This is a genomic window from Pseudomonas sp. AC532, from assembly GCF_979258965.1.
Genome location: NZ_OZ409888.1, coordinates 3,666,157 through 3,722,698, shown reverse-complemented (window position 1 = coordinate 3,722,698; position 56,542 = coordinate 3,666,157). Strand labels below are relative to the sequence as shown.

52 protein-coding genes and 1 pseudogene (2 of these 53 running past the window's edge) are annotated in these 56,542 nt (G+C 64.3%); 20 read left to right on the top strand and 33 right to left on the bottom strand.

Going from position 1 to position 56,542, the window contains the following annotated elements; genetic code table 11:
- Both ACZ0AV_RS17330 and ACZ0AV_RS17325 read right to left on the bottom strand, forming a co-directional pair.
- Nucleotides 1-430: the 5' portion of a mandelate racemase family protein gene (locus tag ACZ0AV_RS17330; protein ID WP_070880601.1), read on the bottom strand. The gene continues 725 nt to the left of window position 1, outside the view; only the first 430 of its 1,155 coding nucleotides appear in the window; the start codon lies at nt 428-430; the stop codon falls past the left edge of the window.
- A gap of 418 nt (nt 431-848) precedes the next feature.
- The gene (locus ACZ0AV_RS17325; RefSeq protein ID WP_499152170.1) at nt 849-1,007 is read right to left on the bottom strand and encodes a YqaE/Pmp3 family membrane protein; all 159 of its coding nucleotides are present in this window, start codon (nt 1,005-1,007) and stop codon (nt 849-851) included.
- A gap of 204 nt (nt 1,008-1,211) precedes the next feature.
- On the opposite strand from ACZ0AV_RS17325, the gene ACZ0AV_RS17320 reads away from it, so the two are divergent.
- The 8 genes from ACZ0AV_RS17320 (at nt 1,212) to ACZ0AV_RS17285 (ending at nt 9,549) form a co-directional block, all read left to right on the top strand.
- Nucleotides 1,212-1,772 (top strand): NADPH-dependent FMN reductase, encoded by a 561-nt coding sequence (locus tag ACZ0AV_RS17320; RefSeq protein WP_499152169.1) that lies wholly within the window; start codon nt 1,212-1,214, stop codon nt 1,770-1,772.
- Between the two features lie 339 nt (nt 1,773-2,111).
- Nucleotides 2,112-2,642 (top strand): sigma-70 family RNA polymerase sigma factor, encoded by a 531-nt coding sequence (locus ACZ0AV_RS17315; protein WP_499152168.1) that lies wholly within the window; start codon nt 2,112-2,114, stop codon nt 2,640-2,642.
- Nucleotides 2,635-3,585 carry a FecR family protein gene (locus tag ACZ0AV_RS17310; protein ID WP_499152167.1) on the top strand — a complete coding sequence of 317 codons (951 nt, stop codon included), beginning with the start codon at nt 2,635-2,637 and terminating at the stop codon, nt 3,583-3,585. The genes ACZ0AV_RS17315 and ACZ0AV_RS17310 overlap by 8 nt, the downstream gene beginning before the upstream one ends.
- A 172-nt stretch (nt 3,586-3,757) precedes the next feature.
- Nucleotides 3,758-6,205 carry a TonB-dependent siderophore receptor gene (locus ACZ0AV_RS17305; protein WP_499152166.1) on the top strand — a complete coding sequence of 816 codons (2,448 nt, stop codon included), beginning with the start codon at nt 3,758-3,760 and terminating at the stop codon, nt 6,203-6,205.
- 2 nt (nt 6,206-6,207) lie between these two features.
- Nucleotides 6,208-7,260: a FecCD family ABC transporter permease gene (locus ACZ0AV_RS17300; RefSeq protein ID WP_499152165.1), complete on the top strand. Its 1,053-nt coding sequence runs from the start codon at nt 6,208-6,210 to the stop codon at nt 7,258-7,260.
- The gene (locus ACZ0AV_RS17295; RefSeq protein ID WP_499152164.1) at nt 7,257-8,030 is read left to right on the top strand and encodes an ABC transporter ATP-binding protein; all 774 of its coding nucleotides are present in this window, start codon (nt 7,257-7,259) and stop codon (nt 8,028-8,030) included. Before ACZ0AV_RS17300 ends, ACZ0AV_RS17295 begins: the two co-directional genes overlap by 4 nt.
- Nucleotides 8,030-9,163, top strand: coding sequence for an ABC transporter substrate-binding protein (locus ACZ0AV_RS17290; RefSeq protein ID WP_499152163.1), 1,134 nt, complete (start codon nt 8,030-8,032; stop codon nt 9,161-9,163). Before ACZ0AV_RS17295 ends, ACZ0AV_RS17290 begins: the two co-directional genes overlap by 1 nt.
- Nucleotides 9,160-9,549 (top strand): YkvA family protein, encoded by a 390-nt coding sequence (locus tag ACZ0AV_RS17285; protein ID WP_499152162.1) that lies wholly within the window; start codon nt 9,160-9,162, stop codon nt 9,547-9,549. Before ACZ0AV_RS17290 ends, ACZ0AV_RS17285 begins: the two co-directional genes overlap by 4 nt.
- Nucleotides 9,550-9,897: 348 nt before the next feature.
- Here ACZ0AV_RS17285 and ACZ0AV_RS17280 read toward each other — a convergent pair whose 3' ends face one another.
- The 10 genes from ACZ0AV_RS17280 to bioB all read right to left on the bottom strand — a co-directional run bounded on the left by ACZ0AV_RS17280 (nt 9,898) and on the right by bioB (nt 20,834).
- A complete protein-coding gene (locus ACZ0AV_RS17280) occupies nt 9,898-11,676 on the bottom strand; it encodes an acyl-CoA dehydrogenase C-terminal domain-containing protein (RefSeq protein WP_499152161.1) in 1,779 nt (592 codons plus the stop codon).
- A gap of 106 nt (nt 11,677-11,782) precedes the next feature.
- Complete coding sequence (locus ACZ0AV_RS17275) at nt 11,783-13,072, bottom strand: GGDEF domain-containing protein (protein WP_499152160.1); 1,290 nt, start codon at nt 13,070-13,072, stop codon at nt 11,783-11,785.
- Nucleotides 13,073-13,262: 190 nt separating this feature from the next.
- Nucleotides 13,263-15,068 (bottom strand): phenylacyl-CoA dehydrogenase, encoded by a 1,806-nt coding sequence (locus ACZ0AV_RS17270; RefSeq protein WP_499152159.1) that lies wholly within the window; start codon nt 15,066-15,068, stop codon nt 13,263-13,265.
- Nucleotides 15,069-15,229: 161 nt separating this feature from the next.
- Complete coding sequence (locus ACZ0AV_RS17265; protein WP_499152158.1) at nt 15,230-15,976, bottom strand: putative metalloprotease CJM1_0395 family protein; 747 nt, start codon at nt 15,974-15,976, stop codon at nt 15,230-15,232.
- 45 nt (nt 15,977-16,021) lie between these two features.
- Nucleotides 16,022-16,288, bottom strand: coding sequence for a hypothetical protein (locus tag ACZ0AV_RS17260; protein ID WP_499152157.1), 267 nt, complete (start codon nt 16,286-16,288; stop codon nt 16,022-16,024).
- Between the two features lie 91 nt (nt 16,289-16,379).
- Nucleotides 16,380-17,063, bottom strand: a complete 684-nt coding sequence (gene bioD / locus ACZ0AV_RS17255) for a dethiobiotin synthase (RefSeq protein WP_499152156.1) — start codon at nt 17,061-17,063, stop codon at nt 16,380-16,382.
- Nucleotides 17,060-17,854, bottom strand: a complete 795-nt coding sequence (gene bioC / locus ACZ0AV_RS17250) for a malonyl-ACP O-methyltransferase BioC (RefSeq protein WP_499153385.1) — start codon at nt 17,852-17,854, stop codon at nt 17,060-17,062. Before bioC ends, bioD begins: the two co-directional genes overlap by 4 nt.
- Nucleotides 17,848-18,558: an alpha/beta fold hydrolase gene (locus ACZ0AV_RS17245; RefSeq protein ID WP_499152155.1), complete on the bottom strand. Its 711-nt coding sequence runs from the start codon at nt 18,556-18,558 to the stop codon at nt 17,848-17,850. Before ACZ0AV_RS17245 ends, bioC begins: the two co-directional genes overlap by 7 nt.
- Nucleotides 18,555-19,727, bottom strand: coding sequence for an 8-amino-7-oxononanoate synthase (gene bioF, locus ACZ0AV_RS17240; RefSeq protein ID WP_499152154.1), 1,173 nt, complete (start codon nt 19,725-19,727; stop codon nt 18,555-18,557). The genes ACZ0AV_RS17245 and bioF overlap by 4 nt, the downstream gene beginning before the upstream one ends.
- 51 nt (nt 19,728-19,778) lie before the next feature.
- Complete coding sequence (gene bioB, locus ACZ0AV_RS17235; protein ID WP_499152153.1) at nt 19,779-20,834, bottom strand: biotin synthase BioB; 1,056 nt, start codon at nt 20,832-20,834, stop codon at nt 19,779-19,781.
- Between the two features lie 82 nt (nt 20,835-20,916).
- Between bioB and ACZ0AV_RS17230 the strand changes: the two genes are divergently transcribed.
- The 7 genes from ACZ0AV_RS17230 (at nt 20,917) to ACZ0AV_RS17200 (ending at nt 29,517) form a co-directional block, all read left to right on the top strand.
- Entirely contained in the window at nt 20,917-21,654 is a 738-nt protein-coding gene (locus ACZ0AV_RS17230; RefSeq protein WP_499152152.1) for a ComFC family protein, read from the top strand.
- A gap of 57 nt (nt 21,655-21,711) precedes the next feature.
- The gene (locus tag ACZ0AV_RS17225; protein WP_499153384.1) at nt 21,712-22,476 is read left to right on the top strand and encodes a TOBE domain-containing protein; all 765 of its coding nucleotides are present in this window, start codon (nt 21,712-21,714) and stop codon (nt 22,474-22,476) included.
- A gap of 919 nt (nt 22,477-23,395) precedes the next feature.
- Complete coding sequence (locus ACZ0AV_RS17220) at nt 23,396-24,370, top strand: serine/threonine protein kinase (protein ID WP_499152151.1); 975 nt, start codon at nt 23,396-23,398, stop codon at nt 24,368-24,370.
- 88 nt (nt 24,371-24,458) lie between these two features.
- On the top strand, nt 24,459-25,343 hold the full coding sequence (gene rarD, locus ACZ0AV_RS17215; RefSeq protein WP_499152150.1) for an EamA family transporter RarD: 885 nt from the start codon (nt 24,459-24,461) through the stop codon (nt 25,341-25,343).
- A 166-nt stretch (nt 25,344-25,509) separates the two neighbouring features.
- A complete protein-coding gene (locus tag ACZ0AV_RS17210) occupies nt 25,510-26,031 on the top strand; it encodes an RNA polymerase sigma factor (RefSeq protein ID WP_499152149.1) in 522 nt (173 codons plus the stop codon).
- Entirely contained in the window at nt 26,028-27,002 is a 975-nt protein-coding gene (locus ACZ0AV_RS17205; protein ID WP_499152148.1) for a FecR domain-containing protein, read from the top strand. The genes ACZ0AV_RS17210 and ACZ0AV_RS17205 overlap by 4 nt, the downstream gene beginning before the upstream one ends.
- An 85-nt stretch (nt 27,003-27,087) precedes the next feature.
- On the top strand, nt 27,088-29,517 hold the full coding sequence (locus ACZ0AV_RS17200; protein ID WP_499152147.1) for a TonB-dependent siderophore receptor: 2,430 nt from the start codon (nt 27,088-27,090) through the stop codon (nt 29,515-29,517).
- A gap of 87 nt (nt 29,518-29,604) precedes the next feature.
- Here the strand turns inward: ACZ0AV_RS17200 and ACZ0AV_RS17195 are convergent, their stop codons facing one another.
- Together ACZ0AV_RS17195 and ACZ0AV_RS17190 are read right to left on the bottom strand one after the other, a co-directional pair.
- Nucleotides 29,605-30,123, bottom strand: coding sequence for a glycine cleavage system transcriptional repressor (locus tag ACZ0AV_RS17195; RefSeq protein WP_499153383.1), 519 nt, complete (start codon nt 30,121-30,123; stop codon nt 29,605-29,607).
- A gap of 23 nt (nt 30,124-30,146) precedes the next feature.
- Nucleotides 30,147-30,593: a GNAT family N-acetyltransferase gene (locus ACZ0AV_RS17190; protein ID WP_499152146.1), complete on the bottom strand. Its 447-nt coding sequence runs from the start codon at nt 30,591-30,593 to the stop codon at nt 30,147-30,149.
- Nucleotides 30,594-30,904: 311 nt separating this feature from the next.
- Between ACZ0AV_RS17190 and ACZ0AV_RS17185 the strand changes: the two genes are divergently transcribed.
- Complete coding sequence (locus tag ACZ0AV_RS17185; RefSeq protein ID WP_499152145.1) at nt 30,905-33,082, top strand: malate synthase G; 2,178 nt, start codon at nt 30,905-30,907, stop codon at nt 33,080-33,082.
- Nucleotides 33,083-33,232: 150 nt separating this feature from the next.
- Here the strand turns inward: ACZ0AV_RS17185 and ACZ0AV_RS17180 are convergent, their stop codons facing one another.
- Together ACZ0AV_RS17180 and ACZ0AV_RS17175 are read right to left on the bottom strand one after the other, a co-directional pair.
- A complete protein-coding gene (locus ACZ0AV_RS17180; protein WP_499152144.1) occupies nt 33,233-34,276 on the bottom strand; it encodes an acyltransferase family protein in 1,044 nt (347 codons plus the stop codon).
- Between the two features lie 87 nt (nt 34,277-34,363).
- Nucleotides 34,364-35,404, bottom strand: a complete 1,041-nt coding sequence (locus ACZ0AV_RS17175) for a glycoside hydrolase family 5 protein (protein WP_499152143.1) — start codon at nt 35,402-35,404, stop codon at nt 34,364-34,366.
- Nucleotides 35,405-35,645: 241 nt separating this feature from the next.
- Here ACZ0AV_RS17175 and ACZ0AV_RS17170 point away from each other — a divergent pair, with 241 nt between their 5' ends.
- Nucleotides 35,646-37,577, top strand: coding sequence for a putative nucleotidyltransferase substrate binding domain-containing protein (locus ACZ0AV_RS17170; protein WP_499152142.1), 1,932 nt, complete (start codon nt 35,646-35,648; stop codon nt 37,575-37,577).
- The gene (locus tag ACZ0AV_RS17165; protein WP_499152141.1) at nt 37,574-38,281 is read left to right on the top strand and encodes a 3'-5' exonuclease; all 708 of its coding nucleotides are present in this window, start codon (nt 37,574-37,576) and stop codon (nt 38,279-38,281) included. The genes ACZ0AV_RS17170 and ACZ0AV_RS17165 overlap by 4 nt, the downstream gene beginning before the upstream one ends.
- Nucleotides 38,282-38,436: 155 nt before the next feature.
- Here the strand turns inward: ACZ0AV_RS17165 and ACZ0AV_RS17160 are convergent, their stop codons facing one another.
- The 12 genes and pseudogenes from ACZ0AV_RS17160 to pip form a co-directional block, all read right to left on the bottom strand.
- On the bottom strand, nt 38,437-38,739 hold the full coding sequence (locus ACZ0AV_RS17160) for a hypothetical protein (protein WP_499152140.1): 303 nt from the start codon (nt 38,737-38,739) through the stop codon (nt 38,437-38,439).
- A gap of 43 nt (nt 38,740-38,782) precedes the next feature.
- Complete coding sequence (gene creD / locus ACZ0AV_RS17155) at nt 38,783-40,138, bottom strand: cell envelope integrity protein CreD (RefSeq protein WP_499152139.1); 1,356 nt, start codon at nt 40,136-40,138, stop codon at nt 38,783-38,785.
- Between the two features lie 193 nt (nt 40,139-40,331).
- Nucleotides 40,332-40,769 (bottom strand): CBS domain-containing protein, encoded by a 438-nt coding sequence (locus ACZ0AV_RS17150; RefSeq protein WP_499152138.1) that lies wholly within the window; start codon nt 40,767-40,769, stop codon nt 40,332-40,334.
- Between the two features lie 91 nt (nt 40,770-40,860).
- Complete coding sequence (gene creC / locus ACZ0AV_RS17145) at nt 40,861-42,282, bottom strand: two-component system sensor histidine kinase CreC (RefSeq protein ID WP_499152137.1); 1,422 nt, start codon at nt 42,280-42,282, stop codon at nt 40,861-40,863.
- 31 nt (nt 42,283-42,313) lie between these two features.
- Nucleotides 42,314-42,991, bottom strand: coding sequence for a two-component system response regulator CreB (gene creB / locus ACZ0AV_RS17140; protein ID WP_499152136.1), 678 nt, complete (start codon nt 42,989-42,991; stop codon nt 42,314-42,316).
- Nucleotides 42,992-43,742: 751 nt separating this feature from the next.
- On the bottom strand, nt 43,743-45,773 hold the full coding sequence (locus tag ACZ0AV_RS17135; protein ID WP_499152135.1) for a methyl-accepting chemotaxis protein: 2,031 nt from the start codon (nt 45,771-45,773) through the stop codon (nt 43,743-43,745).
- Between the two features lie 160 nt (nt 45,774-45,933).
- Nucleotides 45,934-46,041: pseudogene (locus tag ACZ0AV_RS17130) on the bottom strand (putative ATP-dependent zinc protease); the annotation flags it as partial.
- Between the two features lie 665 nt (nt 46,042-46,706).
- Nucleotides 46,707-47,441, bottom strand: a complete 735-nt coding sequence (locus ACZ0AV_RS17125; protein WP_499152134.1) for an amino acid ABC transporter ATP-binding protein — start codon at nt 47,439-47,441, stop codon at nt 46,707-46,709.
- The gene (locus ACZ0AV_RS17120; protein WP_499152133.1) at nt 47,434-48,396 is read right to left on the bottom strand and encodes an amino acid ABC transporter permease; all 963 of its coding nucleotides are present in this window, start codon (nt 48,394-48,396) and stop codon (nt 47,434-47,436) included. The genes ACZ0AV_RS17125 and ACZ0AV_RS17120 overlap by 8 nt, the downstream gene beginning before the upstream one ends.
- A 295-nt stretch (nt 48,397-48,691) precedes the next feature.
- Nucleotides 48,692-49,483, bottom strand: coding sequence for a transporter substrate-binding domain-containing protein (locus ACZ0AV_RS17115; RefSeq protein WP_499152132.1), 792 nt, complete (start codon nt 49,481-49,483; stop codon nt 48,692-48,694).
- Nucleotides 49,484-49,676: 193 nt separating this feature from the next.
- Entirely contained in the window at nt 49,677-50,114 is a 438-nt protein-coding gene (dtd, locus tag ACZ0AV_RS17110) for a D-aminoacyl-tRNA deacylase (protein ID WP_499152131.1), read from the bottom strand.
- Nucleotides 50,111-51,082 (bottom strand): prolyl aminopeptidase, encoded by a 972-nt coding sequence (pip, locus tag ACZ0AV_RS17105; protein ID WP_499152130.1) that lies wholly within the window; start codon nt 51,080-51,082, stop codon nt 50,111-50,113. Before pip ends, dtd begins: the two co-directional genes overlap by 4 nt.
- A gap of 100 nt (nt 51,083-51,182) precedes the next feature.
- Between pip and ACZ0AV_RS17100 the strand changes: the two genes are divergently transcribed.
- On the top strand, nt 51,183-51,614 hold the full coding sequence (locus tag ACZ0AV_RS17100; protein WP_499152129.1) for a hypothetical protein: 432 nt from the start codon (nt 51,183-51,185) through the stop codon (nt 51,612-51,614).
- A gap of 210 nt (nt 51,615-51,824) precedes the next feature.
- Here ACZ0AV_RS17100 and ACZ0AV_RS17095 read toward each other — a convergent pair whose 3' ends face one another.
- The 5 genes from ACZ0AV_RS17095 to ACZ0AV_RS17075 are packed head-to-tail and all read right to left on the bottom strand — an operon-like array spanning nt 51,825 to nt 56,030.
- A complete protein-coding gene (locus tag ACZ0AV_RS17095) occupies nt 51,825-52,388 on the bottom strand; it encodes a lipocalin family protein (RefSeq protein ID WP_499152128.1) in 564 nt (187 codons plus the stop codon).
- On the bottom strand, nt 52,388-52,642 hold the full coding sequence (gene bamE / locus ACZ0AV_RS17090; RefSeq protein WP_499152127.1) for an outer membrane protein assembly factor BamE domain-containing protein: 255 nt from the start codon (nt 52,640-52,642) through the stop codon (nt 52,388-52,390). The genes ACZ0AV_RS17095 and bamE overlap by 1 nt, the downstream gene beginning before the upstream one ends.
- Before the next feature lie 45 nt (nt 52,643-52,687).
- The gene (locus tag ACZ0AV_RS17085; RefSeq protein ID WP_499152126.1) at nt 52,688-53,287 is read right to left on the bottom strand and encodes a DUF924 family protein; all 600 of its coding nucleotides are present in this window, start codon (nt 53,285-53,287) and stop codon (nt 52,688-52,690) included.
- An 8-nt stretch (nt 53,288-53,295) separates the two neighbouring features.
- Nucleotides 53,296-54,306, bottom strand: coding sequence for a class 1 fructose-bisphosphatase (locus ACZ0AV_RS17080; protein WP_499152125.1), 1,011 nt, complete (start codon nt 54,304-54,306; stop codon nt 53,296-53,298).
- A 35-nt stretch (nt 54,307-54,341) separates the two neighbouring features.
- Nucleotides 54,342-56,030 (bottom strand): histidine kinase N-terminal 7TM domain-containing diguanylate cyclase, encoded by a 1,689-nt coding sequence (locus ACZ0AV_RS17075; RefSeq protein ID WP_499152124.1) that lies wholly within the window; start codon nt 56,028-56,030, stop codon nt 54,342-54,344.
- 358 nt (nt 56,031-56,388) lie between these two features.
- Here ACZ0AV_RS17075 and ACZ0AV_RS17070 point away from each other — a divergent pair, with 358 nt between their 5' ends.
- Nucleotides 56,389-56,542: the start of a YkgJ family cysteine cluster protein gene (locus tag ACZ0AV_RS17070; RefSeq protein WP_499152123.1), read on the top strand. 239 nt of this gene lie beyond the right edge of the window; only the first 154 of its 393 coding nucleotides appear in the window; its start codon is at nt 56,389-56,391; the stop codon falls past the right edge of the window.

Sequence of the window (56,542 nt, the reverse complement as noted above, 5' to 3'; positions counted from 1 at the left end):
GCAGGTCATCACCGCACATGGTCGAGCCGTAGGCCAGCACCTTGTCGCGATAGCCACCGATCAACTTGTGCACCGGCTGCTTGAATTTGCGCCCGGCCCAATCCCACAACGCCTGCTCGACGAGTGCCAGGGCGCGGTCGGTCAACTGACTGGCGCTGCCGCGCTGCCAGTGGGCGAGGTCTTGCCAGATCTTCTCGCGGTCCATGACGTTCTGGCCGATCAGCACCTTGCGCACGAAGCTGTCGATGATGTGCGGGCGAATCAGTTCTGGCGCGCCGAAGGCATAGCCTTCCACACCGTCTTCCGTGGCGATACGCAGCATGGCCATCTTGGCCAGGGATTCTTCGCCCGGGTGGGCGTGACCGGCAGCATCGACGCTGCGGCGGGTGGGGTAGGTGAAAACCTCGACATTGACCTGAGTGATCTTCATTGAGCGCGCCTTGAATCTTGTGATTATTTGAGTGGCCCGATGTATGTTGTCATACAGCGAATGAGCGGATAATTGCGCCAATCAAAAACGCTGTCAAGAAGCTGTAAAGAAGATTTTCACGGTGTGGCAGCATGTGAAAATGCCACCATCGACAGTACTCAAACACTCCAATCTTCTATATTTATCCATTAATTTCATTGTGTTATAGAAAATTCACATCCACATAAACAGTACATTCTCGGCAAATTTCACCAAGACAATACCTGCTGATCACCGCTGTCTATACAGAAAATTAGCCAACCCAAGATCGCCAAAAAAGGACAACCCACTCAAGTTGTCGTACAGCAGAACCTTGCCGCCAAGTAAACGCAGGCAACAAAAAACCGCGCAATTGCGCGGTTTCAGTGAGGCGCCAGGCTTAGCGTTTGGCGATGATGTACACCGCGTGAATGATGCCCGGGAAATAGCCGCACAGTGTCAGCAGGATGTTCAGCCAGAAGGCGCCAGCAAAGCCGACCTGCAGGAAAACGCCGAGCGGCGGAAGAAGAATGGCGATCAAAATGCGGATCAGGTCCATGGAATACGTCCTATAAAGGTTGGCCCGGCTGGGCGATACCCTCAATCGACTGACTCAGGCGACATCCGGTTCAAGAAAAATGATGCACACACCGCAACACCACAGCGCCCTGCAAGGCGCCGATGAGGCTTTCGAAGCGACGCGCGGCGTCTATAGTGTGCTGGCTCTGTCTATAACCGCTGCACCCCTTTCAGGAGAGTTTTCATGAGCAAAACCTACACCGTGGCCGTACTGGTCGGCAGCCTGCGAAAGGCCTCGATCAACCGTAAGCTGGCGTTGGCGCTCGCCGACCTCGCCCCGCAGAACCTGAACCTGAAGATCGTCGAGATCGGCGAGTTGCCGCTGTACAACGAAGATATCGACGTGGAGCCGGCACCAGCCGCCTACACCGCCTTTCGCCAGGAGCTGAACGCCGCCGACGCGGTGCTGTTCGTAACCCCGGAATACAACCGTTCGATTCCCGCGCCGATGAAAAACGCCGTGGACGTCGCATCGCGCCCTTACGGCCAGAGCGCCCTCAGCGGCAAGCCGGCAGGCGTAGTCAGCGCTTCGCCGGGCGCCGTCGGCGGTTTCGGTGCCAACCATCAGCTGCGCCAGGCCCTGGTGTTTCTCGACATGCCGATGCTGCAACAGCCAGAGGCCTACCTGGGTGGTGCAGGCAACTTCTTCGATGACAACGGCAAGCTGAGCGACAGCGTCAAGCCGTTCCTGCAGAAGTACATCGACACCTACGCCGCCTGGGTCGAAAAGACCGCCAAAAGCTGATTCCTGCGTAAGAGCTTGTTCATAATCTTTCAGCCCAGATTCGCCGATTTTGGCAGCTAAGTGGCGATATGGGACATTCGCAGGGTGGACGGAGCTTCATCCGTCCACCGCTCTGCAACCGCAATGGTGGACAAAAAGAGCGTTGTCCACCCTACGCAGTGATCGGCTGCTACTGCCTTGTAGCTGCTACTTCAGGCGCATAAAGATCGTGAACAGGCTGTAACAGAAGCCCGGCTACCGGGCTTCCTTCCAATTGAAAAAGCCTCTCAATACCGTCTACAGTAGCGCCTTTTTGCCGGCCCAGACGATGTGCGTCTGCAGTACCACGAGGCGCAAACCATGAACGATTCGGCCGACAAGCTGAATGTATTTCTGTCCTGCCGCAGGGCGCTGGTCAACTATGCCGCACAGATCACCCAGGATCGTGATCGTGCCGAAGACGTCGTCCAGGAAGCCTATCTGCGCCTGCACCCGTTGCAGCACCGCGAGTTGCAGGCTATCGAACAGCCCGTAGCCTACCTCTATCGCATCGTGCGCAACCTTGCCCTGGACATGCGTCTGAGCGAAGCCCGCGAACAGCGGCGCCACGCCATGCCTCCAGACTGGCTGGTGCCGGCGATGGCCGCCAGCCCCGAAGAGGCCTGCCTGCAAAGCGATGAACTGGAACAGCTGTCCAGCGCCCTGGCGACCCTGCCGGAACAAAGCCGACGCGCCCTGGAGATGCATCGCCTGGGTGGCAAGACCCTGGCGCAGATCGCCGAACACCTTGGCGTTTCCCTGGCCACCGCGCACCGCCTCGTGCGTGACGCGCTGGTGCGCCTGGCGCGTGCCCTGCCCGGTGATGAAGCACGAGAACAGCCCCGTGACTGAGGTGCCTGGCGATCCCCACGACCTGCTCGAACAGGCCGCTGACTGGCACCTGCGCCTCAGCGAAACACCAGACGCCCGAGCGGATTTCCAATGCTGGCTGGCACAGAGTGCGGAGCACCGCCGCGCCTGGCAACAGATCGAGCGCGTCTGGGGCGGCATTGCCCAGCTTCCCGACGCCCAGGCTCAAACCAGTCGCCCCAGCCAGCGACCGCGACGCCAGCGCCGTTGGCTGCCGGCTGCACTGGCGGCCGGAGTCGCCGTGCTGGCGATCCTCACCTACCCAGAGGCGGCACTGCACTGGCAGGCGGACTATGTGACCGGTACCGGCGAGACACGCACGGTGATTCTGGAGGACGGCTCGCAAATCACCCTTGGCCCGCGTAGCGCCTTGCGCACTGCGTACCAGAGCGAGCAGCGAACTGTGCAGCTGCTGGCCGGCCAGGCGTTCTTCGAGGTGCGGCGCGACGCCGGGCGCCCCTTCGTGGTCCGGGCCGACAGCAGCGAGGTACGGGTGCTCGGCACCGCGTTCGAGGTCGACCTCGGCGAAGCTTATCTGGAGGTGGCCGTACAGCGCGGCCTGGTACGCGTGAGCAGCCAGGCCGACGGTGCCAGCCGCGAAGATGACCTACGCCCTGGTGAAGGCCTGCGCCAGGATCGGTTCAGCGGAAGCGTCCAGCATCTGCGCCCCGGTGGTGAGCAGGTCGCGGGCTGGCGGCGTGGCCATCTGTTCGTGGAGAACGCCAGCGTGAGTGACATCCTCGAGCAGATGCGCCGCTATACACCAGGCTGGATCGTGCTCGCCGACCCGGCGCTGGCGCAGCGACGCCTGAGCGGTATCTACGACATGCGCGATCCGGACCGTGCGCTTGCTGCCCTGGCGCAATCGCTATCGGTCCCCAGCCGGCATGTGACGCCCTGGGTCCGCGTGCTGGGAACGCCGTGAACGCCACGCTCTGCCGACACTGATAACAATCGCAAGAGCTCGCATGCCCCTTGATTGCCGTGGTTCGCCGAGAGGCAGACATTAAAAAATCATCGGTGATGAAAAAAATCGCCGGCGGCGTCGTCTTTACAACCGTGAGTTTGAGAATACCTCTCAAACGTTAACGATATGTATGAAGGACGACAGCATGCTGGTGCCGCGCTTGCGCTTTTCCCCTCCACTCGCCCTGCGCCTCGGCATCGGATGCTTCGCCGCCCCCGGCCTGTTGCTTGCCGCCCCCTTGGCGATGGCACAGAGCAGCGCGCAGTCGCCAGGCAGCAGCACCGACCAGCGCCTGCAGGCCTTTTCCATCGCCAGCCAGCCATTGGTCTCTGCACTGGCCGAATTCGGCAGCCAGCGCGGCATTCAGGTCAGCTTCGATGCGCGCCTTGCCGATGGCCTGGACGCACCGGCGCTGCAGGGTAGCTACAGCGAGCAGCAGGCGCTGGCCCTGTTGTTGAAAGGTTCCGGCCTGGGCTGGACACTCACTGCCGAGCGCACCCTGCTGCTGTTCCCCCAGGCTGGCAGCGGCTCGCTGTCCCTGGCGCCGTCGACCATCAGCGCTACCGGCGAGTACGAATATGCCGATGGCCCGGTGAGCGGTTACCGGGCCACCCGCAGTGCCACTGGCAGCAAGACAGACACGGCTCTGCGCGACCTCCCGCAATCGATCCAGGTCGTGCCCAGCCAGGTCATCGAGGATCAGCAGCTCAACCAACTGGCGGACGCTCTGGTCAACGTCAGCAGCGTGCAGCGCGGCAACTCCCACGGCGGCTCCACCGAGAGCTTCGTGGTGCGCGGCTTTCACTCTCGCACCTACGCGGTCGATGGCATGCTCATGAACCCGCTGGTATCGCGCCCTGAAGTGATCAGCGATCTGGTCAATGTCGAGCGCGTGGAAGTGCTCAAGGGCCCGGCCTCGGTACTTTACGGCCAGGGCGACCCCGGCGGACTGATCAACCTGGTGACCCGCAAACCGACGTTCACACCAGAGACCCGGCTCAAGGCCCAGGCCGGCAGCGAAGATTTCTATCGCCTGGAGGTCAACGCCAGCGGCCCGCTGGACGAAGCGAAAACCCTGGCCGGGCGCATCGCCATCGCCGGGCAGACCGAGAGCAGCTTCCGCGACACCTTTCGCGACAACCGCCACACCTATATCTCCCCGACCTTGCGCTGGGAGCCGTCCGAATACACCCGAGTCGACGGCGGTCTGGAATACACCACCCAGACCAGCCAGTTCGACCGCGGCGTGATCCCGCAGAACGGCCGTATCAGCATGAAGCCGGAGCGCTTTCTGCATGAGCCCTGGTCCCACGACGACGCCAAAAAGGTCGCGGCCTGGTGGCGTGTCGAGCATGACGTCAATGACTGGCTGACCCTGCGTCAGGCGACCCGCTGGGACGAGTCGGACAAACAGCGTTACGTCGTCGACCTGCGCGAGATGCGCGCCGACGGCCGCACCCTGCGTCGCCGCGCCACCGACGGCAAGGAAGCCATACGCACCCTGGATATGCAGTTCGAGGCCATCGCCCGCTTCGCCACGGGTGGCCTGCAGCATACGGCGCTGGTCGGCTTCGAATACCTCGAAGGCGACCGCCGTGCAGGCAGCGACCGTGCCGAATTGGCTGACATCGATATTTACCAGCCGGTCTACGGCGCGGTACCCGGTACGTTCAGCTACGGCGGCGGCTCGGAGTACGAGCTGGAAACCCAGAGCCTGTACCTGCAGGATCAGATCGATCTGAGCAGCCAGTGGAAACTGCTGGTCGGGGCACGCTACGACAGTACCCGGCAGAAAAACCTGACCATCGAAAACGACTACAGCGAGGTTCCTACCAGCCTCGATCCCGAAAAGGTCTCCCCGCGCATCGGTCTGGTCTACCAGCCCAACGATCAACTGTCGCTCTATGCCAGCTACAGCACCTCGTTCGTCCCTCAGGGCGATATCGACCGCTCCGGTCGGCCACTGGATCCAGAGGAAGGCAAGCAATTCGAAGTCGGTGCCAAGGTCGAGCTGATTCCACAACGACTGAGCGCCACGCTGGCCGTGTTCCAGCTGACCCGCGAAAACGTCGCCAGTACCGATCCGGAAAATGAGGATCGCTCCATCCAGACCGGCGAGCAGCGCGTGCGCGGCGTCGAGTTGGATATCGTCGGCGAACCGCTGGACGGCTGGCACATCATCGCCAACACCAGCGTGCTCAACGCCGAGCTGACCAAGCACACGCCCACCGCTGACTCACTGGTGCGTGAAGGCAACAAACTGCAGGGCGTACCGACCCTGAGCGGTTCGCTGTGGAGCAGCTACCAACTGCAATCCGGCAGCCTGAAAGGCTTGGGCTTCGGTGCCGGGGTAATCGCCGTTGGCGCCCGCGAGGGCAATCTGGAGAACAGCTACGACGTCTCCGGCTACACGCGCTTCGACGCCAGCCTGTTCTACGACCTCAGCGAACAGGTTCGCGTCTCGCTCAACGGACGCAATCTCACTGATCGCGAGTACCTGGAAACCGTCGCCTCCACCGATGGCAACTACTACGGCGAACCGGCCTCGCTGCTGGCCACCATCAGCGCGAAATTCTAACCATGCACGACTCTTTCACGGCCCAGGAGCTGGCCGCGGCATACGGGCGAGTGCTGCACAAGCGTCTGCTGATCTGTGGGGCGCTGCTGGGCGCGGTATTCATCAGCCTGATGCTGGATATCGCCATCGGCTCAACGCTATTTTCGCCAGGCGAAGTCCTGGGCGCGCTGTTCACGCCTCAGTCGGTGGATATCGACACGCAGGTGATCGTCCGCGAACTGCGCCTGCCCTTCGCGTTGATGGCGGTGCTGGTCGGCGTGGCGCTGTCGCTGGCCGGTGCGGAGATGCAGACGGTGCTGGGTAACCCTCTGGCTGACCCCTTCACGCTAGGCCTGTCTTCCGCCGCTTCGCTGGGTGCGGCACTGGCCATCGTCCTCAACCTGGGCATTCCCGGCGTGCCGGACAGCGCCCTGGTGACCCTCAACGCCTTCTTCTTCGCCTTCGCCTCGGTGCTCCTGCTGCAGGGCGTCGCGCGCCTTGCCGACGGCGTGCAGACCCTGCTGCTATTCGGCATCGCCCTGGTGTTCTGCTACAACGCGCTGGTCGCCCTGTTGCAATACATCGCCTCACCCGATGCCCTGCAGCAACTGGTGTTCTGGAGCCTTGGCAGCCTGACCCGTTCCAGCTGGACTGCCGTGCAGACCCTGGGTTTGGTGGTGCTGCTGACCATCCCCTTCAGCCTGCGCGCCGCCTGGCCAATGACCGCCCTGCGCCTCGGCGAGGAGCGCGCGCTGACCCTCGGTATCGATGTCGGCCGCCTGCGCTTCGGCTCGCTGCTGCGCATCAGCCTGCTGGCCGCCACGGCAGTGGCCTTCGTCGGCACCATCGGTTTCATCGGCCTGGTCGGCCCGCATATCGCACGCCTGCTGATCGGCGAGGATCACCGCTTCTTCCTGCCGGTCAGCGCCCTGATCGGCGCGCTGGTGATGTCCCTCGCTTCGATCGCCAGCAAACTGGTGATTCCTGGCGTCATCCTGCCGGTGGGCATCGTTACCGCCCTGATCGGCGTGCCGCTGTTCATGACGCTGCTGCTGCGCCAGGGGCGGCGCCCATGACTGCGCCAGCCCTGACGATTGCCGGGCTGCAGGTGCACTGCCGTGGCACGCAGATTCTCCATGGCATAAACCTGCCCGCCATCGGGCCGGGCACGCTGGTGGCACTGGTCGGCCCCAACGGTGCCGGCAAGTCCACCCTGCTGCGCAGCCTCGCGGGCCTTCTACCCACTACCGGCAGCCTGCACCTGGGCGAGCTCGACCTGCTGCGCTGTTCGCGCCGCGAACGCGCGCGCCACCTTGGCTTCATGCCCCAGCAATTGCCCGAGGGCATCGCCATGAGCGTGCTGGAGACCCTGCTCGGCGCGCTGCATGCGGGCCAGGCGGGACAACCCCCTGACGCCGTACAGCGAGCCCATGGCGTCCTCGAGCATCTGGGCGTGGTTCACCTAGCCATGCGCCCGCTCGAGCAGTTGTCCGGTGGTCAGCGGCAATTAGTGAGCCTGGCCCAGGCGATGATTCGCGAGCCATCGCTGCTGCTGCTCGACGAACCCACCAGCGCCCTGGATCTGCATCATCAGAACCGGGTAATGGGCACCGTGCGCAGCCTCGCCGACCAAGGCCGCATTGTCGTCGTGGTGCTGCACGACCTGGCCCTCGCCGCTCGCTGGGCAGATCGCCTGGTGGTGCTCGCCAACGGTCGGGTGCAAGCCAGCGGCAGCCCGAAACAGACCCTGACGCCGGCGCTGCTGGCGGATGTCTACAAGGTCGATGCGCGGGTCGAAACCTGCAGCCGTGGGCACCTGCAGATTGCCGTGGATGCCGCGCTGTAATGGTCCGTGCCGCGCTGGCGATGATCCTGCTGCTGGTGACTGCCGCCCTGCAGGCGGCTGGCTATCCACGTAACGTGGTCGACCTGGCTGGCCGCCAGGTACGCATCGAAACACCACCGCAACGCATCCTGCTGCAGGACAGCAACGACCTGCTGGCCCTGACAATTCTCGAGCGCGAGGATCCGCTGGCCCGCGTGGTGGCGTTCAACAATAACCTGCGCGGCTCCGATCCCAGCCTCTGGCGGTTGCTGGTCGAGCGCTGGCCGGCTGCGGCCGGAGTACCGACCCTGGGTTTCTCCTCTGCCGGGGACGTGGACATCGAACGCATCATTCGCCTGCGTCCGGATTTGCTGGTGGTGCGCCTGGAAGCCAGGTCGGCGGTGGAGAACAGTGTGCTCGGCGACCTGCTAGAGCGACTGGGCATCCCGTTGATCTACGTCGACAGCGAAGACGATCCGCTGCGCAACGTGCCGCGCAGTCTGTTGCTGCTTGGCGACGTGCTGGATCGCCAGGGCCGGGCGCGGGCCTATGTCCAGGCCTACCAGGCAAAACTCCGCGAACTGCAGCGGCGCAGCCGCGATCTTGCAAAACCTCGCGTGTTCATCGAGGCCCGAGCGGGCCAGGCCGGTAGCGGCGCCTGTTGCCACACCCAGGGCGACAACGGCTGGGGCGCGATGGTCAAGGCCCTCGGTGCGACCAACCTCGGCTCACAATTACTGCTTGGCGACTCGGGCGACGTGGCATTGGAAATGCTCATTCGCAGCAAACCGGACCACTACGTGATGACCGGCACCCAGCGCCTGCGCGATGGTGCGGCCGCCCTGCCGCTCGGTTATCACGCCAGCGCCAACGCCGTGCAGGCGCACCTTCGGCATCTGTTGCAGCGGCCGGGTTTCGCGCGCATCCGCAAGGCGCCGAACCACTGTATCCACGGCCTCTATCACCAGTTCTACAACAGTATGTTCAACGTCATCGGGCTCGAATACCTGGCGAGCATCCTCTGGCCCCAGGCCTTCGACGATCTCGACCCGGATGCCAGCTACCGCACCTGGGTTGCCCGCTTCACCGAACTGCCCGATGCACCACTGGTATTCTCCGCCCGCCATTGCGGCATCGATGAAGCGACTCCATGAAAAAACTGCTGAGCACACTGCGCGCCTGGGCCAAGGCACTCAAACGTCAAATCATCCTGCTTTGGCTCTGCTGCCGTCAGCCGGACATGCCCTGGCCAGCCAAACTGGTGGGAATCGCCGTGGTGCTTTATGCCGTGAGCCCGGTGGATCTGATCCCGGACTTCATTCCGGTACTCGGCCTGCTCGATGACCTGCTGCTATTGCCCTTGGGCATCGCCTTGGCCGTGCGCCTGACACCTGCCGAACTGATCCAGCGCTGCCGCCCGCAAGCCGAACGCCTGGCCGATACGCGCATCGGCGGGCGTGGCCGCTGGACAATGGCGGTAGTCATCGTATTGGTCTGGATGCTGCTCGCGGTGCTGATCTGGCGCTGGTTTCATGTATGACGACGCCTTAGCAGCAGCGCGGCAGTACACAAGCGGGTAGCCGGAGAGGATCGAGAGGGGAATTTACAAACGCAGTGAAACACGTCATCGGACACGGCAGTTTTTATCCGCCCCAAAAAGAAAACCCCGCCGAAGCAGGGTTTTTACAGACTCAATTCTGACATCCTTGATCATCGCGCCATCCTGGCTGCGTCCCACGTATCCCTGTCTGTTCAGTGCGCTTCCTGCGCTAAGTCCTTGAAGTGAAGATTACGCTTCGCCTGAAGGCGTCGACAGTGGCTAAAGGCAGAACCACGTGTAAGCCATGACCTACACGGCCATGCCAGTAAACACGGGGCCTGCAGCGGCTCAGAACTGTTCGGCTGCGAGCAGGTACAGGCTCTCGCTGCCGGCGCTCACCGAGGCGCTCAGCGAATGGATGCGTGGCAGCAGGCGGGCGAAGTAGAACCGCGCGGTGCCCAGCTTGCTGGCATAGAAATCCTCCTGCCCTTCCTTGCCCAGCGCCGCCTTGGCCATCATTGCCCACATGTAGGCGTAGGCGGTGTAACCGAACAGGTGCAGGTACTCGACCGAGGCTGCGCCGATCTCGTTGGGGTTGCTGCGGGCGCGCTCGAGCAACGCGGTGGTTTGCACCTCCAGGATGGCGACCGCGGCCAGCAGCGGCTCGCTGAACTCCGCGGGCGGTGCATCAGCGGCGTTGGCGAAGGCACGAATCTCATCGGTGAAATGCTGCGAGAAGGCGCCACCACTGCCAACCACTTTGCGGCCCACAAGATCCAGCGCCTGAATGCCATTGGTGCCTTCGTAGATCTGCGTGATGCGGCAGTCGCGCACCAGTTGCTCCTGCCCCCATTCACGCACGTAACCGTGCCCACCAAAAACCTGCTGGCCGTGAATCGTGGTTTCCAGCCCGAGGTCGGTCAAGAACGCCTTGGCCACCGGGGTCAACAAGGCGACCAGTTCCTCGGCGCGCTTGCGGGTGGTCGGGTCTTCGCTGTATTTGGCGGTGTCGAGCTGCACGGCCACGTAGCTCGAAAAAGCACGCCCCCCCTCGTTGAGGGCTTTCATGGTCAGCAGCATGCGACGCACGTCCGGGTGCACGATGATCGGGTCGGCGACCTTGTCCTTGGCCACCGCGCCGCTCGGGGCGCGACTCTGAATGCGCTCGCGGGCGTACTCGATGGCGCTCTGGTAGGAGCGCTCGCCGGTCGACAGACCTTGAATGCCGACCCCGAGTCGTTCGTAGTTCATCATGGTGAACATCGCCGCCAGGCCACGGTTCGGCGCATCGATGATGTAACCGGTGGCGCCATCGAAGTTCATTACACAGGTACTCGACGCCTTGATGCCCATCTTGTGCTCGATCGAGCCACAGGACAGCGCGTTGCGCTCGCCCAACGAGCCATCGGCATTGACCAGGAACTTGGGCACCAGAAACAGCGAAATGCCCTTCGGCCCGGCAGGCGCGTCCGGCAGTTTGGCCAGCACCAGATGGATGATGTTTTCGGTGAGGTCGTGCTCGCCGCCAGTGATGAAGATCTTCGTGCCGCTGACCTTGTAGCTGCCGTCGGCCTGAGGTTCGGCCTTGGTACGGATGATGCCCAGGTCGGTGCCGGCATGGGGTTCGGTCAGGCACATGGAGCCGGCCCACACGCCGGCATACATGTTTGGCAGGTAGGCCTGTTTCAGCTCCTCGCTGGCGTGTGCGTTGATCGACAGGCAGGCGCCTGCGGTGAGCATCGGGTAGAGGCCGAACGACAGGCTGGAGGAATTGACCATCTCTTCGACCTGGGCGGAAATCACCTTGGGCATGCCCATGCCGCCAAACTGTGGATCGCCGCCGACGCCCACCCAGCCGCCCTCGGCGTAGGCCTTGTACGCCTCGATGAATCCGGCTGGCGTGGTGACTACCCCATCGGCCCAGGAACAGCCTTGCTCATCGCTGGCCCGGTTCAGCGGGGCGATCATACCTGCGGTGATCTTGCCGGCTTCCTCGAGAATGGCGTTGGCGGTCTCTTCATCGACCACCTCGGCCAGGGCAGGCAGCTGCGCCCAGAGCCTGGAGACCTGTAAAACCTCGTTGAGCACGAAGCGCATGTCACGCAGGGGAGCTTGATAATCGGCCATGGGAAATCCTCGGGAGCACGTTCAGAAGCCGAGTCTAGCCCAACAACTTTTCAGACACATAGGGTCGTGTCGTGACCGATCAGCCACTGACCGATCACGCCCTGGGTCAGGCTCGCTCGGCTTTGATTTTGACGGCACCACGCTTCTGCGACTGACTGCTGACACAGTTGCGCCCGGCGCTCTTGGCACCATAGAGCGCCTTGTCGGCAGCCTTGAGCACCTCCTCGACGCTTCGCTGCTGCTCGCCGCGCTGGGCCACGCCGATACTGACCGTCACCGATACCTGGCTGGCGCCCGCGCCACTGCGCCGCTGCCTCCCCACCTGGTCATCACTGGGACGCTGCTGGCGATCACGCAGCTGAATCCGGTAGTGCTCGACAGCCTGGCGTATCGCCTCAAGGTGCGGCAGACACTGCTCGATGGTCTTGCCGGCGAACACCAGGGTGAATTCCTCGCCACCATAGCGATACACCTTGCCGCCACCGCCCACCTTGCGCAGCTGGCTGGCAACCACGCGCAGCACCTGGTCGCCGACATCATGGCCATGGGTGTCGTTGAATTTCTTGAAGTGGTCGACATCGGCCATGGCCAGCACGTAATTGCGCCCCAGCCGCTGCAGACGCTCGTTGAGCGCGCGACGCCCCGGCAGCCCGGTCAGCTCGTCACGGAAGGCCATCTGGTAAGCCTCGTGGGCCACACCAACGACGATCATCAGCATCACCACGCTGGACATCACCTGCAGCGCATGGGGCTGGATGAACGTGTTGGGCAGCATCCACAACAGCGCAATCACCCCGACGCACTGCACCGCGTGCACCGGGCGCGGCGCGCGCAGGTACTGCACCAGCAGCGCGACGATGACCAGCATGAACAACGGATAGGCCAGTTGCACCAGGTTCATCCACTCGGCATGCAGCGCCGGCCAGCGGATCACCGAGAGCCACTGCTCCAGTGCCTGGGGATAACGCCGCGCCAGCCCTGCAGCGACTGCGCACACCGCCAGCAGCACGGCCACGCGGGCCACCAGATCCTGTATCAGGTGGGTACGCTCGCGCCACAGCGCGAACAGGCCATAGAGCACCGGCAACAGCAGGCTGCAGAGGTGAAAGACCAGGGCCGCGTCTTCGCGTACCCGGCCAAAATCACGAAAGTAGTCGGCCTGCTCGTCGAGTACGAAATAGCCCAGGTACAGCACCAGCAGCATGAACAGCTCGCGCTGGCGCCCATAGACCACGCAGAAGGTGCCCCCCAGCAGCAACAACAGGGTAGGCAACACATTGAAAAGCGACGTGAAGAAGTCGGTCAGCGTTGGCAGGGTAGCGGCCAGCAGCCCACTCCCCAGCAGCAGCAATGCAGGCAGGAAATGTCCCAAGCGCAGAGCGGCTAGGCGCGACAAGAGAAACTCCGCTATCACGGTAATGGCCTGGCATTTTGCCTGTATTCAGCGCCCAACGCACGGGATCTGCACGCCTCGTTTGTGCTGCACTGATGACCTGGGGTCCTTGCGGATCAACGGCGAGCGAGAAATGGCAGCCATAAAAAAACCGCGACCCGGGGGCCGCGGTTTTCAGGTCGACGCCCGACTGTCAGTAACCCAGCGCGAAGTCTTCCTCGCTCATGTCCATCAGGCTGCCCGCACCGGACAGCATGGCCGCCACGTGGGTGCGGGTACGCGGCAGGATGCGCGCATAGTAGAACTGTGCGGTCTGCAACTTGGCCTTGTAGAACGCCTGGTCACCGTTGCCGGAGGCGATCTTCTCGGCGGCGACACGGGCCATGTCTGCCCAGAAATACGCCAGGCAGGCATAACCGGAGTACATCAGGTAGTCCACCGATGCCGCGCCGACTTCCTCGCGGTCCTTCATGGCCGCCATGCCGATCTTCATCGTCAGCTCGCCCCACTCCTTGTTCAGCTTGGCCAGCGGCTCGACGAATGCCTTGATGGATTCGTTGCCTTCATTGGCCTGGCAGAACTTGTGGACGATCTTGGTGAAGCCCTTGAGCGCTTCGCCCTGGGTCATCAACACCTTGCGACCCAGCAGGTCGAGGGCCTGAACGCCGGTGGTGCCTTCGTACATCATCGAAATGCGGCAATCGCGCAGGTTCTGCTCCATGCCCCACTCGCTGATGAACCCGTGGCCACCAAAGATCTGCATGCCGTGGGAGGCCGACTCGAAGCCGACCTCGGTCATGAAGGCCTTGGCAATCGGCGTCAGGAAGGCCATCAGGCCGTCGGCGGCTTTCTTCTGCTCTTCGTCCTGGCTGTGCGTGAGGATGTCCACCTGCTTGGCGGTGAAATACACCATCGCCCGATTGCCCTCGGCGAAGGCCTTCATGGTCAGCAGCATACGGCGAACATCAGGGTGCACGATGATCGGGTCGGCAGCCTTGTCCGGTGCTTTCGGGCCGGTCAGCGAACGCATCTGCAGACGGTCACGGGCGTATTTGATCGCCCCCTGGAAGCCGAGCTCGGCGTGCGCCAGCCCCTGGAGCGCAGTGCCCAGGCGTGCAGTGTTCATGAAGGTGAACATGCAGTTCAGGCCCTTGTTCGGCGGGCCGATCAGGAAGCCGGTGGCCGCGTCGAAGTTCATCACGCAGGTGGCGTTGCCGTGAATGCCCATCTTGTGTTCGATGGAGCCACAGTTCACGCCATTGCGCTCACCGACGCCGCCCTCGGCGTTGGGCAGAAACTTGGGCACGATGAACAGGGAAATACCCTTGGTACCAGCCGGCGCATCGGGCAGGCGGGCCAGCACGATGTGAACGATGTTATCGGCCATGTCGTGTTCACCGGCCGAGATGAAGATCTTGGTGCCAGTGATCTGGTAGGAACCGTCGGCCTGAGGCTCGGCACGCGTGCGCAGCATGCCCAAGTCGGTGCCGCAATGGGCTTCGGTCAGGCACATGGTGCCCGTCCACTCGCCGGACACCAGCTTGGTCAGGTAGGTGTGCTGCTGCTCGGGCGTACCGTGGGCGGAAATGGTGTTCATCGCGCCGTGGGACAGGCCCGGGTACATGCCCCACGACCAGTTGGCAGTACCGACCATTTCGCTCACGGCCAGGCCCAGCGACTCCGGCAGGCCTTGGCCGCCGTGCTCGACGTCATGGGCCAGGCTCGGCCAGCCGCCTTCGACGAACTGCTTGTAGGCTTCCTTGAAGCCGGTCGGCGTTTTCACACCGGACTCGCTCCAGGTACAGCCTTCGGTATCACCCACGCGGTTGAGCGGAGAGAGCACCTGCTCGCAGAACTTGGCGCCTTCCTCAAGGATGGCATCGACCATGTCTGGCGTAGCGTCCTGGCAGCCGGGCAGGCTCTGGTAGTGCGCTTCATAGCCGAGCAGTTCGTCACGAACGAAACGGATATCGCGCAAGGGGGCCTTGTATTCAGGCATAGCGGGTACCTCTGCGGGTGGTCTCTTATGTTGGGGGGTGACCGAAGGACGGTCGTTTGCAGACGGGTAATACGGGGAGCCGACAGCTTGCGCGACGACTCAAACACATGTTTGAAACATACGTTTACGCCCAGCCACTGTCAAGGGCCGCTCCGGGATGTTCAGGCGCGCAGATCGAGTAGCGCTGAGGGGGGCTGATCGGCCGCGGACGCGGCGTAGAGGCTGAGGTCGGGGGACGGCGGGCGGCTGCCGGTGTCGGCTGGCGTGACTGACGGGTCGTCGCTTTCCTGGCCCTTTTCGTCGGCGGGCGACGCCTGGGTCTGTTCCGCTTCGCGGCGCTGCATCGCGGCGAGTTCGGCACGCGCTACCGCCATCTGCGCCTGAGCCTGGCTGGCCACGCTACGGTCCTGGGCGGACGGTTCGGCAGGCGCCAACGCCGCACGGATGACGATCTGCATCTTGCTCAGGGTTGCCTGGGGATCATTGGCGACGGCACCGACGTCAATGCTCACCTCACCGCCCGAGGCGTAGCGTTTGCCATCCGGCCCGCGGGTGTATGTGTAGGTAGGTGCGCCGGCATGAGCGCCACCGACCGCGGCATGTGCCTGCTCATGGCTGCGCACCTCGCGGTCGCGGTTGGCCAGTTCGGAGATGACCAGTTGCAGCGCCTGCTCTTGCTTGGCAGTACGCGGCTCACCCGGCTTGGCAGGTGCGGCGGAGTCGTCGGGCTTGTCCTGTTCGTCCTGCGCCGTTGCGGCTTTGGAGGAATCGGACTCGGCACCCGGTGCCACCGGCGCGAAAGCGGCGCGGGCGAGATCGGGGGAGCTGGCGGATTCGACAGGTCGAGGGGCAGGAGCCGATAACGGCGAGGAGGGATAGTAAGAGGAGGAAAAACCAGCAACGTACATGCCGCTCGCCCCCTGGAGCCGAGCGCCTGAAAAAGGCGCGGCGATTTAGGCGGTAACGTCGATCAAAGTGCCCAGCACCTTGTCCGCGGTCGCCACGACGCGCGCGCCGGCTTGTGCTTCGTACTGACCGACACGCATCTCGACCATGTTGTCGGCGATGTCGGACCGCGCCGCGGAGGGCTCGTTGGCCTGGGCGCGTTCGGCAGTCACCGGTGCTTTGGCGATCTCGCCGGCAGCCTGATCGACGCGGCGCTGGCCGGACTGGATGGTGTTGATGCCAGCGGTAAAGGCGCTGGTGGAGGAAATCTGCATGGGACGTCTCCTGCTGCAGTAACTACATGGCGTGTATTTAAGCAGAAGCCATTTAAAAAACGTACAGCCAAAATATGCGGATGTGTTTCTTCTATAGCATCAATCGCGATAAATGGAGGTGGCCTGCCACCCGCTGTGCGCTGGCCAGTGGCAGGTGCGGCACCTGGCCGAGGCAGGGCGTTGCCAGGCGCTCGCTCAGGGTGTCGAGATTGTCCTGCAGGCGCGCCATCTGCGGGTCGACCACGTTGGCCACCCAGCCGGCCAATGGCAAGCCGTCCGCGATGATCGCCTCGGCCGTCAGCACGGCATGGTTGATACAGCCCAGGCGCACCCCGACCACCAGAATCACCGGCAACTGCAGCGCACGCGCCAGGTCGGACAGGTTGGCCGTGCCGGTCAGCGGCACGCGCCAACCGCCAGCACCTTCGACCAGGGTGAAGTCCGCCCCCTTGCCCAGGACAGTGCGCACCGCGTCGCTCAGCTGCGCCACGTCGAGCCGCAGCCCTTGGTCACGGGCCGCAAGGTGCGGGGCTATGGCCGGCGCGAAGGCCATCGGGTTCACCTCTTCGTAACGCAGCGGCAGGCTGCACTGGGCGAGCAGCGCCAGGGCGTCGTCGTTGCGCAGCCCCTGCGCAGTGAGCTGACAACCGGAGGCGACCGGCTTGGCGGCGGCGGTCGACAGGCCGGCGAGTCGCGCCGCATGCAACAGGCCGGCAGCGATGGTGGTCTTGCCGACCTCGGTGTCGGTGCCGGTGATGAAATAGGCTGCACTCATGTGCATCGCTCCTTGTGCAGAACGCCGTAGATGACCTGGTAGGTGCAGGGTAGCCCCTCGGGCTGGCGGTACTGCTCGTAGGCATCGGCGAGCGCGCGCAACCGAGCACGCCCGGTCAATCCGGTCGGGCGCCCCGCATTGAGATTATGGGCACCCAGGGCCTTGAGGCCGTGGGTGAGGCCACGCAGATCCGCGTAGTGAATGCGGTGCGCGTGCACCTGCAACGTCGCTACCCGCAGGTCGCTGGCGGCGCACTGGGCCTGGTAGTCGTCGACGGCGCGAAAGCGGTTGACGTGGACGAAACCATCGACGGCCTGCCAGCTGTCGCGCAACTCCTGCAAGGTGCCGACGCACAGGCTGCTGAAGGCCAACACGCCGCCGGGCCGCAACACCCGGCGCGCCTCACCGAGCACCGCCTGGAAATCGCCGCACCATTGCAACGCCAGGCTGGAGAAGATCAGGTCGCAACTGCGGTCGCGCAGCGGCAGTCGTTCGGCGTCGCCGGCGACGAAGCACTGCGCGCCGCCAGCGCGCCGGGCGTGTTGCAGCATGCCTTCGGCAATGTCGACGGCAACGCCCTGCGCATACGGATAGCGAGCGGCCAGCGCACGGCTGAAGTGGCCGGTGCCACTGCCCAGATCCAGCCAGCGCCGGGGCGGCTCCGCCATTTGCAGATGCGCCAGCAACTGCCGGCCCACGTCGCGCTGCAGTTCGGCTACACCGTCATAGCTGGCGGCAGCCCTGGAGAACGACGCGGCTACCTGGCGCTTGTCGGGCAGCCCGTTCACGATTGCGCCTCCATGAAGCGGCTCAGCAGCGCCGCCACATCGCCCGCCTGTTCGAGCACGAAGGCATGGCTCGCGCCACTCAGGCACTGAACACTGGCGGCAGGTTGCAGCGCCTGGACGGCCGCGGCAGCGCATACCGGCACCAGCGCATCGGCATCGGCGAAAACATGCAACTGCGGTCCACGGAACCCGCGCAGCGCCGCTCGCGTATCAAGTGTGGCGAGCAGATCGAGCCCGGCCTGCGAGGCGCCGCCGGCTGCCGCTGCCAGCAACTCCCGCGACAGCGAGCGGGTATCCGCGGCGCCCTGGCTGCACAACAGGGCGAAGCGCTTGAGAGTCGATGACGGGCTCTGCCCGTAGGCGTCGCGAAAATCCTGGAAGGTCGCCGCCGCCATGGCCGTGGGCCAGTCCGGGCTGGCAACGAAGCAGGGATTGCTCGCCAGCGTCAGCAAGCCCGGGCACGCCGCGCCACGCCGCGCCGCCAACAGGCTGGCAAGCATGCCGCCCAGTGACCAGCCGCCCAGCCAGGCACCACCGGGCAAGCGCTCGTGCAACTCGTCGAGCCACTGCGCGGCCGGCAGCTGAGTGCGCTCGGGCAGCGGTTCTATCTGCACCTGCAACCGCGAACGGAGCGCATCGGCCAGGGGATCCAGCGGGGCAGTGCCCAGCCCCCAGCCCGCCAACAGAATCAGTCGCTGATCGCTCATGCCGGCTCTCCCGGCACGTGCGCCCAGCAACGGGCGAGCGCTTCCAGCAGGCGATCCACCTGATCGAACTGGTGGGCAGCGGACAACGTGACGCGCAGGCGAGCACTGCCTGCGGGTACAGTGGGCGGGCGAATCGCCGTGACCAGAATGCCGCACTCGCGCAGCGCCTTTGACAAGGCCACGGCACGGCCACTGTCGCCGATCAGGATCGGCTGGATGGGCGTGTCGCTGGCCATCAGCTGCAGGCCGATGCTTGCCGCTCCCACGCGGAACCGCTGGATCAGCATGGCCAGATGCTCGCGGCGCCAATGCTCGCTGCGCAACAGTTCAAGGCTCTTCAGCGTCGCGCATGCCAGCGCGGGCGGTTGGCTGGTGGTATAGATGTAGGGCCGAGCGAACTGCACCAGGGTGTCGATCAGCGCGTCGCTGCCGGCGACGAAGGCGCCAGCGGTGCCGAATGCCTTGCCCAGTGTGCCGACCAGCACCGGCACCTCGTCCATGCCAAGGCCGAAGTGCTCGACGACGCCGCCACCGGTGGCGCCCAGGGTACCGAAACCATGAGCGTCATCGACCATCACCCAGGCCTCCTTGCGCCGCGCTTCGGCGCACAACGCCGGCAGGTCGGCCAGGTCGCCGTCCATGCTGAACACGCCATCGCACACCACCAGGGTATTGCCCTCGGCCTTGTCCAGGCGCGTTGCGAGGCTGGCGCTGTCATTGTGCAGGTAGCGCGAAAAACGCGCCCCGCTGAGCAGGCCGGCGTCGAGCAGCGAGGCATGGTTGAGGCGATCCTCGAGCACCGTGTCGCCCTTGCCGACCAGCGCGGTGACCGCGCCCAGGTTGGCCATGTAGCCGGTGGAAAACAGCAGCGCGCGTGGCCGCCCCGTGAAATCGGCCAGGGCCTCCTCCAGCGCGTGATGCGGCATGCTGTGGCCGATGACCAGGTGCGAGGCGCCGCCGCCAACGCCCCAGCGCGCGGCACCTGTGCGCCAGGCTTCGATCACCTGCGGGTGGTTGGCCAGCCCAAGGTAATCATTGGAACAGAAGGCCAGCAGCTCGCGCCCATCCACCCTGACCAAGGGGGCTTGCGGGCTGTCCAGCAGGGGCCGCTGGCGATAGAGACCGGCAGCACGACGCGCGGCCAGGCGGCCGGCCAGATCGAATGACATAAAAGACTCCAGGTGCCAGGCAGCGCCGTTGCGCGCTGCCTGCCGATATCCTCAGACGGCGGCGTCGTAGAACATCCGCGAATCACGCTGCTCGACCAGCGCCTGTTCGATGGCGGCCTGGTGCACCTCGTCGGCGTGCTCTTCCCGCGCCTCTGGCTGGATGCCGAGACGGGCGAACAACTGCATGTCCTTGCTGGCCTGCGGGTTGGCGGTGGTCAGCAATTTCTCGCCGTAGAAGATCGAGTTGGCACCGGCGAAAAACGCCAGCGCCTGCATCTGCTCGTTCATCGCCTCGCGCCCGGCCGACAGCCGCACATGGGATTTCGGCATCATGATGCGCGCCACCGCCAGCATGCGGATGAAGTCGAACGGGTCGACATCCTCTTCATTGGCCAACGGCGTGCCCTCGACCTTGACCAGCATGTTGATCGGCACCGACTCCGGGTGCTCCGGCAGGTTGGCCAACTGGATCAGCAGGCCGGCACGGTCGTCCAGCGATTCGCCCATGCCGAGGATGCCGCCGGAACAGATCTTCATGCCCGACTCGCGCACGTAGGCCAGCGTCTGCAGGCGCTCGGAATAGGTACGGGTGGTGATGATGCTGCCGTAGAACTCCGGCGAGGTGTCGAGGTTGTGGTTGTAATAGTCCAGGCCGGCATCGGCCAGCGCGCGGGTCTGCTCCTGGTCGAGACGCCCCAGGGTCATGCAGGTTTCCAGGCCCAGGGCCTTCACCCCCTCGACCATTTTCAGCACGTAGGGCATGTCCTTGGCGGACGGGTGCTTCCAGGCCGCGCCCATGCAGAAGCGGGTCGAGCCGATGGCCTTGGCCTCGGCGGCCGCTTCGAGCACCTTCTGCACTTCCATCAGCTTTTGCTTGTCCAGGCCGGTGTTGTAGTGGCCGGACTGCGGGCAGTACTTGCAGTCTTCGGGGCAGGCACCGGTCTTGATCGAGAGCAGGGTCGAGACCTGCACGCGATTGGCATCGAAATGCGCGCGGTGCACGGTCTGCGCCTGGAACAGCAGGTCGTTGAAGGGCTGTTCGAACAATGCCCGGACTTCAGCCAGGCTCCAATCGTGACGCAGGGTGGCAGCGGTGCGAGCGCTCATGGGGGTGAATCCCTCTCTACAGGTGGCCTGCTACAGTCAAGGCAGACCCAACACGGATGTGCGGCATAGTTAAGGAAGCCTTATGCGCTGTCAACCACCACTAACCAGAATGGTTTACAACTGGTTAAAAATAAGACAATCCTGTCTGCTATGCGATGAAGCGGTCGACGCCCCCTTGCCCCTCTGTACGGAGTGCGACACCGAACTGTCCTGGCTGGGCGCCCATTGCCGCGTGTGCGCCCTACCCCTCTCGGTAGACGGGCTGACCTGCGGCGCGTGTCTGAAGCGCCCACCGGCCTTCAGCCGCGTAGAGGCGCCCTGGCGGTATGGCTTCCCGGTGGATGCGCTGATCAATCGCTTCAAGCACCAGGCTCGCTGGCCTGTCGGCCGCTTGCTCGGCGATCTGCTGGCTCGCCACCTGGCTCACGCATTCAGCGAGGGCCTGCCGCGGCCCGACCTGCTCCTGCCGGTACCGTTGTCGCCCAAACGACAGCGCCAGCGGGGCTTCAACCAGGCGCAGATGCTCGCCCAGTTGCTCGCCAAGACCTTGCAGATCCCTCAATGCAGTGACTGGCTGCAGCGCAGCGGCGATGCCCCGGCGCAGCAGAAACTCGATGCGGCCGCGCGCCGACGCAACCTGCGCGGCGCCTTCACGGTGTCACCCAGGGCACGGCTGGAGGGGCGACATGTGGCCCTCGTCGACGACGTGCTGACCACTGGCGCCACGGCGCAACAGCTCGCCCGTCAGTTGCTCAGGGCTGGCGCGGCGCGGGTCGACGTCTACTGCCTGGCACGTACCCCGGCACCGGGCGATGATTGACGGCCCCAGGGCGGGCGCGCACAGTGGCCAGCCGTCGTGATTACCCCTGCCCTGCCCATGACCACCCTTGCGCTGCTTACCCAACATGTAACCCGCCGCCCGCAACGCATCGCGCTGCTCGAGCAGATCGCCGCGCAAGGCTCGATCACTCGCGCCGCCAAGGCAGCGGGCATGAGCTACAAGGCCGCCTGGGACGCCATCGACGAGCTCAACAACCTCGCTGAGCAGCCGCTGGTGGCCCGCAGCGTCGGCGGCAAGGGCGGCGGCGGCGCGCGCCTGACGCCGGCTGGTGAGCGGCTGCTGCAATTGCATCAGCGCCTGCAGGCCATCCAGGCCGAGGTGCTGCAAGCCGTCGACGACGACGCCGACCTGCAGGTGCTTGGCCGCCTGATGTTGCGTACCAGTGCGCGTAACCAGTTGAGTGGTCGCGTGCGGGCGATCCAGCCCCGGGGCGGCAATGACCTGATCGACATCGAGTTGCCCGGCGGAGCGTCGATCACGGCGCAGATTACCCGCAGCAGCACCCGGCACCTGCTCCTGCAACCCGGCTCACCGCTGATGGTGCTGATCAAGGCCGGCTGGCTGCAACTCAGCGCACCCGACCAGGCAGCAGATGCCGGCCTCAACGAGCTGCTCGGGCACATCGAGCAGATTCACGCCGAAACCGACGGGGCCACTGAAGTGCGCATCGCCCTGCCCAACGGGCAAACCCTGTGCGCCCAGGCGACCGTCGAGCAGCTCGCCGACCTGGGGCTGGCGGTAGGCAGCCCGGTGCGTGCCCAGTTCGCGGCCAGCCACGTGCTGCTGGGCACACAGGTCTGAACTGAGTAACTGGCGCTGCCGGCGAGTCCCGCAACGCGTTCTCCAACGGGCTAACAAGACCAAGTGCCATGGGCGCAGCGACCTTGCCAGGAATGCGCTCATACCCAGGTAGCGTTGGCCGGCCACCATCGCCTTCGCGCCGGGGACGACACTCCTACATGGGGGGCGCCAGGCACCGTGGACGAACTCACGCATCGTAGGAGCTGCGACCTCGCGGCGAATCGCACAGACGCCGCAGGTTCTGCCGAACGGCCGCCATCGCTTTCGCGCCGGGGTCGATGCTCCTGCATGGGGGCGCCAGGCACCGTGGACGGACTCACGCATCGTAGGAGCTGCGACCTCGCGGCGAATGGTGCTTGCGCTGCAGGTTCTGCCGAACGGCCGCCATCGCTTTCGCGCCGGGGGCGACACTCCTACATGGGGGGGCGCCAGGCACCGTGGACGAACTCACGCATCGTAGGAGCTGCGACCTCGCGGCGAATGGTGCTTGCGCTGCGGGCTCTGCCGAACGGCCGCCATCGCCTTCGCGCCGGGGTCGACACTCCTACATGGGGGGCGCCAGGCACCGTGGACGAACTCACGCATCGTAGGAGCTGCGACCTCGCGGCGAATCGCACAGACGCCGCAGGTTCTGCCGAACGGCCGCCATCGCTTTCGCGCCGGGGTCGATGCTCCTGCATGGGGGCGCCAGGCACCGTGGACGGACTCACGCATCGTAGGAGCTGCGACCTCGCGGCGAATGGTGCTTGCGCTGCAGGTTCTGCCGAACGGCCGCGATCATCTACGCGCCATCGGGTCGAGCCGGTGGCATTGCCGACAATGCTCGGGCGTGCTGCGCTCCGCTGGCGTCCGACAGCGATAGTGCCCGTGCCCGATGCCCCTACGCGGTACACTCTGCGGCCCACCGATGGAGTAGCCCATGTCTCATCCTTTCGCCGCACTCACCCCCGATCTGGTTCTGGATGCCGTCGAAAGCCTGGGCTACCTTAGCGATGCCCGCGTGCTGGCACTCAACAGCTATGAGAACCGCGTCTACCAAGTGGGCATCGAGGGCGAAACCCCGCTGATCGCCAAGTTCTATCGCCCGCAGCGCTGGACCGATGAAGCGATTCGCGAGGAACACACCTTCAGCGCCGAACTGGCCGAGTGCGATGTGCCGGTGGTGGCGCCGCTGCAGCGCGACGGCGAAACCTTGTTCGAGCATGCCGGCTTTCGCTTTTCGCTGTTTCCGCGCCGCGGTGGCCGGGCGCCGGAGCCCGGCAACCTCGACCAGCTTTACCGCCTCGGCCAGCTGCTCGGCCGTCTGCATGCGGTGGGCTCGTTGCGCCCGTTTGCACACCGTGAAACGCTGCAGGTCAGCAACTTCGGCCACGCCTCCCTGGCGACCCTGCTGGAAGGCAACTTCGTGCCGCGCAGCCTGCTGCCTGCCTATGAGTCGGTCGCACGCGATCTCCTCAAGCGTCTGGATCAGCTGTTCGCGGAGCACCCGGCCAAAGCGATACGCCTGCACGGTGACTGCCACCCGGGCAATCTGCTGTGCCGCGACGAGACCTATCACATGGTCGACCTCGATGACTGCCGCATGGGCCCGGCGATTCAGGACCTGTGGATGATGCTCGCCGGCGAGCGCCACGAGCGGCTGGGTCAGATCGCCGAGCTGGTCGATGGCTATCAGGAGTTCCACGACTTCAACCCGCGCGAGCTGCCGCTGATCGAGGGGTTTCGCTCGCTGCGCCTGATGCACTACAGCGCCTGGCTGGCACGCCGCTGGGACGACCCGGCCTTTCCGCAGAGCTTTCCCTGGTTCGGCAGCGAGCGTTACTGGGGCGAGCAGATTCTCATGCTGCGCGAGCAGATCGCCGCATTGAACGAAGAGCCGCTGAAGCTGTTTTGAGCGCGCGGTGGCTGCGATAAAAAAGCTGAACGAGCGGACAACTGCGCACTAGAATGATGCGTCTCTCCCAGCCTCGCTAAGGACTTACATGGCCACCGCAGACCTGCGCCGCGGCTACATCCTGGGTCTCTCCGCCTACGTCATCTGGGGCCTGTTCCCGATCTATTTCAAGGCGATCCAGGCCGTCCCGCCCGTCGAAATCATCGTCCACCGGGCACTCTGGTCCGCAGTGTTCGGTGCGTTGCTGCTGCTCGTGTGGAAGCACCCGGGCTGGCTGCGCGAGTTGCTCGACAACCCCAGGCGCTTCGCGGTACTGGCCGTCAGCGGTTCACTGATCGCCGGTAACTGGCTGGTCTACGTATGGGCGGTGAACAACGAGCGCATGCTCGAAGCCAGCCTGGGCTACTACATCAACCCCTTGGTCAACGTGCTGCTCGGCATGCTGATCCTCGGTGAGCGCCTGCGCCGCCTGCAGTGGGTGGCCGTCGGCCTGGCAGCAGCGGGCGTCGCTCAGCAACTCTGGCAGGTCGGCAGCCTGCCCTGGGTATCGCTGGTCCTGGCGCTGAGCTTCGCCTCCTATGGCCTGATCCGCAAGAAAGCGCCGGTCGCCGCACTGCCCGGGCTGGTGGTGGAAACCTGGCTGTTGCTGCCGGTGGCCATTGGCTGGATCCTTCTGCACCCGGCGGCGATGAGCAGCCAGCCAGCGTTCTGGACCACCAGCGAAGCGTTGTGGCTGATGGCCGCCGGGCCGGTCACCCTGATCCCCCTGGTGTGTTTCAACGCGGCGGCCCGCCACCTGCCCTTCGCGACCCTGGGTTTCCTGCAGTACATAGCGCCGACCCTGGTGTTGCTGTTGGCCGTGTTCGTCTTCGGCGAGCATTTCGACCCCGCGAAGATCATCTCCTTCCTGTTCATCTGGGCGGGCCTGGCGGTGTACAGCGTCGATACCTGGCTGACCCTGCGCAAGCGCTAGGCCGCACTGACCCGTCGCAAGCGCCTGCGCGCCCAGGTGCTTGCGACGGGGCGAGACGTAACCTTCCACACAAAACCGACCACAAGCGATTGCAGGCTGTAGTTGCATCCTGCAATCATATGCGAATAGTTATTGCTTTATTTCTCCCTTATTCGCGGAGCTACCTGTGTCGGTCGGGGAATCCACGCATCAGCAACTCACGGGCCAGCTCTATCGCGACCACCGCGATTGGCTGCTCGGCTGGCTGCGCAAAAGCCTGGCCTGCCCGCAACGGGCCGAGGACCTGAGCCAGGACACCTTCGTGCGCATCCTCGGCAAGCCTGACCTGCAGCAACTGCGCGAACCGCGCGCCCTGCTCGGCACCATCGCCCGCGGGCTGCTGATCGACCACTTCCGCCGCAACGCCGTGGAACGCGCCTACCTGGAACAGCTGAGCCACAGCCCCGAAGCCGTGCATGCCAGCCCGGAAGAGCAGGCGCTGATACTCGAAGCCCTGCGCGAGATCGACCGCCTGCTCGGCACTCTGTCACCCAGGGCACGCAGCGCCTTTCTCTACAACCGCCTGGACGGGCTCGGCCACGCCGAGATCGCCCAGCGCCTGGGCGTTTCGGTACCGCGGGTACGCCAATACCTCGCCCAGGCAGCCCGCCAGTGCTACATCGCCCTGTATGGTGAGCCGACGGCATGAGCAGCGCGTCCGTACCGGTCAGCAACCGCGTGCTGGAAGCGGCCATCCACTGGCAGCTCTGTCTGGATTCAGGCATCACCAGCGAACGGGAAAAAGTCGACTTCCAGCGCTGGCTGACGGCTGACCCCGAGCACGTGCGCGCCTGGAAACAGCTGACCGGACTGGATCAGCAACTGGCCGTGGCGGCGGTCCCGGCCGCACGCAAGGCCTTGCTGCGGCGCCCGCAACGTTCCGCGCAACGGCGCAGCGTCGGTGGTCTGCTCGGCATCCTGCTGGCCAGCCTGCTGGGCCTCGGCCTGCTTGACCGGCAGCGCCCCCTGAGCGACTGGCTGGCCGACGAAAGAACCGCCGCTGGCGAGCAGCGCGAGCTGCAACTGGCCGACCGCAGCCGGCTGCGCCTCAACAGTCGCAGCGCCGTGGATATCGACTTCACGGCCGACGCGCGCCGCCTGTTCCTGCGCAGCGGCGAGATACTCGTGGAGACTGCCCACGGCGACCCGCGGCCATTTCTGGTCGAGACCGAACACGGCACCCTGCGCGCCCTGGGCACACGTTTTCTGGTCCGCGAGGACGATCAGGGCACGCGCCTCATCGTGCTGCAGTCAGCCGTTGCCGCGCATCCGCAGCACGCCGCGGATGAGCGGGTTATCGAGCAGGGCCAGCAGGTGCTGATGACCCGCGAGAGCCTGGGCGCCAGCCAGTTCGCTCCGCTCGCCGCCGACGCCTGGATGCACGGCATGCTGGTGGTGGAAAACGTGCGTCTGGCCGATTTGCTGGAACGCCTTGGCGAGTACCAGAGCGGCCATCTGGGTGCCGATGCCAGCATTGCCGATCTGCGTATCAGCGGCAGTTTCCCCCTGCGCAACCGTGACCTGGCCCTGGCGGCCATTCCCGCCAGCCTGCCGGTGCGGGTGCAACGCTACAGCGACTGGTGGATTCGCATCGTGCCGCAGGCAGAAAAGCCCCGGTAGAATTTTTTTGCGGTGGCCCTATCACTTTCGCCATCGGCTCCGGCAATAGGAAATCAGACTCATTTCCCTGTAGGAGCCGTTCGCGATGCCGATGTTCAGCCGTACCCCGTTCCGCCCGCGCATGCTGGTCGCCGCCATCGCGCTGGCCAGCCTGCCGGCTATCAGCCTGGCCCAGTCGGCTGACACCGTGCGCAGCTACCGGGTGCCCGCCGCCCCGCTGGCCAGCTCCCTGAACCAGATCGCCAGCCAGGCCGGTGTGGTGCTGAGCATCGACCCGAGCCTGACCGCCGGCAAGCGCGCTCAACCGGTGCAGGGCGAATACGACACCGCTGGCGCACTCCGTCTGGCGCTGGCCGGCAGCGGTCTGATGCTGGTGCCGGGCGCCGCAGGCACCTACAGCGTGCAGCCGGTTGCGGACAGCGCCACGCTGGCGCTGCCGGAAACCACCGTAAGCGCCAGCAGCGGTGTGGAAAGCGCCTGGGGCCCGGCCACCGGCTACCTGGCGACACGTACTGCGGCTGGCAGCAAGACCGACACCTCGATTGCCGAAGCGCCGCGCTCGATCTCCGTGGCGACCCGCCAGCAGATGCAGGATCGCAAGGTGCAGAACCTCGACGATGCGGTGCGCTACATGCCTGGCGTGATCGCCAGCAGCTATGGCAGCGACAGCCGCGCCGAGTGGATGAAGATCCGAGGCTTCGAGCCGATCCAGATGCTCGACGGCCTGCCGCTGCCCAAGGGCACTTACGTGATGCCCAAGCTGGAGACCTGGAACCTGGAGCGCGTCGCCCTGCTGCGCGGGCCCGCTTCCTCGGTTTATGGCCAGACACCTCCAGGCGGCCTGCTGGATATGGTCAGCCGACGCCCCGAAGACATCAGCAGCCATCAGGTGCAATTGCAGGTCGGCACCTTCCAGCACAAGCAGATCAGCTTCGACAGTACCGGCCGCGTCGATGAGGACGGCCGTTTCCTGTACCGCGTCGGCGGCGTACTGCGCGACAGTGGCACGGCGATCGAACACATCGACGACCAGCGTTTCAACCTCGCTCCGAGCGTGACCTGGAACATCGCCGACGACACCCGGCTGACCTTTCTCAGCCAGTTCAACCGCGACGATACCGGCACCACCAGCCAGTTCCTGCCGCTGCAAGGCACCAAGCTGGCCACCCCGGCGGGCAAGGTCGATTACCACAAGAACCTGGGCGATCCGGACTGGGAGTTCTACGACAAGGAGTATTACGCCCTGGGCTATGCCTTCGAGCATCGCATCGACGACGTCTGGCAGTTCCGGCAGAACCTGCGCTACACCAAGAGCGACCTGGCGTTTCAGAGTATTACGGCGGGGGGCTTTGCAGCGGCCGTCGCAGATGACGGTACGCTTTCTCGTGGCGCCAACGTGGTAAACGAGGACGTGAGCCAGTTTGCCGTCGACAACAACCTGCAGGCGGACTTCGACACCGGTGCGCTGAAGCACACCCTCTTGTTGGGTTTCGACTACCAGCGCGTTAATACCAATTACCAATGGCTGTTCGGCTCCGCGCCTACCAGCAACATCATCACGCCGATCTACGGCCAGGATTTCAGCAACGTCGCCTACACCGCGTTCCAGGACTACAACCAGAAACGGCATAGCACCGGTCTGTATATCCAGGATCAGATGGCACTGGATAACTGGCGCCTGACCTTGGGCGGGCGCCAGGACTGGCTTAGTTCCGACACCACGTTCTATAACGCTGGCAATGCCGAAGACAGGCGCCGCGACAGCGCTTTCAGCGGCAACGCCGCGCTGAGTTACGTGTTCGATTCCGGCTTCACGCCTTACGTTTCCTATGCCGAATCCTTCCAGGCAGAAGCAGGTGGCAGCGGCGGCAGAACCTTCCGCCCGAGTACCGGCAAGCAGTACGAGCTCGGCATCAAGTATCAACCACCCGGCAGCGACATACTGTTCACCGCAGCGGCCTATGACCTGAAACGGCAGAATATCGTCACCACCAGTACCGCGGGGGCCACCGAGCCCGTTCGCGAGGTACAGGTACGTGGCCTGGAGCTGGAAGCCGTGGGCAGCGTCAACGAAAACCTGAAGATCACTGCTGCCTACACCTATGCCAACAGCAAGATGACCAAGGTCGGGGATCCCCGCGACAAGAACCGCGCCTTGCCACTGATGCCCGAGAATCAGGCATCCCTATGGGCCGACTACACCTGGAACGACGGCACCCTGGCAGGCTTCGGCGTTGGCTTTGGCGCACGCTATATCGGCGAGACGGACAACATAGCCGTAGGCAGCATGGGCTTCGTACGTGATGTGTCGGACGGCCATACCCGCTCCTACACCGTGTACGACGCAGCGGTGCGCTATGACCTGGGCAAGCTCAGCAACTCGCTGGAAGGCGCCAGCGTCGCCATCAATGCCAAGAACCTGTTCGACAAGGAATACCTGGCGACCTGCGACGGCTTCTACTGCTACTACGGCGACCCGCGCAGCGTGATTGCCAGCGTCGACTACACGTGGTGATCCTTCAGGCATGAAAACGACAGGGCCGCCCACTGGGCGGCCTTGTCGTTTTCATCGATCTCGTTCGCCGCGTAGGCGTGCCGATGACTAGTCTTCCATGCGCAGTTTCAACTCCACCATCAGGTCATCCGCCAGGGTCTCCAGTGAGGTCTGCAAGGTACTCAGTGCCAGGCCTTCGGGCACTGCCAGCGTGGCCTGAGCATGAAACAGCGGCTCGCCGCTCATCGGCGCGGGCGTTACCTCGGTCACCAGGCTTTCCAGGTTGACGCCATTCGCGGCCAGCAGCCGGGTGATATCGCGCACGATACCGGCCCGGTCGTTGCCCAGCAGATCGAGATGGATGGATTTCCACGTGCAATCCGGCTCGGCGCCGGCGGAGGCGAGTTGCACGCGAATGCCCTGGGCGCTCAGTTCGCCCAGGGCTTCCATCAGCGCGCCATGGGACGCGGCGGGAACGTCCACCCGCAGGATGCCGGCAAACTGCCCGGCCATGCGCGACATGCGGCTTTCCAGCCAGTTGCCGCCGTGCTTCGCCACGCATTGGGCGACGCGCTCGACCAGGCCGGGTTGATCCTGGGCGATAACGGTCAGTATCAGGTGATCCATGCTCACGTCCTCGTCGTTGGTGCTCACGTCAGGTCGAGCCAGTAAGTCAGATAAACCGCGTCACGAACATAGCCGAGGCGCTCATAAAGCGATTGCGCCGCCTGGTTGGTTTTCGCCGTTTCCAGTTGCAGGCCGCAGGCACCCACGCTCACCGCATGCTGCCGCGCCGCGTCCAGCAACTGCTCGCCAACGCCTTGCTTGCGCGCCTGCGCGGCCACGTAGAGGTCACTCAGCAGCAGGCTCGGACGCAGCGCCAGGGACGCGAACAGCCGATATAGCTGCACGAAACCCAGGGCGCTGCCCTGCCCGTCACGGGCGATGAACAGGTGGGAATCACCGTGCTCGAGCCGCGCGGCCAGGAAGGCACGCACCTCGACGAGGTCCTTGTCGACGGCATAGAACGCCAGGTAGGCCGCAAACAACGGTACCAGGTCATCGAGATCGGCAAGCGCAGCGACATGGGTCGGCATGGTCATTTCCTCAAGGCTGGAGTGCAGTATAGGCACTCGTGCCCGCTCGGCCGGGCCGACATGTGTACGACCAAGGTAGCGCCAGCCCGTTTCTGGACTGCTTTTCCCGATTCGTTCATGTAGTATCGACAAAAAATCACTACATAATCCTGAACCCAGTCCTGCTGGTTGTGGAAACCCCGCTCACGAAGCACCTCCAGACACGCCGCAACGAAGCGTAGCCGTCAACACCGGCCCCGCCAGCGACCTGCCTGCGCAGTACCGAGGGTTCCCTGCCGTTACAGTGGCTAAGCGAAGCAGAGAGGCGAGAGATGACTGAGCGTGTTCGAGTCGGTGGCCTGCAGGTCGCCAAGGTACTGTTCGATTTCATCAACGACGAAGCCATTCCCGGCAGCGGCGTTACCGCGGATGCGTTCTGGGCGGGTGCCGATGCGGTGTTCCGCGACCTGGCACCAAAGAACCGCGCGCTGCTCGACACGCGCGACGGACTGCAGGCGCAGATCGACCACTGGCACCGCAGCCAGGCCGGCAAACCGCACGACGCAGTGGCCTACAAGGCCTTCCTGGAACAGATCGGCTACCTGTTGCCGCAGCCGCAGCAGGTCCAGGCCAGCACCGAAAATGTCGACGACGAAATCGCCCGCATGGCCGGCCCGCAGTTGGTCGTGCCGGTGATGAATGCGCGCTTTGCCCTCAACGCCTCCAACGCCCGCTGGGGTTCGCTGTACGACGCGCTTTACGGTACCGACGCGATCAGCGAGGCAGGCGGCGCAGAGAAGGGCAAGGGCTACAACACAGTGCGTGGCGACAAGGTGATTGCCTTCGCCCGCGCCTTTCTCGATGACAGCGCGCCCCTGGCGGCGGGCTCCCATGCGGATGCCACGGGCTACCGCATCGAGGGCGACAAGCTGCTGGTCACCCTGCGCAACGGTGAGATCAGCGGGCTATGCGATGCCGGCCAACTGGTCGGCTTCCAGGGCGAGGCCGGCGCGCCCATCGCTATCCTGCTCAAGCACAACGGCCTGCATTTCGAGATCCAGATCGATGCGAGCAGCCCGATCGGCAGCACCGATGCCGCCGGGGTGAAGGACGTCCTCATGGAATCGGCACTGACCACCATCATGGATTGCGAAGACTCGGTGGCCGCCGTCGATGCCGACGACAAGACCCTGGTCTACCGCAACTGGCTGGGCCTGATGAAGGGCGACCTGAGCGAGCAGGTGAGCAAGGGCGGCAGCACCTTTACCCGCACCATGAACCCGGACCGGGTCTACACCCGCCCGAACGGCGGCGAGCTGACCCTGCACGGGCGCAGCCTTTTGTTCGTGCGCAACGTCGGCCACCTGATGACCAACCCGGCAGTGCTCGATGCCAGCGGCAACGAACTGCCGGAAGGCATTCTCGATGCGCTGTGCACCAGCCTTGCCGCCATGCACAACCTCAACGGCAACAGCAGCCGTGCCAACACCCGTACCGGTTCGGTGTACATCGTCAAACCGAAGATGCACGGCCCCGAGGAGGTCGCCTTCACCAGCGAGCTGTTCGCCCGCGTCGAACAGGTGTTGAGCCTGCCGCGCAACACCCTGAAGGTCGGCATCATGGACGAGGAGCGGCGCACCACCGTCAACCTCAAGGCCTGCATCGCCGCCGCCAGCGAACGCGTGGTGTTCATCAACACCGGCTTCCTCGACCGCACCGGCGACGAGATCCACACCTCCATGGAAGCCGGCGCCGTTGTGCGCAAGGCGGCCATGAAGGGCGAGAAGTGGATCAGCGCCTACGAGAACAACAACGTCGACGTCGGCCTGGCAACCGGCCTGCCGGGCCGCGCGCAGATCGGCAAGGGCATGTGGGCGATGCCCGACCTGATGGCCGCCATGCTCGACCAGAAGATCGGCCACCCGCTGGCCGGCGCCAACACCGCCTGGGTGCCCTCGCCGACCGCAGCCACCCTGCACGCCCTGCACTACCACAAGGTCGACGTGTTCGCCCGCCAGGCCGAACTGGCCACGCGCGCACCAGCCTCGCTGGACGAGATCCTCAGTATTCCGCTGGCACCAGACACCAACTGGAGCGACGAGGACATCCGCAACGAGCTGGACAACAATGCCCAGGGCATCCTGGGTTACGTGGTGCGCTGGATCGACCAGGGCGTCGGCTGTTCCAAGGTGCCGGACATCAACGACGTCGGCCTGATGGAAGACCGCGCTACCCTGCGCATCTCCAGCCAGTTGCTGGCCAACTGGCTGCGCCATGGCGTGGTCAGCGAGCAGCAGGTGCTGGAAAGCCTGCAGCGCATGGCCCCGGTGGTCGACCGGCAGAACGCCGGTGACGCGGCGTACCGGCCGATGGCGCCTGACTTCGCCGGCAACATCGCCTTCCAGGCGGCGCTGGAACTGGTGTTCGAAGGCGCCAAACAACCCAATGGCTACACCGAGCCGGTGCTGCATCGCCGCCGCCGCGAGCTGAAAGCCAGCCAGGCACGCTAAGCGCCCACGCCAAAAGAAAACCGCCGAAAGGCGGTTTTCTTTTGCGTCCAGCAAGGCTCGCATCGTCACTATCCCGGGTGTCGCTTCGCTCGACGCCGGGCTACAGAATCGCTCCGTAGCCTGTGGTGGAGCACAGCGATACCCAGGTTCCTACGCCGCCGGCTGGGCCGCTACCCGACGCTGCTGCCAGCGGTAGGCGGAGAAGCGCTTGGGTGCTTCATACAACCAGTTGATGTTCAGCGCCTCGAGGATCTTCGCGGCGATGATTGGCAGCAGCACGCCCGCCAGGCAGCCGGCGATGATGTGCAGGGTGTCGTCGTTGATGCCCAAGAACTTGCTGAGGATCACCCGCATGCCGCTGCCGGCGAGAATGTGCATAAGGAAGATCGGCATCGACAGGGCACCCAGGGTGAGCATCCAGCCCACCGGCCGGCGCGCCAGCAGCATGCACAGGCTGACCGTGAACAGGATGCCGATGAAGGCCACCACCAGCGACGCGGCGCCGCGGTCGGCGTAGCTCAGGCCGAGCGGCCCATGGAACACATACTGCGCGACGACGAAGGCAATACCGCTGCCCAGCGCCACCGCAGCGGCGCGCGACTCGATGCTGCCGCGGATCTGCATGAACCAGACGCCGAAGGCGAAAAACACGAAGTTCTGCGCCAGGAACACCAGCGCGGCGACGCGTGGCGTCCACTGTTGCAGCAGATAGCACAGCGCGCTGAGCACCAGCAGCGGCAGGAAGGCCCGCGCGGAGAAATTGCGGTACAGCAGGATCGCCAGGCAGAACGCGGCGAACAGCGCATACAGGAACCAGAACTGCGCCCGCGGCGACCACAGCAGCGCCAGCACTTCGCCCATGCCCACACCACCGTTGGTGTAGCGCGCCAGCACCACCTCGATGCTGCCCTGCAGCAGCGACCAGAGTACGAAGGGGTAGAAGATGGTGTCGATCTTGTTGCAGAACAGCCCGGCGCTGCCGCGGTTGTTCAGCGAGTGCCAGAAGAACAGCCCCGACAGAAAGAAGAACAGCGGCATGTGGAAGGTGTAGATGATGCTGTCCACCAGCTCATGGAACGCCACGTTCTCGGTGATGATTCCACCGTTGAGCAAACCGCGCACCACATGGCCATAGACCACCAGGAGGATGCCGATGGCCTTGGCGTAATCCACCCACAGATTGCGGTTTGTCATGCGTGCGTCCTTGAGATGAAGTGCGGCGTAGAGAGCGGTGACGGCGACACGAGCGCCGCCCCGCTGATCAGATCATCAACCCCTGGTTCAGGTTCCCGGGCCGATGCTGGTGCAGTTGCCGCCACCCAGGTACTTCTGCAGCACCGCCCATTGCGGACGATCCACACCCTTCACCGGCTCGATCGACAGCTTGTGCTTGCCCCACGACGGGCCGGCCGCCCAGTAGGTGAAGGGAATGCAGTGCTTCTGCAAATAAGCCAGGGTCTGGTCCAGCGCCACCAGGCCGCTCTCGTCGTCGGCCGGCACGCCGAATTCGCCGATGTGGCCCTTCTTGTTGTGCTTGATCAGCCAGTTGACGAAAGGCTCCAGGCGCTTGACGCCGATCTGCGGGTCGAGGTTCGGTGCCAGGGCCTGCTTGTAGCTGCCGCTGGCGTCCGGGTCGATGTACATGTGCGCCGAATAGATCAGCTTGTTGGACGGATCCTTGAGGTCGAGCAGGTTGTCATTGAGTTTGGGCCAGCGCAGCGCCGACGAATACTCGGCGCCCTCCACATAGATGTCATTGCTCTTGTCATACTTGCGCACCCCGTCGATGCCCGCCTGGGCCACCTCTGGCCAGAACTTGTTGGCCGCACCGTAGGGCTCGTTCATCAGGTCATAGGAGTACAGCGCCGGGTTGTTGCCCCAACGCGCGGCGATACGTTCCATCAGGTTGCGGTAGGCCGAGATCGGCACTGCCTCGGTCCCGATCACCTTGCCGTAGTAGCGCCCGTAGTTATGCACGTCGAGCATCACTTCGATGCCGTTCTGGTGCGCCTCGGTGAGGGTCTTGTCGATCAGTTTGGCGTAGGCCTCGTCGAACTCGCCATTGGCTTTGGGCTGCAGGCGCTCCCACTGGATGGAGAAGCGTACCCAGCTGATGCCCTTTTGCTGCCACTTCTCGTAATAACCCTTGGGCGGAAAGAAAAAGTTGGTGCCGTGCTTGCCGGGAATGTGGGAACTGGCAAATGCCGCGCCGGCCACGTTGAGGCCGATCAGTTCGACGGGCTTCTGCTGCGCGCTAGCACTGCAACTCAGGATGACGCCCAGCCCGAGGGCCAGGGCTCGACCAGAAAGGTTGCCGCTCATGGATGCTTCTCCTCTATCCCCGGACCCGGTACCGCGTCCGGCTGCCTAAAAATGCGTCTCAGACAGAACAGGACGCCAAACAGCCGCAGAGGTTCACGAACCGCCGGCGCAATGTGGACCCAATCGATAAAACATCGAGCACCCTGCACGTTGCGAGCCAGACGGCCTAGACTTACGTCCTATGTCGATTCACGGCTCAGACCGCCACCATGGCGACACAAGAACGATCAGGATGCGCGTGATGAAACCAGCGGACGACTTCGCCCAGGCCGGCAAGACCGCGGTGATGCAGAACATCCACGGCACCATGGAGTTTCTGCAGAAATTCCCACCCTTCAACCAGATGGACAGCGCCCACCTCGCCTACTTGGTGGAGCACTGCCAACTGCGCTTCTACGCTGAAGACGAGGTGATCATCCATCCGGACGATGGCCCGGTGCAGCACCTCTACATCGTCAAACAGGGTCGTGTGCACGGTCAGCGCCCGCATTCGGCGAGGCGCGGCACGGAAACCACTTTCGAGATCACCAGCGGCGAATGCTTTCCCATGGCCGCGCTGATCGGTGAACGCGCCACGCGCACCGCGCACCTGGCCGCCGAAGATACCTTCTGCCTGCTACTCGACAAGGCCGCCTTCGCCCGCCTGTTCGCGCAGTCCACGCCCTTGCGCGATTTCGCCCTGCGCGGGGTCAGCAGCCTGCTTGAGCAAGTCAACCAGCAGGTGCAAATGCGCGCCGTGGAAACCCTCGGCTCGCAGTACTCGCTGGATACCCGCCTCGGCGAGCTGGCGATGCGCCAACCGGTCTCCTGCGCACCGGATATGCCACTGCGTGATGCGGTGCGGCTGATGCACGAGCAGCAGGTCGGCAGCATCGTCATCGTCGACCCCGGCCTCCGCCCGCAAGGCATTTTCACCCTGCGCGACCTGCGCCGCGCCGTGGCGGATGGCAGTTCGCTGGAGCAGCCGATCAGCAGCCTGATGACCCAGGCGCCGTTCCACCTGCCGCCGAGCGCAAGCGCCTTCGATGCGGCCATCGCCATGACCGAGCGACACATCGCCCACGTCTGCCTGGTCGAACAGGGCAAGCTGTGCGGTGTGGTGTCCGAGCGTGATCTGTTCTCTCTGCAACGTGTCGACCTAGTGCACCTGGCGCGCACCATTCGCCACGCCGGCCGGGTGGAAACCCTCGCCGCGTTGCGCGAAGACGTTCGCCAGCTGGTTGACCGCATGCTCGCCCACGGCGCCAGCGCCAGCCAGATCACCCACATCATCACCCTGCTCAACGACCACACCGTGTGCCGGGTGATCGAGCTGACGATTGAAGACCTCGGCGATCCCGGCGTGCCGTTCACCTGGCTGTGTTTCGGCAGCGAAGGCCGCCGCGAGCAGACCCTGCACACCGACCAGGACAACGGCATTCTCTTCGAGGCAGCGGATGGCGCAGAAGCGGCAGCGATTCGTGCCCGCCTGCTGCCCCTGGCCGTGGAGATCAACCAGCGCCTGGCACAGTGCGGCTTCACGCTGTGCAAAGGCAACATCATGGCCGGCAATCCGCAACTGTGCCTGTCGCGCCAGGAATGGTCGCGGCGCTTCGCCGGTTTCGTGCGCGAGGCCTCGCCGGAGAACCTGCTGGCCTCGACCATCTACTTCGACCTGCGCACCGTATGGGGTGATGCCAGCGGCTGCGAAACGTTGCGCGACGAGCTGCTCGGGCAGATTGCCGACAACCGCCTGTTCCAGCGCATGATGGCCGAGAACGCCCTGCGCCAGCGCCCACCGGTGGGCCGTTTCCGGGATTTCGTGGTGGCCCGCCGCGGCGCCGAGAAAGACACCCTGGACCTCAAGTCCCAGGGCCTCACCCCCTTCGTCGACGGCGCTCGCCTGCTGGCCCTGGCGCATGGCATCAAGGCCTGCAACACCCAGCAGCGCCTGCGCCAGCTGACCGAGCGCGGGGTGATCGACCCGCTCGATGGCGCGGCCTATGAGGAGGCCTACCACTTCATTCAGCAGACTCGCCTGCAGCAGCACCAGCTGCAGGCGCGTCAGGGGCAACCCTATGCCAATCGCCTCGACCCGGACAGCCTCAACCACCTGGATCGGCGCATCCTGCGTGAATCCTTTCGTCAGGCCCAGCGCCTGCAAAGCAGCCTGACGCTACGCTACCAGTTATGAATGCACTGACCTGGCTGACCCGCCGCCACAGCACCTTGCCCGCCGACCAGCAACACCGGCGTGACGCATTGCCAGCGCCCGCCATGCCCGATGACAGGCCGCTAGCGCGTCAGCGCCTGGTGGTGCTCGACCTGGAAACCAGCGGGCTGGACATGAAGCGCGACCAGGTGCTGTCAATCGGCGCGGTGGTCATCGACAACGGCGCCATCCAGCTGGGCCAGCAATTCGAATGCACCCTGCAGCGTGACGATCACCGGGTCAGCGCCAGCGTGCTGATCCATGGCCTGGCACCCAGCGCCATCGCCGCCGGCATCGAGCCGGGTGAGGCGTTGCTGGCGTTCATGGAGTTTCTCGGTGACAGCCCCCTGCTGGCCTTCCATGCCGGTTTCGACCAGCGCATGCTGGCCCGCGCCCTGAAGGACACCCTCAACCTGCGCCTGCGCCACCCTTTCTTCGACGTCGCCGAACTGGCGCCGCTGCTCTGCCCCCAGGCCGATATCCGCAACGGTGGCCTGGACGACTGGACCGCCCATTTCGGCCTGCAGGTACAGCAACGCCACCACGCCAGCGCCGACGCCCTGGTCACCGCGGAATTGGCGCTGATCCTGTTCAGCCGCGCCCGCAAGCAGCAGAGCGACAGCCTCAAGGCCCTCGAACAGCGACTGGCCGGCTGGCGCAGGCGACAGCAGGCGCCGTCGCTGTAGGACCACCGCCTAGCAGCGCCTGCCCGGGCGTTGGCGGCACCCTGGCGACCGCCGCGCTGCGCCGGCAACCGCTTCTGGCGACGCAAACAACAACGCAATGCAGCGCGCCAGTTGCCGCCCGGCACGGCGTTCCTCACGCAGCCCGACGCGACCGCTCACCGCCGGTACCACACACGAAAGAAGCCCAGGGCGAATAGCAGCGCGACCTGCAGCATGGCCACGCACAGTTGCAGGAACGATTGCACCGAGCTGTTGGCTGCGGCATCGGTCACGCCGGTCAGCGCATTCCAGAACGCCTCGGGCAACAGCTGCAACCCCAGTTGGGCGAACGGCCAGCCACTGAGCATGAGCAACTCGATCCAGTCGAAGCGGCCCACGAACATCATGGCGATGAGCAGCACGCCGGCAATGCACAGGCCCAGAGCGAAACAGGCGGAAAATTGCAGTAGGACACGCATGGCGATCTCCACGGGGCGCGCCTGGCACGCCCCGGCAAAAGGGTCAGGGAGTGACGGCGGTTTCGTGGGCAGCCGGGCGGCCGACACCGTACCAGTCGAGCTTGCGGGTCAGCACCATCACGCAACCCAGCACGCCGAACACCAGCAGCGAGCCCATCAGCAGGGCGTAGTCTTCGGCGCCGAGCAGGCCGAACAGCAAGCCGTACAAGGCCGCCAGCAAGGCACCGAAGGCGCCGCCGCGCGACCAGCTGCGCAACACGCTGCTGACGTAGAAGGTGTTCAGCGCCACGCAGCCCAGGGCCGACAATCCGTAAGCGATGGCGAAGCCCAGGTGTTCGGAGAGCGACAGCAAGAGCAGGTAGAACAACGCCAGCGACAGGCCCACCAGGGCGTACTGCACCGGGTGCACCGCCAGGCGCTTGAGCACTTCGAAGAGAAAGAACACGGCAAAGGTCAGGGTGATGAACAGCAGGGCATATTTGATCGCCCGGTCGGCCTTGAGGTACTGGTCCACCGGATCGATGAAGCTCACCCCGAAGGTGCGGCTCTGCATCGTCTCGCAGGAGCCACTGACGCAGCTGCTCAGGGCATCCTGCATGTCGGTGGCGAAGAAGCTGGTCTGCCACGTGGCGGTGAAACCCTGCTCGGTAACCTTCCGCTGACTGGGCAGGAACTCGCCGACGAAACTTGGGTGCGGCCAGTCCGAACGCAGCGTGACCTGGCTTTCACGGCCGACCGGGCTGACGCTCAATTGCTCGGTGCCTTGCAGCTTCAGGTCGAAGGCAAAGGCATAGGCCTGCTCGCCGTGGCGGTCATGCGCCGGCAACGGCACATGCACGCCGCTGCCGAAGCTGTCATCGCCACTGCCCGGCTCGAAGCTCAGGCTGGCGCCATTGAGCTGCAGCTTGAGGTCGTTGCCGATGCCCCGCACATCACTGATGCCCACGGTGATGAAGGGCTGACCGAACCAGTAGGCGTCGACATCGCTGCCGATGCCGTAATTGGCCGGCACCTTGAACTCGCCGCTGACCTTGCTATCGCTGTGGTACAGGCGCGCCTGGTAGATGCCGCGATAACGCAGCTCGGTACGCACGTCGCCATCAAGGACGAAACGCTCGGGCAGGAAGTACAGGCGACCCTGCTCCATCGATTCTTCCAGGTAACGCTCGTCGCTGTCCTTGCGGGTTTTCCAGGTCAGGACCTTCTTGCGATACGGCACCACCATGATCGGTCCGGTGATCTGCTGGGCATAGCTGGAACTACGGGCAATGTCGCGCAGCACGTCGTCGCGCGCACCTTGCCGCTCGCTGACCAGGCCATCGATCAACAACAGGGGGATCATCAACAGGAGAATCAACAGGGCAATGGTGCCCAGTTTGAACATCAGGCTTCGGTTCATGGCACAGCGCTCCGTGCAGTTGGGATGCACGCAGTCTGGCAACGCCCCGTGGAGGCAGTGTGGAGTGGTGATGGAGTTTGTGTGGTGATTGTGCGGAGCGCAGCTGGCGCCGTGAGCGGCCGTTCGCGGAAAGCGGCTGGCCCACGGGCCGCCGGCTCGCTACCGGGGCGATCAACCGCTCACGGCAATGCGGCTACTCGCCGCGAATGTACTGTTCCAGGTGCTGGATCAGGTTTTCCTGGGCGCTGATGATGTCCTTGACCAGGTCACCGATGGACAGCAGGCCGACCAGTTGGCCATCGTCCACCACCGGCAGGTGACGCAGGCGATTGCTGGTCATCAGCTCCATGCAGTGCCGGCTGTCTTCCGTGGATGTCACGGTAATCACCTTGCTGGTCATGATGTCACTGACTTTCATGTTGGCCGGCGAACGCTCCTGCACGGCAACCTTGCGCACATAGTCGCGCTCGCTGACGATGCCGGCCAGACGCTCACCATCGATCACCACCAGGGCACCAATGCCCTTTTCAGCCATGAGTTTCACGGCGGCGAACACGCTGTTTTCGGGAGCAACGCTGTAGACGTTGGAAATGGGCTTGCTTTTCAATACTTCGGCGACGGTTTTTTTCATGCGCGTTCTTCTTGTATCGGAATATTGACGGGTTCTTGAGCATAGCTAAACAACAGGCGTTTGTGCACGGTCAGCGGCCCTGGGAGCAGCATCAGCCTGGAAACGTCAGGCACACTCGCACGCCAGCATCGACATTGCCGATGCTCAACGTCGCGTCATGCAGGTCGGCCACTTCCTGCACGAAGTTGAGCCCCAGGCCGGTGCTCTTGCGCCCGGTTGCCGGTCGCGCCAGGGAATAGAAGCGTTCGGTCAGGCGTGGCAGCGCGTAATCGGGGATGGTCGGCCCCTCGTTGAACAGGGCCAGCTGCAGGCCGGCATCACCGCATTCGCTGGCAAAACGGATCAAGCCGCCGGGCGGGGTAAAATCCAGGGCATTGTCGAGCAGATTGGCCAGCGCCTGGCGCAACAGAAATCGCTCGCCCAGCACGCTGTGTGCCACATCGACCAGGTTCTCCACACGCACCCCGCCGCGCTCGATGCGCGCCACCTGGGCCTGGGTCAGGCTGTCGATCAGTGGCTGCAGGGCCACCGGCACGCGTTCCTCCAGCCCCTGACGCTGCTCGACCTGGGCCAGGTGCAGCAGCCGCTCGACGAGGTTCTGCAGGCGCTCGCCCTCCTCGGCGATATTGGCCACGAAACGCTGACGCTGGGCGTCGGGCATATCGGTTTCCAGCAGCTCGGCGGCCCCCCTGATCGCCGCCAGCGGGCTCTTCAGCTCATGGGTCAGGGTGTGCACGTAGCGCTCCACGTAGGCCTTGCCTTCCAGTTCGGTGCGCATGCGTTCAACCGCCTGCGCCAACTGCCCCAGCTCGCCACCGCGCACCTGGGGCAATTCGGTTCGCTGGCCCTCGCTGACCGCCTGAGCATAACGGGTCAGGCGCCGCAGCGAGCCGCTGAGCCACCAGCTGAGCAGCCCGCCCACCAGCAGACCGAGGCCGATCAGCCCGCCGCCCAGCCAGCCGAGGCGGCGCTGCGAGCGTTCGATGTAGGGCTGCAGGGTACGGTTGGGCTTGGCCACCGACACCACGCCGAGAATGCGGCCCTCGTCGATGATCGGCGCCGCCACGTACATCACCGAGGAATCGGGGTCGCTGGGGTCTTCACGGGTGGAGCGCACGCCGTAGCGCCCACGCAGGGTCAGGTAGACATCGTTCCAGCGCGAGTAGTCCTGCCCCACCGCCAAGCCACTGGAGTCGAGCAGCACGATACCCTGCGCATCGGTCACGTAAATGCGGTGGTTGACCTGATTCTTCGGCACGCCCCAGATCTGCGCCTGAGGCTGACGGCGGCCATAAGCCTTGAGCAGCTCGGGCAGGTGGCCACTGGTGAGCTGCCCTGAATTGAGGTCTTCACGGAGGATTTCCGCCAGCAGGTGCGCCGTGTCGACCAGGGTTTCCTCGGTGGACTGGCGCACGCCGGGGCGGATCTCGTCCATCACCGTGCTCAGCACGAACCAGCCGGACAGCCCGACGAACAGGAAGTAAACCAGGAAGATACGCACCCCGAGCGGCATCAGTGAACCCTCTGGCCAGTGAACATCGGCGCTACTCCAGCCGCAGACTGTAGCCGAGGCCGCGGTGCGTCTGGATCGGCTCGGCGGCAGGCACCACCTGACGCAGCTTGGCGCGCAGGCTCTTGATATGACTGTCGATGTTGCGCTCATACCCCACGTCGGCAGCCACGCCCAGCGCATCGAGCAGCTGCTCGCGGCTGAACACGCGCTCCGGTTGCGCCAGCAGGCACTGCAACAGTTGGAACTCCAGGCGCGTCAGGCTCAGCGCGTGCCCGTGGTAGTCGATACGCATACGCTCGCTGTCGACACGAAAGGGCCCCTCGGCGTTTTCCGCCCTGGCCTCACGTGGCCCCACACGCTTGAGGATGGCCTTGACCCGCGCGGCCACTTCACGGGGGCTGAACGGCTTGACGACATAGTCGTCGGCACCGATCTCCAGGCCCACCACCCGATCGATCTCGTCATTGCGAGCGGTCAGGAACATCACCGGCACCTCGGAAAACCGTCGCAGCCGCTTGCAGGCCTCGAAGCCGCTGATATCAGGCAGGCCCACATCAAGAATGACGAGGTCGAACGGCTCACGCTCGAGCAGCGCAAGCGCTTCGCCGGCCAGGGTCGACCAGCGGGTAGAGAACCCTTCGGCCTGCAACGCGAACACCAGAGTATCGGCGATGGCGGCTTCATCTTCGACGATCAGAATAGTCGCCATGGTCGGCTTCCTTGCGGCTTGGGTTGCCGAGCCTGCGCGAGGGCCGAGTCGTCGTCAAGCGTCACCCGGCGAGAAGCTATACACAGATGCCGTGGATCATTCTGTGGATAAACCCTGCATGAAGCGCTGCAGCCTTGGCGCCTCAGGCGCTACAGCCAGACGATCACTATTTGAGCAGCTCTCTTCGAGTCGGCGTGAATTGCACAATTCACTGTAATACCTGGCCTTTAGTCAATATGCAAAGAAGGCGAGCGGCGGAGAAAAACCATGCACAGAACGAGGGGATGAAGCTGTGGATAAACCCTATATCAGGGCTTGCATCCTCCAGACGACGCGGCATGCAGCGCTCTGTACGTTTTATGAGCAGAACGTTAACCGGTTGAACCCACTCCCATATTGCTCTTTTGCGGGCATTAGGCTGTGCAGCGCCAATGACCAGGCGGCGTTCATGCACAGTTGCCGTGGATCAATCTGTGGATAAACCCGGGATTAACCTCGCTGATACACGGCTGACGTGGCGTGCAGGAAACTGCTCATTTTTTGAACAAGCCAGAAAAAGCTTCGCAACCCACTGTAATTGCTTGACTTACTAAACTACCAGGGGCGCCGGATGCGGCGTCCAGGCACGCTCATGTCATGCACAGATAATGGGGACGAACCTGTGGACAACCCTTGGAGCAGTGCCTGGAGGCCACGTTGCACGCGACCTCCAGGTGAACGATCATTTTCTGATCACGCCGGCGCAAACGCATCAGCCCAGGCGAAAGCGCCCGGTATTGTGTGCCAGGGTTTCGCTGCCCAGGCGCAGTTGTTCACCGGCACTGCTGACCATGCGCGCGCCCTCGAGCAGTGCGCTTGCGGCCTGATCGACCTGCTGGATGTTGTGGCTGACCTCATCGGCCGTGGCGGCCTGCTGCTCGGCGGCTGTGGCGATCTGCGCGAGCCGGTCGCTAACCCGCTGAACCGACTCGACGATGCCGTCGAGGTCGGAGCTCATCGCCAGCACGTTGCCCACATCCCCCTCAGCCTGCTGCATGGCCTGCTCCATTTCGGCAACCGACTGGCCGACCACCTTGTGCAGGTCACCGACCGTCTGGGCGATCTCCGCGGTGGAGTTCTGGGTGCGCTGCGACAGCGAACGAACCTCATCGGCAACCACCGCGAAGCCACGCCCCTGCTCGCCAGCTCGAGCGGCTTCGATTGCCGCATTGAGCGCCAGCAGGTTGGTCTGCTCGGCGATCCCCTTGATCACGTCGACCACTCGGGTGATCTGCTCGGTTTGCTTGCGCAACTGCTGCAGGGTCGCCGAGCTGCCAGCCAGGCGGGCGCTGAGTTCGCGCATGCTGGCGCTGGTGCGGGCGCTGCGCTGGTTGCTCTGGTTGGCAATCTCGCGGGTTTGCCCGGCCTCCTGCGCCGCTTGCTCGCAACTTTGCGCGACACTCTGGGCGGTGGCCGCCATCTGCGTGGCCGCTGTCGCGATCTGGCTCATTTGCGCCTGTTGTTGCTCGACCGCCGCGAGCGACTGACTCGCCTGGCGCCCAAGCCCGCGGACCGTCTCGTCGAGCCGCTGCCCTTCGCGGCCGACACCCTGCATCGAGTCTAGCAACTGAGCCACCGCACTGTTCAGCGCCGTGGAGATGGCGGCTAGGTCATCGGCCCCGTGCACCTGCATGCGCACCCGCAGGTCACCGTCACGCAGGCCCTCCGCCGCCTGGATGATGCCGGCGGTGCTGCGCCGAATGGACGCGTTGAGGCACAGCAACAGGTACAGTGCCAGGGCGGTCAGCGCAGCAAAGATCAACACCGTTTGCAGCATGTCCATGCGCATGTGTCCCCGGTACTCGCCCAGGCTGGCGTTGAACTGTTCGAGCACCGCCTCGCGCAGCGCCAGTTGCTGGGCTTGCAGGGTCTGCACCTGCTGCACGAAACGTGCAGGCTGCAACACCATGGGGCTGGCCTCGATCATGTCGCGATCAACTTCGCCGAGAAAAACCTGCAGGCCTTGCTCGGCCTGCGCAAAGGGCTCCTGCAGGCGCACCATGGCAGTTGGGGAAGAGCGTTCCAAAGCGGTGCGCGCCTTGGCCATCTGCGCACCGGATTGTTCCAGCGAGCGACGCAGGTCACGCACCAGCACACGGTTCTGCAACGTGAAGTGCTGTGCCACCAGCGAGCCATAGCCCTGGCTGGCGAAACTGCCGAGGTTCTCCGCCAGGCGTGGCAGGGTCAGGGTCAGCTGCTCCATCATCAGGTAGGTGTCGAGATACGGGTCCAGTATCAGGCCACTGTCGGCGCCCACCAGCTCACGTAACACCGCCAGGCGGGAAAGGGTGCTCTGGTAACGCTCCAGAGCATCGAGCAGTGCCATTTTTCCCAGCACGGCGATATCCAGCTCTGCCAGCGAAGCCTGCAACGCCGCCAGCTGACGCTCGGTTTCTTCGCTCAACGCGGTGAGCTTCAACTCTTCGACAGCCACCGCGAAGGCCTCGCCGAGCTTGGCGCTACGCTCGCGCAACAAACCTTCGGCAGCCTTGTCATTGCCCTTCCAGCGGGCCAGCAGAAAACGCTGCTCGAACAGCTCCCGCTCTACACCAGCCAAGGCGTGCACGCCCTGCATGCCGTCGAGCTCGCGATCGAGCACCTCGATGCGTTCGAGGTTGCCGCTCAGCATCACCCACAGCGCATAGCCAAGGGGAATGATGAACAGCACGAACAACAACTGAAACTTGCGGGTAAAACTGACGCGCTCCAATACGCGCACACCCGGTTTGAGCAATCCCCACATACCCACCTCGAACAGGTGCCACGGACACACGACGCCGTGGCAATGTGCCATTTCGAGGCAAGAATCACGCCTGAGTCTCAGCGGTGGGCAGGCAACCCGTCGATCAGCACTGCGGTTGCTGGGCGGTATAGCGACTGACGGGGTCGATGGCGGCGCCCAGCTAGCGGATGGCACTGGCGCCAATCAGCAGCGGATAGTCGAAATGGCTGCGATCCGTGAGGTTGACCTCGATGGTGCGCAGCTCTTCGTCCAGGCAGATATCCATATCGCCCCCGGCGCAAGCTGCCACCCACACCCGCAGGGTGAACAACGCTCTTTTTGTCCACCATCGCGATGGTAGTGCGCTGGGCGAATCGGGCCGCGCAGGCAAGCGTCGTCCATCCTACGAAACCGAGCAATCAGTGCCCAAAGCGGTGCCTGAGGGGCTGCCACAAGACGCAGGCTGCCACTCACACCCGTAGGGTGGACAACGCTCTTTTTGTCCACCATTGCGATGGTAGTGCGCTGGACGGATCGGGCCGCGCAGGCAAGCGTCGTCCATCCTACGAAACTGGGCAATCAGTGCCCAAAGCGGTGCCTGAGGGGCTGCCACAAGACGCAGGCTGCCTCACACACCCGTAGGGTGGACAACGCTCTTTTTGTCCACCAGTGCGATGGTAGTGCGGTGGACGAATCGGGCCGCGCAGGCAAGCGGCGTCCATCCTACGGAACTGAGCAATCAGTGCCCAAAGCGGTGCCTGAGGGGCTACTGCAAGGCGCAAGCAGCCGTTCAACGATGATGGCTCCCACGCTCCAGCGTGGTAGCCAAGGCCCAGGCGCTCTGCGCCGTGTTGCCCGCAACAGCGGACGCAGAGCGCCCTCGGAGGCATTCCCACGCAAAGCGTGAGGAACGATCAGTTGAATCCGCCCCTTTGAAGTGACCTGGCCGTCGCGCTACAGCACCTGGCGCAGGAACGCCTGGGCGCGCGGGTCCTTTGGTTGCGCGAAAAACTCGGAGGGCGGTGCGTCTTCGAGCAGTTTGCCGTGGTCGAAGAACAGCACGCGATCGGCCACTTCGCGGGCAAAGCCCATTTCGTGGGTCACGCAGACCATGGTCATGCCTTCGACAGCGAGCTGCTTCATCACATCGAGCACTTCGCCGACCATTTCCGGGTCGAGGGCCGAGGTCGGTTCGTCGAACAGCATCACCTTGGGGTCCATGCACAGCGCGCGCGCGATGGCCACCCGCTGCTGCTGGCCGCCGGACAGGCGCGACGGAAACTCGCCAGCCTTCTGACCGATGCCGACCTTGTCCAGCAAGGCACGTGCCTTGGCTTCGCGCTCGGCCTTGCCGCGCTTGCGCACCACTTTCTGCGCCAGACACAGGTTCTCCAGCACGGTCATGTGCGGGAACAGGTTGAAATGCTGAAACACCATACCGACTTCGCGGCGGTAGGCGTTGATGTCGGTTTTCGGGTTCGCCAGGTCGAGGCCATCGATGCTCACCGAACCTTCGTCCAGCTCCTCCAGGCCATTGAGGCAACGCAAGAAGGTCGACTTGCCGGAACCGGACGGGCCGATCACCACCAGCACTTCACCACGCGCTACCCGAGTGGTAACGCCGTCGACCGCGCGAACCTGCTGGCCCCGGGCGTCGAATACCTTGATCAGATCACGAACTTCAATCACTTTGCGCGAGCCTCCGTTCCAGGCGGTTGGCGATCTGCGACAACGGGAGGTTGATCACCAGATAGAGCGCGGCCACGCAGAACCAGATCTCGAACGTCGAGAACGAGGTGGTAATCGCTTCACGGCCGCTCTTGGTCAGCTCGGTGATGGCGATCACCGAGACCAGCGAGGTGTCCTTGACCAGGCTGATGAACTGCCCGGCCAGCGGCGGCAACACCCGTTTGAACGCCTGCGGCAGGATCACGTGGCGCATCGACTGCGCGGCACTGAGCCCCAGCGAACGCGCTGCCTCGTCCTGACCGCGGACAATGGACTGCACGCCGGCGCGCACGATCTCGCCCACGTAGGCACCGGTGAACAGCGCCAGCGCCGCCACCCCGGCGAACTCGCGGGACAGGTCGAGCACCGTACCGATGAAAAAATAGAAAATGAATATCTGTACCAGCAGCGGCGTGCCCCGCACCAGCTCGACGTAGACCGTCGACAGGTGCCGCAGCGTCGGGTTGGCGGAAAGCCGGCACAGGCCGGTGACGAGTCCGATCAGCAGGCCAAACACCCCCGCCGCCACGGATATCCACAGGGTCGTCCAGAGGCCCCAGAGCAGCGGCCCGGCGGCCCAGTGACGGTTGACACCGATCACATCGCCTTCGGCGACATCGTCACCCTCGTTGAACTGCAGGCTGTCGCCGGCCACCGTCAGTTGCTGTTGCTCACCGCTTTCGCCAAGCAGCGTGACCAGCGCGTCGTCACCTTGCCGGCTGACGCTCTCGACACGGCTGTAGTCGGCCGCCCGCTGCGCGTCCTCCGCGTGGTAGGCGAAGTACTGAGGAACGCGATTCCAGCGCCACTCATAGGAAATCAGCGAGGTGGAATACCAGATCAGCAAGGCGCCCACGACCAGGATCAGACTGGTCAGCAGGTGCCAGGGCCACTGGGCTTTCTTCTGTTTAGCCACGGCGAGTGTCTACCCATTGAGTTGCCAACATGACAGCGCGCGGACAAGCCGCGCGCCGGGTGTAGCCAGATGAAGCCGGGAACCTGTTTCACGAGCTCGCGAGCTAGAGTCATGCAAGGCCTAGGCGGCCCCGCAAAAACAGGCGAGGAAGCGGAGTGTACTGGTGTACATGAGCATTACTCGCTTTGCTCGCTCCATTCGGAGCCGCACTAAAGTGCGTTAGCCGCAAGCGGCTTTCCGAGCCTGTTTTCAACGCAGCAGGACCGACGCGCAGCAGATCGTGGGCAGGTTCCGCTTACTCCATGTCTTTGAGCCAGCTGGTGCTCTTGAACCACTTGGCATGGATACGATCGTAGGTGCCGTCTTCGCGGATCTGGTGCAGCCAGTTGTTGATCCAGTTGAGGCTGTCGTGATCACCCTTCTTCAGGCCGAACGCCAGGGGCTCGAAGGTGAAGGGCTCATCGAGGAACACCAGCTTGCCGGCGCCGGCCTTGTTCACCGCAACGACGTTGTACGGCGCGTCGTAGATGAAGGCATCGGCCTTGCCGTTGACCACGTCCATCACCGCTTCCTGTTCGTTGTCGAAGCCGCTGTACTTGGCCTGGGCGATCAGTTTCTTGGCGACCATCTCACCGGTGGTGCCGATCTTCGAGGTGATGCGGTAGTCGGCGCTGTTCAGGTCCTTGTAGCTCTTGACCTTGTCTGCCAGCTCCTTGCGGATCAGCAGGGTCTGGCCGACCACGATGAAGGGCTCGGAGAAGTTGATGCGCAGGTTGCGCTCCTGGGTCAGGGTCATGCCCGAGCCGATCATGTCGAACTTGTCGGTCAGCAGCGCCGGAATGATGCCGTCATAGGAGGTGGATACCAGCTCCAGCTTGACGCCCATGGCCTTGGTCATGGCCTTGAGCAGGTCGACTTCGAAGCCGATGATCTCGCCACGCTTGTTGGTCATTTCGAAGGGCATGTAGGTCGGGTCCATGCCGACGCGCAGGGTGCCGCGCTTGACGGCGTCGTCGATGACGCCAGCCTGGGCCAGGCTGGTGAATGCACAGACGGATAACAGCAGTGAGGCGACAAGCTTCTTCATTCTTGCTCCTGAAGGGCAGACGGTTTGAGCGCTCGGACTGGCTCCGCACCACGGCGGTGCAGCAGCAGGACCATAGGCAGAGAGGCGGCGCGGCATGCTAACCGTGATCGAAGCAGATAGCGAGATATCAGCACCTGACCCCGATAAACACGCGCATGGGCGGCGCTGGCAGGCGCAAGGAGCAGGCCAGGAATTACGTTTCGAGCAGGAAGGTGACCGGACCGTCGTTGATCAAATGCACTTGCATGTCCGCACCGAAGCGGCCGCTGGCCACCTGCGGGTGTTGCGCCCGCGCCTGCGTGAGCAGATGGTCGAACAGCGCTTCACCGAGGGCGGGTGGCGCGGCGGTGGAAAAACCGGGCCGCAGCCCGCTGCGCGTGTCCGCAGCCAGGGTGAATTGCGATACCAGCAACAGGCCACCGCCGACATCCTTGAGCGACAGGTTCATCTTGCCCGCCTCGTCGCTGAACACCCGATAATTGAGCAACTTGTGCAGCAGCTTGGCGCAACTGGCCTCGCTGTCCTGCGGCTCGACGCCAACCAGCACGAGCAGGCCCTGATCGATGGCACCGACGGTTTCTCCGGCGACGTCGACCCGGGCACTGGCAACGCGCTGCAGCAGCGCCTTCATGCTTCGTCCGGAGCCAGGTCGAGCAAGCGATGGGCAATCTCGTCGGCGGCGCGCACCAGCGCATCGGCGATGCCTGGTTCGGCGGCCGCATGGCCTGCCTCGCGGATGATCTGCAGTTCGCTGTTGGGCCACGCCTGGTGCAGCGCCCAGGCGTTGTCCAGCGGGCAGATCACGTCGTAACGGCCATGCACGATGATGCCCGGCAGATGAGCGATCTTCGGCATGTCGCGCAGCAGTTGATCAGGTTCGAGGAAGGCATCGTTGACGAAATAGTGACACTCGATGCGCGCGATCGACAGCGCACGCAGGCTTTCGGCGAAGCGGTCGACCACCTGCGGGTTGGGCCGCAGCGTGGCGGTGCGGCCTTCCCAGCACGACCAGGCCTTGGCGGCGTGCATCTGGGCGATCTGGTCGGCGCCGGTCAGGCGCTTGTAGAACGCCTGCATCAGGTCGCCCTGCTCCTCGGGCGGTATCGGCGCCAGGTAATCCTGCCAGTAATCGGGGAACAACCGGCTCGCGCCTTCCTGGTAGAACCATTTGAACTCCTGCGGGCGGCACAGAAAGATGCCGCGCAGGATCAGCGCATGCACGCGATCGGGGTGCGCCTGGGCATACGCCAGCGACAGGGTAGAGCCCCAGGAGCCGCCGAACAGCACCCACTTGTCGATGCCCAGGTGCTCGCGGATGCGCTCCATGTCGGCAACCAGGTCCCAGGTGGTGTTCTTCTCCAGGTTGGCGTGCGGCGTGGAGCGGCCACAACCGCGCTGGTCGAAGGTGACGATGCGGTACAGGTTCGGATCGAAGTAACGGCGGCTCGCCGCGTCGCAGCCGGCGCCTGGGCCACCATGCACGAACAGCACCGGCAGACCGTCCGGCGAACCGCTCTCGTCCACATAGAGGACGTGCGGGGCGTCTACCGCCAGCTCATGACGGGCATACGGTTTGATCTCCGGATACAGCGTCTGCATGGTGCCCTCCTGATGAAGAATTGAGATAGGCTCGGGCCGCTCGCGCTCGGCGGGCTACTTCGCTCGTTCGGGCATCATAACCATGAAAAAGGAATTCGGCATGTCGATACGGAAATTTGCCCTCGTGCCGCTGCTCGCCCTGCTGATGACCGGCTGTGGAACCCCCGATGATCCGCAGGCCAGGCTCGAGGCCGCCGTGCAGCAACTGCAGGACGACCTGGAGGCGAAGAGGACCACTGCGGTACTCGACCAGTTGCACGGTGAGTTCCTCGCCCAGCAGATCAATGACCGAGACTGGGCGAAACGCACCATGACGCTGCTGTTCCTGCGCCACAACACCGTCAAGGTGCTGGCCCTGAGCAAGGACAGCCGCGTGGATGCGACGTACCGCGACAAAGGTCATACCAACGCTCAGGTAGCGCTCACGGGCGCCGAGGGGCTGATCCCTGATAGCGCCCGGCATTACGCCGTAAAGCTGGAGTGGTGGCAGGACGATGGCGAATGGAAGCTGGCGCGCCTGGAGTGGCAATGAGCACCCGCCGCCAACGCCGTGGATGGCGCGGCCGGTAGACGCCAATTCGCTTATCGCCTGTCAGGTCAGGGTGTGCGTGCCGATACGGCGTACCTACTGATGCAGCGCCAAGCGAAGGCGTTGCCCTGCCTCAAAGGCAGCCACACCCCATCCGACGCCAACGCAGCCTGGCCGGGCCCAGCGCAGCGGCGCCAGGGTACCGGCACGCGATCACTTGGCCGGCTTGGCGCCTTCACGCCAGACCAACTGCTCGGTGTCATAACCCTGGGCGCGAGCCACGTCGAGCAGTTCGTCCCGCACCTCGGGGGCGAGTGTCGGGGTTCGCGAGAGCAGCCACAGGTACTCGCGGTTCGGGTGGCCAACCAGAGCGCTCTGGTAGTCGTCATCCAGGTCGAGCACCCAGTATTCGCCCTTGCTCACCCCGGGCAGCAAGCGGCTGAACCAGTTATCGAAGGTGACCCAAAGCTTGTCGGTCTTGCCCTCGACCTGCGGCACGGCGCGACCCTCCACCTGCTGCCACTCGCCCTCGGCGTTGCGGCAGCGGTTCACCACCGACACGCTGCCGTCATCCTGCAGGCCATAGCGCGCCTCGGATTCCACGCAGTTGCGCTGGAAGAACATCGGCAGGCGCGCCACCTCGTACCAGGTACCCTGATAACGCGCCAGGTCGACCGACTCGACGGTCTTCGGCGGTGCCACGCCGGTGCCGGAATTGGCGCAGCCAACCAGTAACGAGGCCCCGATGGCCAGGGCTGCAACGGCGAACCTGTTCATCACTTCAATCCTTTCGCGGAATACATCATCACCTGGTCACCGGCGTATTGGACGCTGATGAAACTCACCTGGTCGCCCCACGTGCAACTGGACATACCCAGCGCCCCGGAACACTCCGTTGGAGTACCGAGCAGCCCCTCGACCTCGGCCTTGGTCATGCCCGCATGAAGCTTGGCGTAGTTGTCCTGATTGACCTTGCCACAGGCGACCAGTACGACACAGCCCACCAGCAGCACGAGAGAGCGCAGGCGCATAGGGAAAACTCCAGTTGTCCAGCGATTGTCATTGCCGGTTCGACGTCAGAAGCTCGAGCCCGGTTCCTGCAGAAAGCGCAGTTCGGCATCGGTGCTGAGGCGCCCGAGCGTTTCGTTGCGATGGGGGAAGCGCCCGAAGCGCTCGATGATGTGCAGGTGGCGTTCAGCGTAGTCGAGAAAATCGGCGAACAGCGTGCGCTCGGCGTCCGCTGCCGCTTCGTTCAGCTCGCTGAACAGCACCATGGCACGGCGCTGCAAGGCAAGGTTTTCGGCGTGTTCGAACGCCAGGTAGATGAACACCCGCTGCAATGGCGGCAACTGCCGATCCCAGCCGAGGGTGACCCCCTCGTCGGCGAGCGGCTGCGCCAGTGCATCTCCGGCGAAAGCCAGCGGTGTATCGCGGTAGATCATGCGCGGCAGCTGGTCCAGCAACAGCACCCTGGCCAGCCAGCCACGGGGATCGGCCGACCAGTCCTGCAGCCCGCCCGCAAGCGCCTGCTCGACCAGTTCGCCAAAGCGCTCGCGCGCCTCGGCATCCTGCTCGTCACGCTTGCCGAACCACAACCCGGTTTGGGCGGCAGCGGCTTCCACAGCCGAACCGGATGGGCCAAACCACCAGTCCAGCAGAGGCTCCCACGGCTGCATGTGCATACTCAGGCCTTGTGATAGCTGGTGACGCGCTCGACTTCTTCTTTCGAGCCCAGGAACACCGGCACGCGCTGGTGCAGGGAAGTCGGCTGAATGTCGAGGATGCGCTGCACGCCATCGGTAGCGGCGCCACCGGCCTGCTCGATGATGAAGGACATCGGGTTGGCTTCGTACATCAGGCGCAGCTTGCCGGCCTTGCCAGGCTCGCGGTCGTCACGCGGGTACATGAACAGGCCGCCACGGGTCAGGATACGGTGCACGTCGGCGACCATCGAGGCGATCCAGCGCATGTTGTAGTTCTTGTTCAGCGGGCCTTCCTTACCGGCCAGCAGCTCGTCCACGTAGCGCTTGACGGGGGCTTCCCAATGACGCTGGTTGGACATGTTGATGGCGAACTCGGCGGTGGTCTCCGGCACGCTGATGTTGTCGTGGGTCAGCACGAAGCTGCCCAGTTCACGATCCAGGGTGAAGCCCATGACGCCATTGCCCAGGGTCAGGATCAGCATGGTCTGCGGGCCATAGATGGCGTAACCGGCGGCGACCTGCTGGGTGCCTGGCTGCTGGAAAGCCTTCTCGTCGAGGCTTTCGTTCTGGCTCAGGTACTCGTTCGGGCAGCGCAGCACCGAGAAGATGGTGCCGACCGAGACGTTGACGTCGATGTTCGACGAGCCGTCCAGTGGGTCGAATACCAGCAGGTACGCACCCTTGGGGTACTTGCCGGGAATCTGGTAGGCGTTGTCCATTTCTTCCGAGGCCATGCCGGCCAGGTGACCGCCCCACTCATTGGCTTCGAGCAGGATATCGTTGGAGATCACGTCGAGTTTCTTCTGCACTTCACCCTGCACGTTCTCGGTGCCCATGCTGCCCAGCACGCCACCCAGGGCGCCCTTGGAGACCGCATGGCTGATTTCCTTGCACGCACGCGCCACCACTTCGATCAGGAAGCGCAGATCGGCCGGGGTATTTTGACTACGGGTCTGCTCGATGAGGTAGCGACTTAGGGTAACGCGGGACATGAAGGACTCCGGGATGGAAGGTAATCGGAAGGAGTTTAACCCTTTCCAGGAACGGGCGCCTCAGCAGCTGGCGACGCGGCGCGCGGCGACACGCTGCATACACGGTTGCGCCCGCCACGTTTGGCTTCGTACAGCGCGGCATCGGCTGCCCGCAGCAGGTCGTCGAGCTCGGGGCCCTGCTCGGGCCACAGTGCAAGCCCGCCTGACAAGGTCATCTGACGCACGCCACTTCGGGTTTCGATCGGTTTCTGGGAAAGCCCCAGGCAGATGGCTTCGAGGCGTTTGGTGGCCTCGCGCACATCGGCGCCCGGGAGGATCAGCAGGAACTCTTCGCCGCCGATACGAAAGACCGTATCGGAACTGCGCAAGTTCACCAGCAGATGCTGCGCCACGCCCTTGAGCACATCGTCGCCGTCCAGGTGACCATGCTCGTCGTTGATCCGTTTGAAATGATCGAGGTCGATCAGCGCCAACGCCAGAGGGCTGTTGTCGCGCCTGGCGCGGGCCAGTTCGCGGGCGAACAGTTCGTCCAGGTAGCGGCGGTTGTAGAGCCCGGTGAGCGGGTCGCACAGCGCCTGCTCGCGCAGCCGTTCATGCAGGCTGGTGATGGTGCGCAGGCGTTCCTCGCTCAAGGCCAGCGCCTGCGCCAGCTTCAACTTGGCGAGCTGGCGCTGGGTGACGTCGCGCAGATAAAGCAACTGGCCCAATACCAGAATGCCCTGGCGAGTGAGGCGCTCGATGGGCCGCATGCGCACTTCAAAATACTGCGCGCCAGCGGTCTGGATGAGCAGCGGCTCGCGCAGCTCCGCCTGGGTGCACAGCTGCGCCTGCAGGTCGCTGCCGAAGGCCGGCCAGTCCTGTAGCCTGCTTCCCTGCCAGTCGCGGTCGAGCCCGCTCAGCTTGAGGGCCGCCTGGTTGGCCTCGACCACCCGCCACTGGGTGTCGACCACCATCACCGGATCGGGCAGCGCCTCCAGCAGCAGATGCCGCGCGACCGGCACCAGATCGAACAAGCGCACACCGAGGATCAGCCAGGAAAACGCCACCAGGGTAAAAACGAAGCTGAAGGGGGTCGGGTCGACACCGAACACCACCACGCCGAAACCCACGTAGGCGACATTGGCCGACCAGGGCACCGCGGTGACCAGCACGAAAGCCAGGTAGTGACGGCGATGCACACCATGGCTGGTCAGGGCCGCACGCAGCACCACGCCCAGGCTGAAGCTCATGAACAGGTAGACGTACACGGCAGTGGCATAGAACAACGGGCCGTGCTGGTAGCGGATCGGGGCGCCTGGCTCGGCGGATACCGGTCCGGTTTGCGGGCCATAGAACAGGCCATGCCAGGGGTTGCTCGCCACCACCAGCCAGATCAGCACCGGCGCCACGATCAGCCCCAGCACGGAGCGACGTGGCAAGGGCTTGCGCACGCTGCTGACGTACTGCCAGAGGAATACCGCCCAGAACGTCGGCACCGAGACGATGCCCGGCCAGGACATGGTGGCCCAGAACAGCTTGCAGTCCGCTGCCACGGCCGCGACCTCCAGGCCTGCCATGGCCATCCACCACATGCTGGCCAGGTGCATCAGGATAAAGGTGTCGCGGCCCGGGAAATCACGCTGATTGATAACCCAGCGCGCCAGCAGCACCCCGCCGATGCACACCAGCGCGGTCAGCAGCACGGCCGCGTCGAATTGCCAGGCCGAGTTGATGCAGGCGTTCAACGTACGCCTCCACCGGGCAGACGGCAGCGCTTGGCGAGCCGACACGACGGGCGGCAGCCAGAACGACGCGAATCAGGGGCAAGCAAGGGCGGTGTATCCATTCCAGACAGCTCGGGAAGAAGGCCAGGGCGGGCGGCCTGGCTCCTTACAATTCGCAGGGATCGCAGACCTCGCCGAGGACGGATCGTGGCGACGGCACGCGGGCGCTACGATACTGCAAATCACCTGTTTTTCTAACGGTTTTGTCGCCTTTTCCGGCGCAATCGTCGCGCGGGGCCTGCCGATGGGCGGATGCCGGTTCAAAAATCCGCCAACCCGGCTATCATCGCGCGCCGCCCCACCACGCGAACCTCTCGAGATGAAAACCAATCTGATCGCCGCCGCCGAAATAGACCGCCTGGAGACCTGGGCACGGTACTCCGGCGACATGTGCCACAGCTGCATTTCCAGTTGCTGCCAGTTGCCGGTCGAGGTGCGCATCGCCGACCTGATCCGTATCGGCGTGGTCGACG

Excerpts from the sequence above, each read along its gene's own strand:
- ACZ0AV_RS17325 (WP_499152170.1), bottom strand. The coding sequence starts at position 1,007 with ATGGACCTGATCCGCATTTTGATCGCCATTCTTCTTCCGCCGCTCGGC.
- ACZ0AV_RS17320 (WP_499152169.1), top strand. The coding sequence starts at position 1,212 with ATGAGCAAAACCTACACCGTGGCCGTACTGGTCGGCAGCCTGCGAAAG.
- ACZ0AV_RS17315 (WP_499152168.1), top strand. The coding sequence starts at position 2,112 with ATGAACGATTCGGCCGACAAGCTGAATGTATTTCTGTCCTGCCGCAGG.
- ACZ0AV_RS17305 (WP_499152166.1), top strand. The coding sequence starts at position 3,758 with ATGAAGGACGACAGCATGCTGGTGCCGCGCTTGCGCTTTTCCCCTCCA.
- ACZ0AV_RS17300 (WP_499152165.1), top strand. The coding sequence starts at position 6,208 with ATGCACGACTCTTTCACGGCCCAGGAGCTGGCCGCGGCATACGGGCGA.
- ACZ0AV_RS17295 (WP_499152164.1), top strand. The coding sequence starts at position 7,257 with ATGACTGCGCCAGCCCTGACGATTGCCGGGCTGCAGGTGCACTGCCGT.
- ACZ0AV_RS17290 (WP_499152163.1), top strand. The coding sequence starts at position 8,030 with ATGGTCCGTGCCGCGCTGGCGATGATCCTGCTGCTGGTGACTGCCGCC.
- ACZ0AV_RS17285 (WP_499152162.1), top strand. The coding sequence starts at position 9,160 with ATGAAAAAACTGCTGAGCACACTGCGCGCCTGGGCCAAGGCACTCAAA.
- ACZ0AV_RS17280 (WP_499152161.1), bottom strand. The coding sequence starts at position 11,676 with ATGGCCGATTATCAAGCTCCCCTGCGTGACATGCGCTTCGTGCTCAAC.
- ACZ0AV_RS17270 (WP_499152159.1), bottom strand. The coding sequence starts at position 15,068 with ATGCCTGAATACAAGGCCCCCTTGCGCGATATCCGTTTCGTTCGTGAC.
- ACZ0AV_RS17265 (WP_499152158.1), bottom strand. The coding sequence starts at position 15,976 with ATGTACGTTGCTGGTTTTTCCTCCTCTTACTATCCCTCCTCGCCGTTA.
- ACZ0AV_RS17260 (WP_499152157.1), bottom strand. The coding sequence starts at position 16,288 with ATGCAGATTTCCTCCACCAGCGCCTTTACCGCTGGCATCAACACCATC.
- bioD (WP_499152156.1), bottom strand. The coding sequence starts at position 17,063 with ATGAGTGCAGCCTATTTCATCACCGGCACCGACACCGAGGTCGGCAAG.
- ACZ0AV_RS17245 (WP_499152155.1), bottom strand. The coding sequence starts at position 18,558 with ATGAGCGATCAGCGACTGATTCTGTTGGCGGGCTGGGGGCTGGGCACT.
- bioF (WP_499152154.1), bottom strand. The coding sequence starts at position 19,727 with ATGTCATTCGATCTGGCCGGCCGCCTGGCCGCGCGTCGTGCTGCCGGT.
- bioB (WP_499152153.1), bottom strand. The coding sequence starts at position 20,834 with ATGAGCGCTCGCACCGCTGCCACCCTGCGTCACGATTGGAGCCTGGCT.
- ACZ0AV_RS17230 (WP_499152152.1), top strand. The coding sequence starts at position 20,917 with ATGCGCTGTCAACCACCACTAACCAGAATGGTTTACAACTGGTTAAAA.
- ACZ0AV_RS17225 (WP_499153384.1), top strand. The coding sequence starts at position 21,712 with ATGACCACCCTTGCGCTGCTTACCCAACATGTAACCCGCCGCCCGCAA.
- ACZ0AV_RS17220 (WP_499152151.1), top strand. The coding sequence starts at position 23,396 with ATGTCTCATCCTTTCGCCGCACTCACCCCCGATCTGGTTCTGGATGCC.
- rarD (WP_499152150.1), top strand. The coding sequence starts at position 24,459 with ATGGCCACCGCAGACCTGCGCCGCGGCTACATCCTGGGTCTCTCCGCC.
- ACZ0AV_RS17205 (WP_499152148.1), top strand. The coding sequence starts at position 26,028 with ATGAGCAGCGCGTCCGTACCGGTCAGCAACCGCGTGCTGGAAGCGGCC.
- ACZ0AV_RS17200 (WP_499152147.1), top strand. The coding sequence starts at position 27,088 with ATGCCGATGTTCAGCCGTACCCCGTTCCGCCCGCGCATGCTGGTCGCC.
- ACZ0AV_RS17195 (WP_499153383.1), bottom strand. The coding sequence starts at position 30,123 with ATGGATCACCTGATACTGACCGTTATCGCCCAGGATCAACCCGGCCTG.
- ACZ0AV_RS17190 (WP_499152146.1), bottom strand. The coding sequence starts at position 30,593 with ATGCCGACCCATGTCGCTGCGCTTGCCGATCTCGATGACCTGGTACCG.
- ACZ0AV_RS17185 (WP_499152145.1), top strand. The coding sequence starts at position 30,905 with ATGACTGAGCGTGTTCGAGTCGGTGGCCTGCAGGTCGCCAAGGTACTG.
- ACZ0AV_RS17180 (WP_499152144.1), bottom strand. The coding sequence starts at position 34,276 with ATGACAAACCGCAATCTGTGGGTGGATTACGCCAAGGCCATCGGCATC.
- ACZ0AV_RS17175 (WP_499152143.1), bottom strand. The coding sequence starts at position 35,404 with ATGAGCGGCAACCTTTCTGGTCGAGCCCTGGCCCTCGGGCTGGGCGTC.
- ACZ0AV_RS17170 (WP_499152142.1), top strand. The coding sequence starts at position 35,646 with ATGAAACCAGCGGACGACTTCGCCCAGGCCGGCAAGACCGCGGTGATG.
- ACZ0AV_RS17165 (WP_499152141.1), top strand. The coding sequence starts at position 37,574 with ATGAATGCACTGACCTGGCTGACCCGCCGCCACAGCACCTTGCCCGCC.
- ACZ0AV_RS17160 (WP_499152140.1), bottom strand. The coding sequence starts at position 38,739 with ATGCGTGTCCTACTGCAATTTTCCGCCTGTTTCGCTCTGGGCCTGTGC.
- creD (WP_499152139.1), bottom strand. The coding sequence starts at position 40,138 with ATGAACCGAAGCCTGATGTTCAAACTGGGCACCATTGCCCTGTTGATT.
- ACZ0AV_RS17150 (WP_499152138.1), bottom strand. The coding sequence starts at position 40,769 with ATGAAAAAAACCGTCGCCGAAGTATTGAAAAGCAAGCCCATTTCCAAC.
- creC (WP_499152137.1), bottom strand. The coding sequence starts at position 42,282 with ATGCCGCTCGGGGTGCGTATCTTCCTGGTTTACTTCCTGTTCGTCGGG.
- creB (WP_499152136.1), bottom strand. The coding sequence starts at position 42,991 with ATGGCGACTATTCTGATCGTCGAAGATGAAGCCGCCATCGCCGATACT.
- ACZ0AV_RS17135 (WP_499152135.1), bottom strand. The coding sequence starts at position 45,773 with ATGTGGGGATTGCTCAAACCGGGTGTGCGCGTATTGGAGCGCGTCAGT.
- ACZ0AV_RS17115 (WP_499152132.1), bottom strand. The coding sequence starts at position 49,483 with ATGAAGAAGCTTGTCGCCTCACTGCTGTTATCCGTCTGTGCATTCACC.
- dtd (WP_499152131.1), bottom strand. The coding sequence starts at position 50,114 with ATGAAGGCGCTGCTGCAGCGCGTTGCCAGTGCCCGGGTCGACGTCGCC.
- pip (WP_499152130.1), bottom strand. The coding sequence starts at position 51,082 with ATGCAGACGCTGTATCCGGAGATCAAACCGTATGCCCGTCATGAGCTG.
- ACZ0AV_RS17100 (WP_499152129.1), top strand. The coding sequence starts at position 51,183 with ATGTCGATACGGAAATTTGCCCTCGTGCCGCTGCTCGCCCTGCTGATG.
- ACZ0AV_RS17095 (WP_499152128.1), bottom strand. The coding sequence starts at position 52,388 with ATGAACAGGTTCGCCGTTGCAGCCCTGGCCATCGGGGCCTCGTTACTG.
- bamE (WP_499152127.1), bottom strand. The coding sequence starts at position 52,642 with ATGCGCCTGCGCTCTCTCGTGCTGCTGGTGGGCTGTGTCGTACTGGTC.
- ACZ0AV_RS17085 (WP_499152126.1), bottom strand. The coding sequence starts at position 53,287 with ATGCAGCCGTGGGAGCCTCTGCTGGACTGGTGGTTTGGCCCATCCGGT.
- ACZ0AV_RS17080 (WP_499152125.1), bottom strand. The coding sequence starts at position 54,306 with ATGTCCCGCGTTACCCTAAGTCGCTACCTCATCGAGCAGACCCGTAGT.